60 protein-coding genes and 2 tRNA genes (2 of these 62 only partly in view) are annotated in these 54,850 nt (G+C 60.1%); 20 read left to right on the forward strand and 42 right to left on the reverse strand.

All coding sequences use genetic code 11. The annotated features are described in order from the left end of the window. From ACE3PP_RS11065 to terL, 10 genes are all read left to right on the forward strand, one after another. Positions 1–1,679, forward strand: partial view of a hypothetical protein gene (locus ACE3PP_RS11065; RefSeq protein WP_374381951.1) — the 3' portion only. It extends 988 nt beyond the left edge of the window; 1,679 of the gene's 2,667 nt are visible here — the last part of the coding sequence; its start codon lies off the left edge, out of view; it ends in the stop codon at positions 1,677–1,679. After that, a complete protein-coding gene (locus ACE3PP_RS11070; protein ID WP_374381954.1) occupies positions 1,676–3,631 on the forward strand; it encodes a hypothetical protein in 1,956 nt (651 codons plus the stop codon). The genes ACE3PP_RS11065 and ACE3PP_RS11070 overlap by 4 nt, the downstream gene beginning before the upstream one ends. 7 nt (positions 3,632–3,638) lie before the next feature. Further along, positions 3,639–6,119: a hypothetical protein gene (locus ACE3PP_RS11075; RefSeq protein WP_374381957.1), complete on the forward strand. Its 2,481-nt coding sequence runs from the start codon at positions 3,639–3,641 to the stop codon at positions 6,117–6,119. Positions 6,120–6,173: 54 nt separating this feature from the next. Further along, the gene (locus ACE3PP_RS11080) at positions 6,174–6,923 is read left to right on the forward strand and encodes a phage tail fiber protein (protein WP_374381960.1); all 750 of its coding nucleotides are present in this window, start codon (positions 6,174–6,176) and stop codon (positions 6,921–6,923) included. A gap of 18 nt (positions 6,924–6,941) precedes the next feature. Beyond that, positions 6,942–7,337 (forward strand): hypothetical protein, encoded by a 396-nt coding sequence (locus tag ACE3PP_RS11085; RefSeq protein WP_374381962.1) that lies wholly within the window; start codon positions 6,942–6,944, stop codon positions 7,335–7,337. Then, positions 7,337–7,708 carry a hypothetical protein gene (locus ACE3PP_RS11090; RefSeq protein ID WP_374381965.1) on the forward strand — a complete coding sequence of 124 codons (372 nt, stop codon included), beginning with the start codon at positions 7,337–7,339 and terminating at the stop codon, positions 7,706–7,708. Before ACE3PP_RS11085 ends, ACE3PP_RS11090 begins: the two co-directional genes overlap by 1 nt. Next, entirely contained in the window at positions 7,705–8,451 is a 747-nt protein-coding gene (locus ACE3PP_RS11095) for a hypothetical protein (RefSeq protein WP_374381968.1), read from the forward strand. The genes ACE3PP_RS11090 and ACE3PP_RS11095 overlap by 4 nt, the downstream gene beginning before the upstream one ends. Next, the gene (locus ACE3PP_RS11100; protein ID WP_374381971.1) at positions 8,448–8,699 is read left to right on the forward strand and encodes a hypothetical protein; all 252 of its coding nucleotides are present in this window, start codon (positions 8,448–8,450) and stop codon (positions 8,697–8,699) included. Before ACE3PP_RS11095 ends, ACE3PP_RS11100 begins: the two co-directional genes overlap by 4 nt. A 141-nt stretch (positions 8,700–8,840) precedes the next feature. Beyond that, positions 8,841–9,296, forward strand: coding sequence for a hypothetical protein (locus ACE3PP_RS11105; RefSeq protein ID WP_374381974.1), 456 nt, complete (start codon positions 8,841–8,843; stop codon positions 9,294–9,296). Then, the gene (gene terL / locus ACE3PP_RS11110) at positions 9,286–10,872 is read left to right on the forward strand and encodes a phage terminase large subunit (protein ID WP_374381977.1); all 1,587 of its coding nucleotides are present in this window, start codon (positions 9,286–9,288) and stop codon (positions 10,870–10,872) included. Before ACE3PP_RS11105 ends, terL begins: the two co-directional genes overlap by 11 nt. Here terL and ACE3PP_RS11115 read toward each other — a convergent pair. After that, positions 10,869–11,234 (reverse strand): hypothetical protein, encoded by a 366-nt coding sequence (locus tag ACE3PP_RS11115; protein ID WP_374381980.1) that lies wholly within the window; start codon positions 11,232–11,234, stop codon positions 10,869–10,871. The genes terL and ACE3PP_RS11115 overlap by 4 nt on opposite strands. A gap of 202 nt (positions 11,235–11,436) precedes the next feature. On the opposite strand from ACE3PP_RS11115, the gene ACE3PP_RS11120 reads away from it, so the two are divergent. Further along, positions 11,437–12,210 carry a hypothetical protein gene (locus ACE3PP_RS11120; protein WP_374381983.1) on the forward strand — a complete coding sequence of 258 codons (774 nt, stop codon included), beginning with the start codon at positions 11,437–11,439 and terminating at the stop codon, positions 12,208–12,210. Between the two features lie 155 nt (positions 12,211–12,365). Here ACE3PP_RS11120 and ACE3PP_RS11125 read toward each other — a convergent pair whose 3' ends face one another. The 11 genes from ACE3PP_RS11125 to dcd form a co-directional block, all read right to left on the reverse strand. Then, positions 12,366–13,571, reverse strand: a complete 1,206-nt coding sequence (locus ACE3PP_RS11125) for a tyrosine-type recombinase/integrase (RefSeq protein WP_374381986.1) — start codon at positions 13,569–13,571, stop codon at positions 12,366–12,368. Between the two features lie 28 nt (positions 13,572–13,599). Beyond that, a tRNA-Phe gene (locus ACE3PP_RS11130) sits at positions 13,600–13,675 on the reverse strand. 227 nt (positions 13,676–13,902) lie between these two features. Further along, the gene (locus ACE3PP_RS11135) at positions 13,903–14,064 is read right to left on the reverse strand and encodes a DNA gyrase inhibitor YacG (RefSeq protein WP_374381989.1); all 162 of its coding nucleotides are present in this window, start codon (positions 14,062–14,064) and stop codon (positions 13,903–13,905) included. Beyond that, positions 14,061–15,008, reverse strand: coding sequence for a ribonuclease E/G (locus ACE3PP_RS11140; protein WP_374381992.1), 948 nt, complete (start codon positions 15,006–15,008; stop codon positions 14,061–14,063). Before ACE3PP_RS11140 ends, ACE3PP_RS11135 begins: the two co-directional genes overlap by 4 nt. A gap of 2 nt (positions 15,009–15,010) precedes the next feature. Beyond that, on the reverse strand, positions 15,011–15,580 hold the full coding sequence (locus tag ACE3PP_RS11145; RefSeq protein WP_374381995.1) for a nucleoside triphosphate pyrophosphatase: 570 nt from the start codon (positions 15,578–15,580) through the stop codon (positions 15,011–15,013). Between the two features lie 59 nt (positions 15,581–15,639). After that, positions 15,640–16,086 (reverse strand): arsenate reductase ArsC, encoded by a 447-nt coding sequence (locus tag ACE3PP_RS11150; RefSeq protein WP_374381998.1) that lies wholly within the window; start codon positions 16,084–16,086, stop codon positions 15,640–15,642. A gap of 7 nt (positions 16,087–16,093) precedes the next feature. Next, on the reverse strand, positions 16,094–16,564 hold the full coding sequence (locus ACE3PP_RS11155) for a UPF0262 family protein (RefSeq protein ID WP_374382001.1): 471 nt from the start codon (positions 16,562–16,564) through the stop codon (positions 16,094–16,096). 11 nt (positions 16,565–16,575) lie between these two features. Next, positions 16,576–17,226, reverse strand: coding sequence for an ATP phosphoribosyltransferase (gene hisG / locus ACE3PP_RS11160; RefSeq protein WP_374382003.1), 651 nt, complete (start codon positions 17,224–17,226; stop codon positions 16,576–16,578). Beyond that, entirely contained in the window at positions 17,226–17,738 is a 513-nt protein-coding gene (locus ACE3PP_RS11165) for a DUF2948 family protein (RefSeq protein WP_374382006.1), read from the reverse strand. Before ACE3PP_RS11165 ends, hisG begins: the two co-directional genes overlap by 1 nt. 4 nt (positions 17,739–17,742) lie before the next feature. Continuing rightward, on the reverse strand, positions 17,743–19,026 hold the full coding sequence (gene murA / locus ACE3PP_RS11170) for a UDP-N-acetylglucosamine 1-carboxyvinyltransferase (protein ID WP_374382009.1): 1,284 nt from the start codon (positions 19,024–19,026) through the stop codon (positions 17,743–17,745). Between the two features lie 21 nt (positions 19,027–19,047). Continuing rightward, positions 19,048–19,602 carry a dCTP deaminase gene (gene dcd, locus ACE3PP_RS11175; RefSeq protein WP_374382012.1) on the reverse strand — a complete coding sequence of 185 codons (555 nt, stop codon included), beginning with the start codon at positions 19,600–19,602 and terminating at the stop codon, positions 19,048–19,050. Between the two features lie 554 nt (positions 19,603–20,156). Here dcd and ACE3PP_RS11180 point away from each other — a divergent pair. Continuing rightward, a tRNA-Thr gene (locus ACE3PP_RS11180) sits at positions 20,157–20,231 on the forward strand. 315 nt (positions 20,232–20,546) lie between these two features. Next, a complete protein-coding gene (locus ACE3PP_RS11185) occupies positions 20,547–21,599 on the forward strand; it encodes an extracellular solute-binding protein (RefSeq protein ID WP_374382014.1) in 1,053 nt (350 codons plus the stop codon). Positions 21,600–21,605: 6 nt separating this feature from the next. Here the strand turns inward: ACE3PP_RS11185 and ACE3PP_RS11190 are convergent, their stop codons facing one another. The 16 genes from ACE3PP_RS11190 to ACE3PP_RS11265 are packed head-to-tail and all read right to left on the reverse strand — an operon-like array spanning position 21,606 to position 35,761. Then, positions 21,606–22,277, reverse strand: a complete 672-nt coding sequence (locus tag ACE3PP_RS11190) for a hypothetical protein (protein ID WP_374382016.1) — start codon at positions 22,275–22,277, stop codon at positions 21,606–21,608. 6 nt (positions 22,278–22,283) lie between these two features. Beyond that, positions 22,284–23,507: a beta-ketoacyl-ACP synthase gene (locus ACE3PP_RS11195; RefSeq protein WP_374382019.1), complete on the reverse strand. Its 1,224-nt coding sequence runs from the start codon at positions 23,505–23,507 to the stop codon at positions 22,284–22,286. Continuing rightward, positions 23,507–24,223, reverse strand: a complete 717-nt coding sequence (locus tag ACE3PP_RS11200; RefSeq protein ID WP_374382022.1) for a 3-ketoacyl-ACP reductase FabG2 — start codon at positions 24,221–24,223, stop codon at positions 23,507–23,509. The genes ACE3PP_RS11195 and ACE3PP_RS11200 overlap by 1 nt, the downstream gene beginning before the upstream one ends. Then, positions 24,220–24,702 (reverse strand): hypothetical protein, encoded by a 483-nt coding sequence (locus ACE3PP_RS11205; RefSeq protein WP_374382635.1) that lies wholly within the window; start codon positions 24,700–24,702, stop codon positions 24,220–24,222. Before ACE3PP_RS11205 ends, ACE3PP_RS11200 begins: the two co-directional genes overlap by 4 nt. Further along, positions 24,702–25,880 carry a beta-ketoacyl-ACP synthase gene (locus ACE3PP_RS11210; protein ID WP_374382025.1) on the reverse strand — a complete coding sequence of 393 codons (1,179 nt, stop codon included), beginning with the start codon at positions 25,878–25,880 and terminating at the stop codon, positions 24,702–24,704. The genes ACE3PP_RS11205 and ACE3PP_RS11210 overlap by 1 nt, the downstream gene beginning before the upstream one ends. After that, a complete protein-coding gene (locus tag ACE3PP_RS11215) occupies positions 25,877–26,437 on the reverse strand; it encodes a DUF3261 domain-containing protein (RefSeq protein ID WP_374382028.1) in 561 nt (186 codons plus the stop codon). Before ACE3PP_RS11215 ends, ACE3PP_RS11210 begins: the two co-directional genes overlap by 4 nt. Then, positions 26,434–28,737, reverse strand: coding sequence for an MMPL family transporter (locus ACE3PP_RS11220; RefSeq protein ID WP_374382031.1), 2,304 nt, complete (start codon positions 28,735–28,737; stop codon positions 26,434–26,436). Before ACE3PP_RS11220 ends, ACE3PP_RS11215 begins: the two co-directional genes overlap by 4 nt. Then, on the reverse strand, positions 28,734–29,354 hold the full coding sequence (locus ACE3PP_RS11225; RefSeq protein ID WP_374382034.1) for an outer membrane lipoprotein carrier protein LolA: 621 nt from the start codon (positions 29,352–29,354) through the stop codon (positions 28,734–28,736). The genes ACE3PP_RS11220 and ACE3PP_RS11225 overlap by 4 nt, the downstream gene beginning before the upstream one ends. After that, positions 29,339–29,758 carry an acyl-CoA thioesterase gene (locus ACE3PP_RS11230; RefSeq protein WP_374382036.1) on the reverse strand — a complete coding sequence of 140 codons (420 nt, stop codon included), beginning with the start codon at positions 29,756–29,758 and terminating at the stop codon, positions 29,339–29,341. The genes ACE3PP_RS11225 and ACE3PP_RS11230 overlap by 16 nt, the downstream gene beginning before the upstream one ends. Further along, complete coding sequence (locus ACE3PP_RS11235) at positions 29,755–31,431, reverse strand: glycosyltransferase (RefSeq protein ID WP_374382039.1); 1,677 nt, start codon at positions 31,429–31,431, stop codon at positions 29,755–29,757. The genes ACE3PP_RS11230 and ACE3PP_RS11235 overlap by 4 nt, the downstream gene beginning before the upstream one ends. After that, a complete protein-coding gene (locus ACE3PP_RS11240) occupies positions 31,428–33,122 on the reverse strand; it encodes an AMP-binding protein (RefSeq protein WP_374382041.1) in 1,695 nt (564 codons plus the stop codon). The genes ACE3PP_RS11235 and ACE3PP_RS11240 overlap by 4 nt, the downstream gene beginning before the upstream one ends. 8 nt (positions 33,123–33,130) lie before the next feature. Then, entirely contained in the window at positions 33,131–33,724 is a 594-nt protein-coding gene (locus ACE3PP_RS11245) for a hypothetical protein (RefSeq protein ID WP_374382044.1), read from the reverse strand. Beyond that, the gene (locus ACE3PP_RS11250) at positions 33,705–33,953 is read right to left on the reverse strand and encodes an acyl carrier protein (protein ID WP_374382047.1); all 249 of its coding nucleotides are present in this window, start codon (positions 33,951–33,953) and stop codon (positions 33,705–33,707) included. The genes ACE3PP_RS11245 and ACE3PP_RS11250 overlap by 20 nt, the downstream gene beginning before the upstream one ends. After that, positions 33,940–34,221: a phosphopantetheine-binding protein gene (locus ACE3PP_RS11255; RefSeq protein WP_374382050.1), complete on the reverse strand. Its 282-nt coding sequence runs from the start codon at positions 34,219–34,221 to the stop codon at positions 33,940–33,942. Before ACE3PP_RS11255 ends, ACE3PP_RS11250 begins: the two co-directional genes overlap by 14 nt. Positions 34,222–34,227: 6 nt before the next feature. After that, positions 34,228–35,001 (reverse strand): lysophospholipid acyltransferase family protein, encoded by a 774-nt coding sequence (locus tag ACE3PP_RS11260; RefSeq protein ID WP_374382053.1) that lies wholly within the window; start codon positions 34,999–35,001, stop codon positions 34,228–34,230. Continuing rightward, entirely contained in the window at positions 34,994–35,761 is a 768-nt protein-coding gene (locus tag ACE3PP_RS11265) for a beta-ketoacyl synthase chain length factor (protein WP_374382056.1), read from the reverse strand. The genes ACE3PP_RS11260 and ACE3PP_RS11265 overlap by 8 nt, the downstream gene beginning before the upstream one ends. A gap of 169 nt (positions 35,762–35,930) precedes the next feature. On the opposite strand from ACE3PP_RS11265, the gene ACE3PP_RS11270 reads away from it, so the two are divergent. Further along, positions 35,931–36,488: a 4'-phosphopantetheinyl transferase superfamily protein gene (locus ACE3PP_RS11270; protein ID WP_374382059.1), complete on the forward strand. Its 558-nt coding sequence runs from the start codon at positions 35,931–35,933 to the stop codon at positions 36,486–36,488. On the opposite strand, the gene betI is transcribed toward ACE3PP_RS11270, so the two are convergent. Beyond that, a complete protein-coding gene (betI, locus tag ACE3PP_RS11275; RefSeq protein ID WP_374382062.1) occupies positions 36,430–37,011 on the reverse strand; it encodes a transcriptional regulator BetI in 582 nt (193 codons plus the stop codon). The two genes, ACE3PP_RS11270 and betI, sit on opposite strands and share 59 nt — an antisense overlap. 138 nt (positions 37,012–37,149) lie before the next feature. On the opposite strand from betI, the gene choX reads away from it, so the two are divergent. The 3 genes from choX (at position 37,150) to ACE3PP_RS11290 (ending at position 39,937) form a co-directional block, all read left to right on the forward strand. After that, positions 37,150–38,088 (forward strand): choline ABC transporter substrate-binding protein, encoded by a 939-nt coding sequence (choX, locus tag ACE3PP_RS11280; RefSeq protein ID WP_374382065.1) that lies wholly within the window; start codon positions 37,150–37,152, stop codon positions 38,086–38,088. A gap of 19 nt (positions 38,089–38,107) precedes the next feature. Further along, a complete protein-coding gene (locus tag ACE3PP_RS11285) occupies positions 38,108–38,998 on the forward strand; it encodes an alpha/beta fold hydrolase (RefSeq protein ID WP_374382068.1) in 891 nt (296 codons plus the stop codon). A gap of 81 nt (positions 38,999–39,079) precedes the next feature. After that, positions 39,080–39,937 carry an ATP-binding protein gene (locus ACE3PP_RS11290; RefSeq protein ID WP_374382071.1) on the forward strand — a complete coding sequence of 286 codons (858 nt, stop codon included), beginning with the start codon at positions 39,080–39,082 and terminating at the stop codon, positions 39,935–39,937. Here the strand turns inward: ACE3PP_RS11290 and ACE3PP_RS11295 are convergent. The 10 genes from ACE3PP_RS11295 to ACE3PP_RS11340 form a co-directional block, all read right to left on the reverse strand. Then, a complete protein-coding gene (locus tag ACE3PP_RS11295) occupies positions 39,934–41,169 on the reverse strand; it encodes a peptidoglycan DD-metalloendopeptidase family protein (protein WP_374382074.1) in 1,236 nt (411 codons plus the stop codon). The two genes, ACE3PP_RS11290 and ACE3PP_RS11295, sit on opposite strands and share 4 nt — an antisense overlap. A 2-nt stretch (positions 41,170–41,171) precedes the next feature. Next, the gene (locus ACE3PP_RS11300) at positions 41,172–41,849 is read right to left on the reverse strand and encodes a protein-L-isoaspartate(D-aspartate) O-methyltransferase (RefSeq protein WP_374382077.1); all 678 of its coding nucleotides are present in this window, start codon (positions 41,847–41,849) and stop codon (positions 41,172–41,174) included. Positions 41,850–41,859: 10 nt separating this feature from the next. Next, positions 41,860–42,693, reverse strand: a complete 834-nt coding sequence (gene surE / locus ACE3PP_RS11305; protein ID WP_374382080.1) for a 5'/3'-nucleotidase SurE — start codon at positions 42,691–42,693, stop codon at positions 41,860–41,862. Then, positions 42,686–43,963, reverse strand: coding sequence for a serine--tRNA ligase (gene serS, locus ACE3PP_RS11310; protein WP_374382082.1), 1,278 nt, complete (start codon positions 43,961–43,963; stop codon positions 42,686–42,688). Before serS ends, surE begins: the two co-directional genes overlap by 8 nt. 71 nt (positions 43,964–44,034) lie before the next feature. Further along, the gene (gene tatC, locus ACE3PP_RS11315; protein ID WP_374382085.1) at positions 44,035–44,841 is read right to left on the reverse strand and encodes a twin-arginine translocase subunit TatC; all 807 of its coding nucleotides are present in this window, start codon (positions 44,839–44,841) and stop codon (positions 44,035–44,037) included. Beyond that, a complete protein-coding gene (gene tatB / locus ACE3PP_RS11320) occupies positions 44,838–45,320 on the reverse strand; it encodes a Sec-independent protein translocase protein TatB (RefSeq protein ID WP_374382088.1) in 483 nt (160 codons plus the stop codon). Before tatB ends, tatC begins: the two co-directional genes overlap by 4 nt. A 57-nt stretch (positions 45,321–45,377) precedes the next feature. Next, positions 45,378–45,590: a twin-arginine translocase TatA/TatE family subunit gene (gene tatA / locus ACE3PP_RS11325; protein WP_374382091.1), complete on the reverse strand. Its 213-nt coding sequence runs from the start codon at positions 45,588–45,590 to the stop codon at positions 45,378–45,380. Between the two features lie 172 nt (positions 45,591–45,762). Continuing rightward, complete coding sequence (locus ACE3PP_RS11330; RefSeq protein ID WP_374382094.1) at positions 45,763–46,839, reverse strand: ABC transporter ATP-binding protein; 1,077 nt, start codon at positions 46,837–46,839, stop codon at positions 45,763–45,765. 8 nt (positions 46,840–46,847) lie between these two features. Then, entirely contained in the window at positions 46,848–48,557 is a 1,710-nt protein-coding gene (locus ACE3PP_RS11335; RefSeq protein ID WP_374382097.1) for an ABC transporter permease, read from the reverse strand. A gap of 137 nt (positions 48,558–48,694) precedes the next feature. Then, positions 48,695–49,609, reverse strand: coding sequence for a YcgJ family protein (locus ACE3PP_RS11340; protein ID WP_374382100.1), 915 nt, complete (start codon positions 49,607–49,609; stop codon positions 48,695–48,697). A 218-nt stretch (positions 49,610–49,827) separates the two neighbouring features. On the opposite strand from ACE3PP_RS11340, the gene ACE3PP_RS11345 reads away from it, so the two are divergent. From ACE3PP_RS11345 to ACE3PP_RS11355, 3 genes are all read left to right on the forward strand, one after another. Beyond that, a complete protein-coding gene (locus ACE3PP_RS11345; RefSeq protein WP_374382102.1) occupies positions 49,828–50,268 on the forward strand; it encodes a group III truncated hemoglobin in 441 nt (146 codons plus the stop codon). A 191-nt stretch (positions 50,269–50,459) separates the two neighbouring features. Beyond that, positions 50,460–51,380 carry a class I fructose-bisphosphate aldolase gene (locus tag ACE3PP_RS11350; protein ID WP_374382105.1) on the forward strand — a complete coding sequence of 307 codons (921 nt, stop codon included), beginning with the start codon at positions 50,460–50,462 and terminating at the stop codon, positions 51,378–51,380. Positions 51,381–51,456: 76 nt separating this feature from the next. Then, entirely contained in the window at positions 51,457–51,987 is a 531-nt protein-coding gene (locus tag ACE3PP_RS11355) for a thiamine phosphate synthase (protein ID WP_374382108.1), read from the forward strand. On the opposite strand, the gene ACE3PP_RS11360 is transcribed toward ACE3PP_RS11355, so the two are convergent. The 3 genes in view from ACE3PP_RS11360 to ACE3PP_RS11370 are tightly spaced (at most 18 nt apart) and all read right to left on the reverse strand, a layout consistent with a single transcriptional unit that may run on beyond the window. Then, complete coding sequence (locus tag ACE3PP_RS11360) at positions 51,981–52,763, reverse strand: amino acid ABC transporter ATP-binding protein (protein WP_374382111.1); 783 nt, start codon at positions 52,761–52,763, stop codon at positions 51,981–51,983. The genes ACE3PP_RS11355 and ACE3PP_RS11360 overlap by 7 nt on opposite strands. Positions 52,764–52,781: 18 nt before the next feature. Next, positions 52,782–53,927 carry an amino acid ABC transporter permease gene (locus tag ACE3PP_RS11365; protein ID WP_374382114.1) on the reverse strand — a complete coding sequence of 382 codons (1,146 nt, stop codon included), beginning with the start codon at positions 53,925–53,927 and terminating at the stop codon, positions 52,782–52,784. 7 nt (positions 53,928–53,934) lie between these two features. Beyond that, on the reverse strand, positions 53,935–54,850 hold the 3' portion of the coding sequence (locus tag ACE3PP_RS11370; RefSeq protein ID WP_374382116.1) for an amino acid ABC transporter permease. 296 nt of this gene lie beyond the right edge of the window; only the last 916 of its 1,212 coding nucleotides appear in the window; the start codon falls outside the window, past its right edge — the gene reads right to left on this strand; it ends in the stop codon at positions 53,935–53,937.

Genomic DNA, 54,850 nt, shown 5'->3' on the forward strand with positions numbered 1-54,850 from the left:
AGAAGCTAGCAGCGCAGGAAGGCGTGCGCGGCAATGTCGAGCTATACAAGACGATGGGTCTCGATTCGATGACCGACACACAGGCAGCAATCGACGCCGCAGCGAACGCAGCTGGTGGTTACACCCCTGCCCTTGTCGCAGCCAAAGAGGCGCTTGCTAAGAAGCGTGGCGAGCTAGAGGCAGCACAGAAGCAAGACGACATGCTTGCGTATGGCATGGCAAACGACACGACGCCTGACGAGCAAATCGACGCGACAGGTCGCCTATTGGACCCAGACACGCGAGCGCTACAGGTCGAGCGTACACGCGCACTCTATGGCGCTGATACCAATTTCTATACCCAAGCGGAACTGAATCAATATAAGCAGACGTGGGAAGCTGGCGATCTTGTTTCCCGCAAGGCAATGATCAGCGCCATTGTTGAACAGACACCGCCAGACGAATTGAATCGCGTCGTGTCTGCAATCGCTCCCAAGAATGCCGAGCTGGCCGTTGTCATGTCCGCCGTCGAGAATGGCCGTCACGACATTGCCGACGCCATTGTTGAAGGTGCCGACGCGCAAAAGAACATGCCCGACTTGTACAAGGGCGAGGACTGGACCAACGCAAAGGCATACACGACCGTTGCTGTGCAGGGTCTATTCCCACTCGACAAGACGGGTGCCACCGTGAAGCCCGTTGCCGATGCAGTCACCAATCTGATCGCAAGCGACGTTCGCGCCGGTCGCGTCACAACGGCTGATATCAATGACAGCTACGTCGAGAAAGCGACCGCGCGTCTATTCGGTGTTGCCGAGCTACCAACAATGAATGGTCAGAAGTTCATCCCGTTCGAAGCTGGGATGACGCCAGATCAGCACGAGACGATTCTAGACAATTTGTCTGCTGACCCTACCGCAGCCGCTAACTTGCTCAAGAGCATGTCCAGCAATGGCACGCTCCCACGCGATATGATGGGCCAGTATGGAACCGATATCGACGCGCAAGACGTATTCGAGCGCGGCAAGCTGGTCTATGTCGGACCAAACAAATACTACATCGCCATGCCACGCAGCCAAGACGAAATCGATATGGGCGCAGACAATGACCTGATCTTGCGAGACGCAGGCACAGGCCGTCCATTCGTCTTTGACTATGACAAGATCAAGAACCCACCACGACAGGAAGCAATGAAGCCAGAGGACTTAGCCCGCGCGCAAGATAACCCATTCCGCACCGCAATCGGTCAACGTGAAAGCGGCAACGACTACACAGCCGTCAACAGCTTCGGCTACTCGGGTAAGTACCAGTTCGGCGCACAAGCGCTAGCTGACGTTGGCTTGATCGATCCAAAGAAGTATGCAGCCGCGAAGAATGCGGGCAAGAACAACAAGCAAATTCTAGCTGACGCGTCAAATTGGACAATCGCCGGTGGACAGCAGGCATTCTTGAAAGCGCCTGATCTTCAAGAGAAGGCATACACCGATTACACGCGCCGCAACATTGACGCATTGCATGACCTTGGCGTCATCACCGCCGATACAGATCCAAGCGATGCAGCGGGCTACCTAGCTGTAGCTCACCTATTGGGTCCAAAGGGAGCGCTCGCGTTCAAGAATGGTGTCAACGGTAGCGACGGCTACGGCACGAAGGCCAGCACCTACTTTGCGATGGGTAAGAAAGCAGTGACGAAGGAATGATCAGACTCGCGACCGATACACAGCAAGCATATGACAGCGTGATTGATGGGCGCATTGCCCCTACTCGCGATCAGTACAGCGATGCAATGAGCAATGCAGCCGATCTTGCAAATCAGTCATGGTCAGCCGAACAGGCGGGCCGCGACATTATCGACACGCAAGCAAAGCAACTAGGAGCGATGGGCTTTGAGTTTGCGCCAGGGACGTTGCCCTATGCTGCTGCCAAGTATCGCACCTTGAATGACAATCAACCACTGACTGAGGACTTCATTGTCTCTCGTCTTCCTGGTCGTGCCGCTCGTGGTGACACCCGCACTGACGAGCAAATCCTTGCGGACAAAAAGAAGCAAGCAGCGCAAATCATCGAACAAGAGGCTGCTTGGAACCAAGCTGTCTTGAACAGTCAGACCGGGAAGCCTCATGACGACAACGGACTGAGAACAACAGACCAGATCGTTGCCGAGAACATCAAGAAGGCGAATGAAGCCGAAGCAAAGGCCAATGACTACGCCGCTCGCATTCGTGATCGCTCGTGGGACATTGATTTGTACTATGGCGCAAAGACTGCTGTCCGCGAACCATTGAACATCGCTGGCGCTGTCATCACAGCACCTATCGCAGCCGAAGCAATCGCTGCCAATCTAGCAGTTCGCTTGCTCGCGCTATCTGCAATTGAAGGCGGCGTGGGTGCTGCGTCACAGATGGGCGTCGAAAAGCAAATGGAGACATGGTACCGCGCCCGCGGATTGAGCGAACAAGAGATTGACGACCGCTGGTACAGCAACGTCGGATCAGCCGCAGCGACAGGCGCTGTCTTAGGCCCATTGGGTTATCTGCTGGGCAAAGGTGCCGGTGCAGCCATTCGCGGGGTCAACAAAGCCCGTGGGTCACTGCTAGAGGGTCTAGCCCCTGCCGAACGTGCCGCCGCTCTAGAGCGTGCAAGAGCATTGACGCCGGACCAGGCTACCCACCTCGCCGAGACGTTCCAGCGTCTGACAGCTACCCGCACTGACGATGAGCTATTCGACGCTCTCCGATCGCTTGACCCTGACAAGCTGACTTTGAGCGCTAGAGAGATGGGCGAGCTATCAGCCGTCAGAGACGCTTACGGGGCGCTACAGGCCCTTCCAGAGCATATCCGCAGCAACCCCCAGCTAATGCGCCCCTACCTGTCAGCGCTTGGGAGAACAGCGTCTGCCCTACAGTCTGACGGCACCCCTTCTCTTGCTCGTCTCGGGGCCGCTCAACTGGGCGACCTACAGCTAGACGCAACAATATTGCGCGCAGGATCTAACGACTTCACGCTAGCTGACCTCGACGCGTTTCCAGAGGTCAAAGCAACTTTGTTGCGCAAGGGACTTCCAGAGGGGATGACCCCAGCGGCTTACAAAGTGCTTGGGCTGCAACAGGCCATTCTTGAAGCGACAGCACGCAATGCACCAGCTGACGAGATTGCGAAGCTGACCGCACAGGCAGAAGCGATCCGCGCAAAGCTACCAGAGACAGAACAGCAGGCATTGACGCAAGCTGAAGGTGTCTTTGCAACCGCGCGCGAGCATCCAGACAACATCAAGGGAACAGCATTCAACAAGGCTGACGTGATCGAAGCCTTGACCGCAGCAAAGGCCGAGTCAGCGCAACGTGTTGCTGATCTTCGCGCCGAGACAGCAGCGCAGCGCACAACGTCACCTGAGAGTGAAGAAGCGCTAGACGCAGCGGCACAGACAACACGTAACGAGTCTGACGCGATCATTGCCCAACGCGAGCGTTCCCTAAATACAAATGAACTGGACAAGCTTGTTGAACGTGACGGTCGCCTAAGTCTCGACGCCATGTTGAAGAACGAGTCCCTACCCCAAGAATTGCGCGATGCAATGCTTGATGACTTCAAACTGTCTCGCGAAGAGTCCGAGGCGCTAGAGGTCATCGAGGCTTGCTTGTTGGGCGCTTAAGGAACGAATGACACCAAATTGTTTCAATGCCACCGAGAAGGGAAGGGCACTTCGCGAGGAACTACAGAAGTCGGTCGATAGAAAGCTACGCAAGCTGGCGAAGAATACCGACGTGCCAGAGGGCATGAAGGTACGCCTTGCGATGATCGAAGCGACAGCAGAGGCCAAGTCGGCAAAGATGCTGAAAGATCGTCGCGACTATCTGCGCTACTCGGCTATTCAGTCTGCAATCGAACGTCTCGACTCTGTCGCACAAGATGACCAAAAGGCTTTGACCGAGGCCGCGCTATCGATTTGGCGTCCAGGGTCTTCCCGTCACTTCAATGATATCTCGTCCAACGCTCGCCAGATCATTGCCGAAAATAACCAGATGCTTGGCACGATGGCGTCCATTCGTGGTCGCTTCTTCCGTCTTGGCGTCGGTCTCGACAAGAAATGGAACGATGACATTTTCAAGGAAGCGTTCGGCATCAACACAGGCAACAAAGACGCAAAGCAGATTGCAAAGGAAATGAAAGCCGCACTCGACGCTTTGAACAAGAAAGCGCGTGCCGCTGGTGCTGACATTCCCGAAATCGATGGATGGTTCCTTCCACAGCGTTATGACCATACCCGTATTGCAAAGTTGACGGCTGACGACTTCGCCAACGAGCTAATGCGCCAAACACCAGAAGGCGTCTCAATCATTGACCGCAGCAAGTTTGTGCATCCCGAGACTGGCGCACAGTTGATGGAAGAGGATATCCGCGAACTGTTGAAAGCAGCACATGAAACGATTGCAACACAGGGCTTGAACAAGTGGGATCAGCCAGGGGGTTCCGGTGTCGGGTCATTGATGAACAAGCGCGCCATGAACCGCTCAATTCACTACACCCCAGAAGGATGGCTACACGTCTCAAAGAAGTACGGCACGCAAGATATCGTCGCGGCGTTCCTGTCGTATCGTGACAACTTCGCTTCCGATATCTCGGTCATGCAACTGCTAGGCCCTAACCCCGACTACGCCAAAGACGCTATCGTTGCGTCAGTCGGCAAGCGTCTAGGCACGAAAGCGAAAGCAGACAAGATCAAGGCCGACATTGAACACTATCACAACATCACGCTAGGTCGCGGAAACGCTATCGTCTCCGATCGCGTGTACAAGATTGACCAGATCATTCGCAAGTCCACCACGGGCATGCTGTTGAACAACACAATCGTTTCGGCGCTGTCTGACTTCAAGACCCAGGTCATGAAAGCGATTGTCACCGATACGAGCGTGTTCCGCACGTTGCAGGCATTTGTCGAGCATATGTGGAACACCGAGGACGGCGCACGCGCTGCCATCGAATACGGCATCGTTGTCGATACGCTGCTGTCCGGCACTCACGCAAGCATGCGCTTCATTGACGATCCACTAGACGCGGCCAACGGATGGCTTGATACGTCAGTCAATGCGATCATGGAGAAGCAAGGTCTGACAGCGTTCACCAACGCAGGCAAGCTAGCGGCTGCTGACGTATCAGCTATGCGCATTGCCGATGACTTGGGTACCGCATGGGACAAGCTGTCACCAGTTCGCAAAGCCTACTATGAAGATATCGGCATTGACGCGTTCGAATGGGATACGATCATCACCAAGACGAAGCCAGCGCAACGCAATGGCCTGATCGCTGCTGACATTGTGGACATAAGCGCAGTTCGCGCATTGGCACCTAACGTCGCTGCAAAGCTACAGCGTCGTCTGATTTGGGATACCGAGCTGGCCGTTGTCTCCCCCGACATTCGCACAAAGGCATTCTTCGCTCGCGTTCCCACGCGCAAAGGCACTGTACCTGATTTGCTCTATGGACAGCTAAAGCAGTTCAAGACGTTCCTAGCAGGCAGCTATTTGAACGTCTGGGACATGACCATCGGCAACAAGCGCTTGCCTGTCTCGACACGCGTCAAAGCTGGTCTAGCGTTCCTTGGCTTCGGCGCATTGTTCGGTGCGCTGATCATGCAAGTCAGACAGTATCAAGCGGGTAAAGATCCGTTGCCTATGGACGATCCCCGTTTCTGGATCACAGCAATGGTGTCCGGCGGGTCGCTGCCTGTCTTGGGTGACGTTGTTGCTCCTTACATCTTTGGTGTCGATAGCGCGTATCAAGAGACAGGGCAAGAGAAAGGTCTAGCTGACTTGATGCCAGCGGCAGGCATTGCAAAGAAGTCGCTATCCCCGTTCTTCGATTCAGTCATTGACGGCTTCAAGGGTGACTTTGACAAGGCAATCGAGAACCTGGGCGAAGGCGCAATTGAGACAATGAAGAATGCAAGCGCCCTAGTCGGTGCGCGTCACGTCGCTTTGCGTCCGATCTTGGATCATTACCTATGGGGACCGCTTGAGGACACGCTAGCTCCACACGAGTACGAAAAGAAGCGCAAAGCCCAAATCAAGTTCACACGTCAGATGGGAAGCGACTACTGGTGGAGACCAGGGGCAACGTCCCCTACCCGCTCCCCGTTCTAGAGAACACCCGTCCCATAAATACCTTCAGTCAATCCAGATTGAGGGTATTTCTTTTTGTCCATTTCGAACTTCTCACCGCGTGTTGAACTTGTCGGCACAGGCGCACAGACAGCGTTCACGCTACCTTGCGAAGTGTTCGCCGCTGCTGACGTAAAGGTCTATGTCAACGGCGTGTTGCAAACGCTGACCACGCATTACAGCGTGTCGGGTGTCGGTAGCGACACAACGATTATCACGTTCCTTGTCGCGCCAGCTAACGGCGCGTCAGTCGTCATCGTTCGCGACGTTGCCCCAGAACGTAGCGCTGATTACAGCCAGTTCGGCGCATTGAAAGCTGCAACGCTCAATGCCGAGTTTGACAAGCTATGGGCTGTCATCCAGCAGCTAATCAATGACAACACGCGCTTGCTTCAATTCAATGAAGCTTTCCCGCTATCCGCTTCAACGACTCTCCCTCTCCCTACCCCAGACACATACTTGTCTTGGAACGGATCAGGGACCGCCCTCGTCAACCGCAGCATCACCGCAGCTGGTGCCATTGTTGACGCGACCACGACCCTTAAGGGCTTAGTCGAGCTAGCGACCGACGCAGAGACACAAGCGCTCGCATCCACAACGCTAGTCATCACGCCAAGCAACCTTGGCGCTCTATCCGCTTCGACCAGCCAGAAGGGCTTGGTCCAGCTTGCGACCGATACCGACGTATCGGGCGAAACCGACAACACCAAAGCAATCACCGCCCTTGCGCTCGCAACAGCAGGCGTCGGGTCCGATCCCGTCTTTGCATGGGCCAACTACATCTAAGCAACAACAGAAGGAACAATGGCAACAAAACCAGTATTCGCCGCAACACCACGACAGGGTCAAGGCACAATCTCTACCGCAGAAACTTCGTTCTCTGCACCAACCAACGTAGCAACGATCTTCACGGCTGGCGCTTCTGGATCACGTATTGAACGTGTCCGCGTTTGCGCAACAGGTACAACAGCAGCAGGTATCGTCAACTTGTGGCTACACGATGGCACCAACTATCGTTTGGTTCGTTCTGTCCTTCAATCAGCTATCACGGCTTCAACAACGGTTGCCCCTTGGGGAACTGACGGTGCGGGCTTCGTATACTTTGAAGGTGGATTGATCCTACCAACCGGCTGGTCATTGCGTGCTTCAACAACAATCGCTCAAGGCTTCCACATCACAGCGGACGGCGCAGACTTCTAATGAACAATGGCATCTATGGCGTGCCAGCACAGAACCAAACAGGCTTCTATCAATCGCCGTGGATGCCAATGACGAGGTTCGCAGCAGCAACACGCTACATCATCCCGCATCCGTATGAGGACCTTCCAACGATGGCTCGGCAACTCTATCGCTGCAAAATCGCACAAGCGCACTATACACCCGGAATGGTCATTCAAGAGTTGCCACGTTATGCGGGTATCGGTGATGGATGCCAGTTGGTGCTTCGCCCATATGCAATTGAACTGTGCATGGGATCGACAGGTGTATTTCGTTCGCGCAATTCGGGGGCCAATTCTTCAATTGCTCTCACTCCCGCCAATTGGGAAGTCGCTCTATTGGTGATCAAATGAACAATGGACTCTTCGGATCAGGTTGGGCCGAGAATACGACTGACCTTGTTGCTGTAACACTTGACCCTTCATATTTCGCTAGTGCCGGCACCGCCCGAAAGTGGGCTAATCCTTTCATGGGCCCATGCTTGGTGCAGATCGTATGGCGCATTTTGCCAACTGGCGCTGGTTCTGGATTGGTAACTGGCGACTTGATGTATGTCGCAGGACAGCATAGCGGCAACGGTGGTTCTGAGGGGCTTGGATATCAAATTGAAGATTGCAGTCAGAACATCGTTATTCGTCAAGGCACCTACTTGATGACTTTGTTCATGGACGGCACTTCAGGAGACTCTTCGGCAAGCACAGGTTTCCGCGTATTCGTCAACGCGGTTGGACTGCAAAGCAATTTGCTGCGTGGCTTTCATGGACGCCCTGTAAAGAAGTATGTCACACACAAGAGACAGCTTGCATTGAACGCGAACTATAGCTTCACAAGCCCTTGTGATAGAGCACCTGCTTTCTTCACAACAACGCTATTCAATAAGATCGCTGATGCTGGATACAAACCGGGAGAAGCTGTCCAATTTGATTCGAATTCACAGGGAACAGGAGCAAGCAACTTTCGCTCTTGCTACAGATGGCGTCCAGGAGCGGTTGACGTTCGCATTGGAAACGCTCCCATCATCAATCACAAAACCACTGGCGTCGAAACGACCATAACCGCCGCCAACTGGGAAATATGTGTGAACCTATTAGCATGACCGAAGAACGCAAGAAGATGAGCGCTCTTTGTGTGGGCCTACTGATTTGGAACTTCATAGGCATCTGGGGCTTGATGGTGTTCCCATACTTGATGGGCATCCTTGGCATTGATCTTCCCATTGAAGCGCCGTTGCATCTAATCGACGTGACGCTAGCTCTTGTCGCAATGGCATGTGGCGTCGGCCTTCGCAGCTTCTTTGAAGTCGTCAAAGCGTACTTCTCACGAGGCACAGGCAATGTTGGTTAAGCGCTCACCTCGCCTATTCGCAATCATTGCTTTGGTGACGCTGTTGGCGTGGGCAGTCGTTCGCGTCGAATACGCTTTACATCCACCAGTTCATACCATCGCTTCCGATAAATACTAGACACACGACCACGACGGAGAACCATGTCAGATCAAGACGAGATCGCGAAGCGCGTAGCTGCCGCGAACAAAGCCAAAGAAGGCCAGCCAGGAAAGCGCCAAGCAATCAACCCAAGACCCAACAGAGTCGATAGCCAGTTCATGGACCCAATGCGCGACCAAGCGCTTGAGTTCTGGGGTGAAGCTTTGCTTGCGTCACGTAAGCTAGTGCGCGCTGCAATCGACGCAGCGAATGATGACGAGCTAACCGACAAGGACAAACGCGCTCGCATCAATACCGCCACATCATTTAGCCCCTTGCTGAAGCACCTCGCACAGTTTGCCAGCGGCGCTGTTCACCCAGCTGGATCAAACACCGTCGCAGAGAAAGAGCTAGCAGCCGAGCGTGTTGCATTGGCACGTCAGAAGTTCACGGCGAAAGAGGAAGAAGCGCTAGCCGAATTGATCGCACGCAACGGCAAGAAGGACAATGAAGAATAAGCTATCGCTCGAAGCGCAGCAGCTTAGGGACGATTTCATTCTTCTTTGCTCCGATCAGGATTTCATTGAATCAGTTCAAGAGGAATGTCGCGCGTCGTTCAAAGAGTTCGTCTGCTACTATCACATGTTTCAAGGCTGGGGCACCAGCAAGCCACAGATCGCGATGGCGGAGTGGCTACAGAGTAGCGACGACCGCGAACCACTTCGCATCTTGCAAGCATATCGACACAGCGCCAAGTCTCACATTACGGCGCTCTATGTCGTATGGCGTCTGTTTTGTGACCCCGACTGGACAGTTATCATCGTCTCTGCAACCGAACTGATTGCAGGGCGGAATGCTGCGTACATCCGAAAGATTGTTGAACACTTCCCTATCGTACAGCACTTGAAGCCTAGTGACCCTGACCACTGGAAGAAAACAAGTTTCAGCGTCAATCGCACGACAGAGTCACTTGCACCATCCGTCACCATTACCGCTGTCACGTCCGCATCAACCGGCATGCACTCCGACATGCTGTTGTGCGATGACGTGGAGATTCTAGAGAACAGCCGAACTGAATTGAAACGTGAGGAAGTCTGGGAAAAGGTCCAGTCCTTCCTATCGCTCTCACCGCAACACCTGTATGTCGGCACCCCTCATACGAAAGAGTCGATCTATTCACGTCTCCACGAGACGGAGAATTTTTATCACGAGCTAAAGATTCCGGCGAAAGACGAGTTCGGCAACATGGCTAACCCCGATGTGCCGATCAATGGTGAGCTACAAGACGAAGCTTGGTTGAAGCGTAAAGAGGCGGGCATGACGAAGGCTATGTTCATGTCCCAGTTCTTTTTGGTGCCTTCGGATATCGAAGACTCTGTTTTGCAAATCGACATGATCCGGTTCTTCGACCTGGAACTCCGCGCCGTCGAAGATCCATTATCGGACAACTACTACTCACGTTGGAGCTTCCTACTAGGCAACACAGCGCTACGCGAGATCGTGGCCTACTACGATCCTGCCTCGGGGCTCAAAGGCCGTGATGATAGCGTATTGGCTATTGCTGCGCTCGATTGGAACAACAACGTCTATCTGTTGCACGTTCAAATCCTGTCCGCTGTCACGGCGGAACATGCGTATGAAATTCAGGTGCAAGAGGTCGTTGAGTCCTGCATCACCTGGGGCGTCGGTCGCGTCTATGTTGAACGCAACGCACACCCTACCCTGTACCACAACGTCAGCAGCGTAGCGAAGAAGGTCAAGGCACGTCTATTCGTCAAAGAGGCGTTGCGTGGTCCAACGAAGTCAAAGAACGAATTCGTTGCAGATACCCTTGAACCATTGATCCGCTCGGGCAACTTCTGGGTCAGCGATGCTCTATGGAAGAATGAACCAAAGCTGCGATCACAGTTCCAGAACTTCCCTAACTTGCGTCATGACGACGTTATCGACGCCGTAGCTGGTGCAGTCGCACAGCTTCACTTGATGAAGGGATCAGCAACGAAGGACGCGAAAGATCGTCCAATGATCAACAGCGTCCCTAAGCATGGCGTCATCAACAAGTATGTCCCCGCTCGTTGGAAGAAGAAGTACTAAGCATTGCGGATGCGGCGCAGAAACTTTGCGTCGCTCTCCCCTTTCATCCGTTCAAGCTGTGTGTTCTTCAACCTGATCACGTCCGGGTTCTCGGGTGGCGGGTTGATTGGCGTGATGCTGATTTCATAGTCATCGTGAAAGACGCCCTCTTTGGCGCACGGCCAGCACGTCAGATTGCGACCCAGGTTCTTTATGAACGTGTCCGCCGTAATCGAATTCATCTTCAACTTCTGTGACCGCACTTTGCTCAACAACTGCGCTCGCGTGAGCGTCCCCGAATGACCGCAGCGACGACAGGTGACATTCACAATATCCCCTTCGTCCAGGTCGCTTACTCGGCATCGAAAGAAGGGGTAGCGCATCGCTCGTGTTCCCGGTTCGTTCCCGCAATATCTCCCAAGACAGACCGGCTCGTCAACCCGCATCGCTTTAGACGTTTGAAGCGAAATACGCTCCCGGCAAGGCATTGAAATTCCACGACAAAGAAGTTTACAAACATCTGTTGCAAGCCTGCGCTTTGTGTATTCTATAGACGGTCATCTTTCACCTACTACCCGAGGACAGATGACCGAAAACAAGATCCACTTGGACCGCGAAACGGCTGACGAGATTCGTTCCCTGCTGGGGAAGTCCACCGTTGCCGTCCTCGAATGCTGCGACAGGATCGTTGCGATCTATGATCAGTATTCGCTCAACGGACAGCCACATAAGAAGCTAGAGCGCTTCATACAGAAAGACCTCGGCTGGTCAGTGCCGAAGTTCTCTATGTTCTGCACCGTCGGCCGCAATGCCAACATCAAGCGCTTGCGTCAGACAGCCCCCGCTACGCTGCCGGTCAGCTGGACAGCGCTGTACGAAGTCGCTTGCATGGACGATGAGACGTTCAAAGCTGCGCTCAAGGCGAAGATCATATGCCAGGACGCAACAGTCCGATCGCTCAAAGCAAAGCGCAAAGCGAAAGACGCCAGCGACGAAACGCGGACAAAGTGCCTCGCTGAAATCTATGTTGAACCTGGGATGCCAGGTCTAGGGCAAGACGATCTTGAATGGCTCGACATGATGCTGTGTCAAATCCAAGACCGCACACAGGCAGTCCGCGTCGTATCGAATATTGAAGCGCTAGCTGACGCAAACTGGAAAGCCGAAGGGCGCGCCGACACAAGAGATCAGAAGCGCAAAGACAAAGAGCATAAGAAGCTGCGGCGCAAACAATACCGCGAGCGCAACAAGACACCAGAGGCGAAGCGCTATCCCCTCACCTTCGAGGAGTTTTGTGACGAGCGCGATTCAGAAGAAGGGATACGCAGCGTCAACGATTATGGACAAATGCGGCTGTAGTTTGATATCGACAAAAAGAAACGCTCAAAGATTCCACTTTGAGCGCTTTTTTGTGCATTGTAGCTGCTTGATCCTACACGGCTATTCAGGTCGTTTGTTGCGTGGTTTCCGAATAGCCCCGTAGGATGGCGTTTTAATGCCAATCCAGTGGATCGCTACATCCACTCGTCTAATGTTGATACTGTCATACGATCCGCCAGTTCCTCTGGCTTCGTCCGCATTAGCTGATCAGCTTTGTGTGTCGCTTTCAGCTTCGAATAGAAGTCCGAAATCATCTTAATGGACGTTCCCATGTTGGCGGCAACGTCCTCGACCGCAGTTTCAGCGATCAAGCTTTCGGTACAATACGTGTGCCGCAACGAATAGAGAGTGCGCGCATTCCCTGTGTTGTCGAACTTCAAATTTGCGATGACCAGAAGATCATGAAAACAGTCCGACCAGCGGTGCGGACGTTCTCCGTCAGGCAGAGTGAAAACGTAGTCAGCCTTTTTCGTGTGACCTGTGAACTTTGCTATCTCCTCAAAGACCTTCGCATCAATGCGCGCGACGACCTCGCGGACTTTCTTCGTTTTGCCTTTCGTGATCGTCAGCTTGACGTATGGCTTTCCGCTAACTGACTTAGCGCGCAAATCAACATGCTGCCATTGCAAGCCCTCAATCTCTGCACCAGGGCGAACGCCAGACGCGAGCATGATACGGACATAATAGTACAGTAGCGTCCGCATAGCCTTTGTCTTGGAAGTATGACCAGTGTTCATGTAGCTTTGCAGCGCGGTCATTAGCTGCTTCTTTTCTTCACCTTCGAACCAATCGCGCGCTTCTGTTTTGCGTCCGTTGTTCTTTAGCTCGGGTATCTGATCAACGTTGATCCACTTCTTGCGTCGAGCAATCGCGAACACTTCGCGCAGGACGACATTGAACGCGTTGACGGTAGACTTGCTGTGCTTCTTTCCGTCGTTCTCTTTGAGGCGCCACGCTTCCCATTCAAGCATCGTTTCATGATCGATCTTGTCGATACGCTTCTCTCCAAAGAATGGGGTGATCCACTTGCGCAGAAACATGCGGTAGTGTCCGTGGATCGCTTTCTTGCTTCCCGCTTTCTCTAGTGCGTCGAGTTGTTCGATATAGAGTTGAGCAACAGCTTTGAAGCGTGGCGTCTTGAGCGACTTCCCTGCTTCTCCCAAGCCTTCGACTTTGCCCATGCGTTTGATGGCAGCAGTCTTAGCTTTCGCCTTGTCTGTCTCGCCGGTAGAAAAACGGCCCCAACCATCGGGGCCTTTGATACGCGCTTGCCATACAGGGGAGTCGGGTCTGCGATAGAGATACAGACCTTCGGCTATTTGTTCGTTTTCATCTGACATTGCGTCACCCGATCAGAGGGGAATCGAGTGGTGCCCAGAGCCGGAATCGAACCAGCGACACTATGATTTTCAGTCATATGCTCTACCAACTGAGCTATCTGGGCACGTCTCGATCAGCGACGATTCGCTGTGACATGATATGTTGGTATTGTGCTACGCGTAAACGCAGCACTAACCGCTTGAGATCACAGGGCTTTCGCTGGTGAGTAGTGCATTTTCAGTCACATGCTCTACCAACTGAGCTATCTGGGCCCCGTGCGGAACGGGCGGATATTTAATGGCTTTGCAGGCGCTTGTCCAGCCGCAAAATGACGAAAAAAGCGACGTCAGATCAATCGCTTGACTTCTCATCCTCATCCGGTGGCGTGGCGGCGGCGGGAATCTTGTAGACACCGCTCAGCCAGCGATTGAGATCGACTTTCTTGCACCGGGCCGAACAGAAGGGCCGGTAGGCCGGTTCGCTCGGGTTGCCGCAGATCGGACATTTGCTCATGAAAGCTCTCCACGCCACATTTCAGCGAGGGTCGGGCCGTTGCGCCGGCGCGAGATTTCGACGAGTCCCAGGCGCGACATGTTGCCGACCCATTCGATTGCCGGGTCGATGCCAGCCGCCTCGCGCAGCGCCTCCAATACCTGTTCCCGCTTGTTGCGGTTTTCAAGATCGATGAAATCGATGACGATCGTGCCGCCCAGATTGCGCAGCGCCAGTTGTCGCGGCACCTCGCGCGCCGCGGCGATATTGACGGATAGCGCCGTGCGCTCGATCCCCTTCTCCTGGTTGGCGCCCGCGGAATTGACGTCGATCGCCGTCAGCGTCCGCACCGGCTCGATCAGCAATTCGCCGCCGCCCGGCAGCGGCACCACCTCGTCGAGCCCCTCGGCGATGGCATCCTTGATGTCGGCGCGCGAAGGTATCCAGTCGCGCTCGGTCACGAAGGCAATCTTCCCTGCAAAGGCCGGCCGCACGCGCGCGCACCAGGCTTCGATGATCGGCACGTCGACGCGGCGGTCGCAGGTGATGCTGTCGACCACTTCCAACGCCTCGAGCCCCCTTTGCCACAGCGTCGGCGGCGCCACCAGCAAGGCCGGCGGCTGCTTCCCTTGTGCCTTTACCTCGACCGTCGTCTTGATACTAGCCGTCAGGCGCACGCCCTTCTCATCATGTGCATCGCGCCGCACCTGAACGATCAGCGCATCCCCCTCGCTCAGTCGCACGCCCTGCCTCTTCAGCGGCAGCAACCCTGGCTTATCGAGGCCGATCTCGACGAAGGCCGCATTGAGGCTCGGCTCCACCTTCGTGACGCGCCCCAGATAGATGCCGCCGATGCGGCTTCCCTCGCCTGCCTTCTCGCGCAACGCCTGCACGAGATTGTCCCCATTCCAACGGAAGAAGTCGGTGCGGTCGGGTGAGATGCTGATGAAGATCTGATCGCCCATGATCACTCCCGATGCCCAAGGCCGGTCAGCATCGCCTGCGCGTCGCTCAGGGAAAGGCCGACCACGTTGCTGTAGGAACCGATGATCTCGGGAATGAACGCGGCGGCGCGGCCCTGGATCGCATAGCCGCCGGCCTTGCCGTGCCACTCGCCGCTCTCGATATAGCGGGTGAGCTCGGTTTCATCGAGGCGCTTGAAGATGACGGCGGTGGTCACGACGCGCACCGCGCGACGCCCACCCGGTGCGGCGATGGCGACGCCGCCCACCACCTTGTGCCGACGGCCGCCCAGCAATTCCAAGCACTTGCGCGCCGTCGCCGCATCCTCGGCCTTGGGCAGGATGCGCCGGCCGAGGGCCACCACCGTATCCGCCGCCAGCACGAAGGCCCCCGGATGGCGCGGTGCGACGGCATCGAGCTTCAGGGTCGCGATGCGCCGGGCATAGGCCGCCGGCAGCTCGGCCGGCAGTGGCGTCTCGTCGACATGGGGGGCGTCCACAGCGGCCGGCACGATCCCGATCTGCTGCAAAAGATCGAGACGCCGGGGTGAGGCTGAGGCGAGAATGAGGGGCAAGAGCGAACCTTCCAAAATGACGTTTGTTCTACATTGTAGAATATGAGCCGACCCAAATCTCAGATTTGGGGGGCCCCGGTGACCGGAAAACGCTCCCGAATCCGCCGCATCAGCCCGTCCCGGACCGAGCGGTAGGCCTCCAGCCGGTCCTCGCGCGATCCTTCCACGATGGTGGGGTCGAGCGTGTTCCAGAACTCGACATCACAGGCCATCGTCCGGGTCATGTCGACCGCCTTGTGCTGCGCCTCCGGCGAGAGGGAGATGATGAGGTCGAACGAATCGTCCTCAAGGTCGTCAAAGGTCTTCGAGCGGTGCTTGGTGACGTCGATGCCGATCTCGTCCATCACGGCGATGACGAAGCCGTCGACATCCTGGGCGCGCACCCCCACGGAATCCACATAGACCTGCTTGCCGTGAAGATATTTCATGATCGCCTCCGCCATCGGCGAGCGCACGGAATTGTAGGTGCAACAGAAGAGGACGCTGCCGGGGAGGCCCTGCGCCATGCAGGCCTCACATCTTGACGTGCAACGCGCAGATCAGCGTGAACAGCCGACGTGCGGTGTTGAAGTCGACCTCGACTTTGCCGGCGAGGCGTTCACGCAGAATTTCCGACCCCTCATTGTGCAACCCCCGCCGCCCCATATCGATCGCTTCGATCTGCGAGGGCGAGGCTGACTTGATGGCTTGGTAGTAGCTTTCGCAGATATCGAAATATTCCTTCACGATGCGCCGGAACGGCGACAGCGAGAGGATGAACTTGTAGAGCGGATCGTTCCGGTCGTCCTTGATGTCGAAGACGAGACGGTTTTCCTCGATGGACAGGGCCAGATGATAAGGCCCCTTGTGGTCGATCGCCGGAACGAACTCGTTTTCTTCAAGCAGATCGAAGATGGCAACGGCACGCTCTCGCTCGACTTCGGCCGAGCGGCGCGAGGTTGATTCCTCGTCGAGATCGATGCGGATCAGCCGGCCCGTACTCATGGGGCCCACCTTTAGGCCACGGCCCGGCGCAGGCGCTCGACATAATCGCCGATCTCGCGCGGGAAGGTCTTCATCGCCGTGCGGTTGACGATGAGGCGCGAGGTCACTTCGGCGATCTTCTCGATCTCGACCAGATTGTTGGCCTTCAAGGTGGCACCGCTCGATACAAGATCGACGATGCGACGGCAGAGCCCCAGGGTCGGCGCCAGTTCCATCGCACCCGAAAGCTTGATGCATTCGGCCTGCACGCCGCGCGCCGCGAAATAGGCCTGGGTCACGTTCGGGTATTTGGTGGCGACGCGGATATGCGACCAGCGACTGGGATCGTCCGTCTCGGACAGGTCCTTGGGCTCGGCCACCGACAAGCGGCAATGGCCGATATTGAGATCGACCGGCGCGTAGATTTCCGGATAGTCGAATTCCAGCAGCACATCGTTGCCGGCGACGCCAAGATGCGCCGCGCCGAAGGCAACGAAGGTCGCCACATCGAAGCTGCGCACACGGATGATTTCAAGCTGCGGGTCATTGGTACGAAAGCGCAAGGCCCGCGAATTCTCGTCCGCGAACTCAGCCTCAGGCTCAATGCCGGCTCGCTTCAGGACAGGCAGAACTTCCTTGAGGATGCGCCCCTTGGGCAGCGCCAGAACAAACACGTCACTCATCAGCGTCCCTTGACCCCCGCACCCGCATGATCGTGATCCGGGCGCCACTGCGTGGGCCAACCTTCGCCCATGTCCTTGAGGAACACGCTGAGTTCCGAAACCGTCAACTGAATAACCCCGCCACCCGAAAAGAACAGGTTCAGCTTGTCGCCGTCCTGCTGCAGCGTCAGAAGAGACAGGAACTTGCCCCGCTGCTTCAGATCGACGCCGCGGCTGCGAACTGCCGTCACCTTGTCGACACACAAGCCGCAGTGAATGCGCTGTTCGGTGTCGTGGTAATCGTCCGCATCGTGGAAACTGGCGTCACCCTGATCGGCAGAAGAGCCAGGCCGGCCAGCCGGCCGCCGCTCCCAGCGAAAGCGGTTGAGCAGCATGATGAAGCGCTGCTCGCCGCTCAAATACTGAACCTCGGAGATCGGCACCAACGCATCCTGCAGGCAAGCGGCAATGATACCGAGATCATCGGCATCCTTTGCCATCAGCCGCATATCATGGCCCGCCGGGTTCGCCATCGCCCTACTCCGCAGCACCGTCGCTGAGGCGCTCGATCTCGGCACCGCAGGCCGAGAGCTTCGCCGTCAATTTCTCGTAGCCGCGATCCAGATGGTAGACACGGTTGAGGAAGGTGTCACCCTCGGCCGTGAGGCCCGCCAGAACCAGCGAGACCGAAGCGCGGAGGTCGGTTGCCATCACCGGGGCACCGGTGAGTTTCCGCACACCGCGCACCATCGCGGAGGAGCCGTGGACGTTGATCGAGGCACCCATGCGCGCCAGTTCGGGGACATGCATGAAGCGGTTCTCGAAGATCGTCTCGGTGATCATCGAGGCACCCTCGGCCGTCGTCATCAGCGCCATCATCTGCGCCTGCAGATCGGTCGGGAAACCAGGAAAGGGTTCCGTCATGACGTCGACGCCGTTCAAGGCGCCGTTCTTGCGCTTCACCATGATTCCATTGGGCGTTTCCGTGAGCGACACGCCGGCCTGGTCGAGCGTTGCCGCCGCGGCGCCGATGAGGTCGTGGTGAAGGCCCACCAGTTCCACCTCGCCCCCCGTGATCGCCGCCGCCATCGCGTAAGTGCCGGCCTCGATCCGGTCGGCAACCACCGCGTGGGTGCAGCCGTGCAGCTTGTCGACGCCCTGGATCTTCAGATGATCGGTACCGATGCCTTCGATCTTGGCGCCCATCGCGTTGAGGCAATTGGCGAGATCGGAAATCTCCGGCTCGCGCGCCGCATTGATGAGGTGCGTCTCACCCTTGGCGAGCGTCGCCGCCATCAGCAGGTTTTCCGTGGCACCCACGGAAACCTTGGGAAAGGCCACTTCCCCACCCTTCAAGCCGTTCGGCGCCTTGGCGATGATGTAGCCGGAATCGAGTTCGATCTCGGCGCCCAATTGCTGCAGGCCCTTGATATGGAGATCGACCGGGCGTGTGCCGATGGCGCAGCCGCCGGGCAGCGACACCTTGGCCTTGCCGTGGCGCGCCACCAGCGGCCCCAGCACCAGCACCGACGCGCGCATCTTGCGCACGAGATCATAGGGCGCCGTGGTCTCGGCGAGCCCCTTGGCGGAGAAGATGACCGAGCGGTCCTTGAGCGACTGGCGCGTCGTCACCTCGACGCCGAGATGCGCCAGGAGGTTGGTCATCGTCGTGATGTCGGCGAGGTCCGGTACGTTGTCGAGACGAACATCGTCGTCGGTGAGCAGGCAGGTGCACATCAGCGGCAAGGCGGCGTTCTTGGCGCCGCTGATCCTGATCTGGCCCTTGAGGGCGTTGCCGCCGCGAATGCGAATACGATCCATTAGTTTCGGTTCCGATCGACTTTAAAGGCGCGGCAGGGTGACGCCGCGCTGACCCATATATTTGCCGGCACGGTCCTTGTACGAAGTCTCGCAGGCACTGGCGCCTTTGAGGAACAGGAACTGGCAGGCGCCTTCGTTGGCATAAATCTTGGCCGGCAGCGGCGTGGTGTTGGAGAATTCCAGCGTCACATGGCCTTCCCATTCCGGCTCGAGCGGCGTCACGTTGACGATGATGCCGCAGCGCGCATAGGTCGACTTGCCAAGGCAGATGACCAGCACGTCGCGCGGCACCCGGAAATATTCGACCGTGCGCGCCAACGCGAAGGAATTGGGCGGGATGATGCAGACATCGGTGTCGCGATCGACGAAGCTCTTCGGGTTGAACTCCTTCGGGTCGACGACGGCTGAATCGACATTGGTGAAGATCTTGAACTCGCGCGAGACGCGCGCGTCATAGCCGTAGGACGAGACACCGTAGGAGATGACGCCGTCGCGCTTCTGGCTCTCCACGAAGGGCTCGATCATGCCGTGCTTTTGCGACATCTCGCGGATCCAGGTATCGGGCATGATCGACATTGGCGGTGGGGTCCCTTTCAGGCGTCGAGGATAGGTTTTGTGGATTGGCGCCAGGAGCGGATTCGGCCTTTCCACCGAACGCCCCCAATCGCGCCGTTTGTATCGGAAGGGCTGGAAACCCTCAAGTTTTAGCGTGCCGCCCAGGCCTTTGAGGGGACGCTTCCGGCTGGCCGGCTGGGGTTGCCCCCGCCTCACCGGCAGTCGGCCCGGCGTCCCCCTGGGCCCGGTCGCGGGATTGGGCCTTGCGGCGCTTGAGATTCGCCCGGAGCGCCGCCGCCAGACGCTCGGCCTTCGCATCCGCCGTCTTTGCCCCGGCACCCTTTCCCGGCTTGTCGTCCCCACTCATCCCCATTGCCCTCTGTCCGCAATCAAGTTACTGAATTCATGACATTTAATTAGGGCCAAATTGGGGTGTCGCCAAGGCCGTTTGCGGGTTTTCATCCCTCTTTCCCCAGCGGGTGTCGTAGCGCTTGCTATCGGAAACTCCTTCTGGCATGTTCCGCGCCGCTTCACCGGGCCTCACCCAAGCCCCTTCAATCGAAGCTTTAAATGGCGCCGTCGTAGCTCAGGGGTAGAGCACGTCCTTGGTAAGGACGGGGTCGGAGGTTCGATTCCTCTCGACGGCACCAGTTCCCCCCCATCGCGATCAAGTCACTAGCTGGGTCCAAGCGAACGCGTTTCTCGCGCTGACGGACTCTTGTTCCGCAACTGTTCTACTCCTCCGTCGAATTCAAGATCAGCCCGATCCTTGAATAAGCCAAAGGCACGAGCACGGGGCGCCCAGCGGCGTCTTGGCCCAGATCGCAAGCCGCCTGCTCTCTCAGTGTCATCATTCCATCAAAGGCATCGTGCTTTGAGATGCATCCAGAGAGACATTGTGTCTGATAAACTTCTACCATTATGCGATTCGGTGAATCGGTACAGGCATTGAACGAGAGGTTGGCGTGAAGAAAATCATCATTGTCGCGGTACTTTTGGGGACGATGACACTCGCAGCGTGCGCAGCAAAGCGTCCGGCAGATGGCGGATCGGTGACGGTCGTCTCTTGGGGAGGTGCCTATGCCGATACCCAGCGCAAGGCCTTCTTCAAGCCCTACATGGCGGCGACCGGCAACGATGTTGTCGAGAAAGAGTATGACGGCAGCCTCGACCAGCTGGCCGCGATGGCGCAAGCGAAGAAGGTGACCTGGGACGTCATCGACGTTGATGCCGCTACCGCCATTCAAGGTTGTGATGACGGGCTTTTCGAAAGGCTCGATATGATCAGGATTGGTGATCCGGCCAAATTCCTGCCGGGAAGCGTCATGGATTGCGCAGTCGGCACCGTCGCCTATTCAACCATCTTCGCATTCGATGACGGCAAGTTCACTGGCAACCATCCGACCACCCTTGCTGACTTCTTCGACGTTCAAAAGTACCCCGGCAAACGCGGCCTGCTCAAGAATGCAGCCGGCAATCTGGAATGGGCCTTGCTGGCAGATGGAATGCAACCGTCCGATATCTACAAGACACTGGCGACACCTGAAGGTGTCGATAGGGCCTTCAAGAAACTGGACACAATCAAGCCGGAAATCGTTTGGTGGGAATCTGGTGCGCAGCCGATCGACCTTCTTGGCAGCGGCAGGGTTGTCATGACCAGCGCTTGGCACGCCCGTATCAACAACGCCATCAAGAATGGAAAGAACTTCAAGATCGTCTGGGACTTTCAGGAACTCGATTGGGACTTCTGGGCCATCGTCAAAGGCGCGCCCAATCTCGGCCGCGCTTACGATTTCGTAAAGTTCGCCAGCGATCCAAAGGTCATGTCGCAACACTCAAAGTACATTGACTATGGACCTACACGAATGGATGCGGCGGCGCTCGTGGATCCGGACATCGCCGGGACTATTCCCACGCACCCGGACAATATGGCCACGGCATTTCCAATAGACCCTCAGTTTTGGGCCAGGAACAGCGACGCTTTGAATCGTCGCTTCGATGCGTGGCTGGCCCAATAAGGCCGGTTAGCTGCGTCGAGCGGCCAGCTTCAGCACATAGGCATAGTGCAACAGGTCCGCGCGCCGGACGGCGGCCAGGGTTGCGCGGGTGACGATGAACCCGGCCTGCTCCGCCAGGGCAACGAAATCCGGCGCCTCGAAAGCGGACCAGAGCAGGATCACGCCACCCGGTGCCAATTTGGCGGCGAAGGCGTGGAGGCCATCCGCTGAATAGAGGCGCGCATTGTCCGGTGCCACCAAAGCCTCTGGCCCGTTGTCGACATCGAGCACGATGGCATCGAAGGGACCGACATCGGCACGGCGAATGAAAGCGCCGATATCGCCGGGAACGAGGACAAGACCCGCCGGCCGTTGGGGCAGAACGGTCGGCCCCACGAAGCGGTCGAACCAGTCGATCACTTGGGGGCTGAGTTCTGCGACCGTGATGCGGCCGCGTCCCTGCAGCGCATCTGCCGCTGCCGCCAGCGTGTAGCCGAGACCGAGGCCGCCGATGAGAATGTGGGGCTCCCTGTCCTGGGCAATCTTGACCGCCATCTGACCGAGGGCGGTTTCGGATTGATGGCCGAAACCGTTCATCAATTCGAGCCCGTTGGCGCGGATCATGAACATGTCGCCCTGTCGGTAGAGCGCCAGCTCGCCGTCGGGAACCGAGGCGCTTTCGATCCAGTCCCAGGCCATGATTCCCTAGACCCGCTTGAAGATGAGCGAGGTGTTGATGCCGCCGAAGGCGAAATTGTTCGACATCAGATAAGCGATATCGAGCGGACGTGGAGCCCCCTGGATATAGTCGAGTTCGGCGCAGCGCGGGTCGATATTGTCGAGATTGATGGTGGGCGGGAACCATTGCGCCCGCATCATTTCGATCCCCAGCCAGGCTTCGAGGGCACCGCAGGCACCAAGCGAATGGCCGAAATAGGATTTCAGCGAATGGATCGGCGCCGCAAAGCCAAGCGCGGCGCGGGTTGCTTCCGTCTCGGCGATATCGCCCCACTCGGTGGCCGTGCCGTGGCCGCTGACGAAGCCGATCTCGGTAGCCGGCAATTCGGCATCGGCCAGCGCTTCGCGGAGCGCCACCTGCATCGTCGAGGCCTGAGGCTGTGTCACGTGATTGCCATCGGCATTGCAGGCGAAGCCGACGATCTCGGCATGGATGGTGGCACCGCGCGCCAAAGCGCGCTCGCGTTCCTCCAGGATCAGCGTTACGGCACCTTCGCCGATGACGAGGCCGTCGCGGTCGCGGTCATAGGGGCGCGGCGTCGTCTCGGGCCGGTCGTTGCGGGTGCTGGTGGCATAGAGCGTGTCGAAGACGGCGGATTCGGTCACGTCGAGTTCATCGGCACCACCCGCCACCATGACATCGGCCTTGCCCCATTTGATCGCCTCATAGGCATAGCCGATACCCTGGCTGCCAGAGGTGCAGGCGCTGGACGTGGGAATGACACGGCCCGTGATGCCGAAGAAGAGCCCGATATTGACCGCCGCCGTGTGGCTCATCATCTGGATGTAGCTGGTGGCGTTGAGCGTCTTCGACTGGCCATCCTTCATCAGTTCGGCGAATGCCATCACAGGTGCCGGACTGCCGAAGGAGGAACCATAGGCGATACCGGTGCGCCCGCCGGTGACGATGGGATCGCCGAGGAGGCCGGCATCGGCGAGCGACATTTCGGTGGCACGCACCGCCATGCGGGCGACGGCACCCATCGTGCGAATCTTCTTGCGCGGATAGAGCTCGTCGACGGAGAAGCCGACGACCGGTGCGGCGAGGCGCGTGTTGAGGCCGATGAAGCGTTCCCATTCGGGCAGGCGCCGGATCGCGGTTTCGCCGCGCATCATGTGACCCTGGATTTCCGGCCAATTGTTGCCGAGAGCGGTGATGCCGCCCATGCCGGTGACGACGACGCGCCGCATCAGATCATGCCCCCATTGACCGAGAGCACCTGACGCGTGACGTAGGCGGCACCGTCGGAGCAGAGATAGGAGACGGCGGCCGCGACCTCGGCCGGCTTGCCGGCGCGGCGCATGGGCACCATCTTCAGCGCCTCCTCCATCGGCAAATCGGCCACCATCTGCGTCTCGATGATGCCGGGCGCCACACAATTGACCGTGATGTTGCGCTTGGCCAGCTCGATCGCCAGCGCCTTGGTGGCGCCGATGATGCCGGCCTTGGCGGCGCTGTAATTGACCTGGCCCCTGTTGCCGGCGATCCCTGAAACGGAGGCGATGGTGACGATGCGGCCGCCCTGCCGCGCGCTCACCATCGGCATCACCGCCGGTCGCACGACATTGTAGAAGCCACCAAGATCGGTATCGATCACCTCATCCCACTCGGCATCGGTCATGGCGGGGAATGCGGCATCGCGGGCGATGCCGGCATTGAGCACGATGCCCCAATAGGGGCCATTCGCTTCGATGTCGGCCTCGAGTACGGCGCGCGCGGCATCGCGGTCCTTGACGTCGAAGGTGAGGAGCCGGCCTTTGCCGCCGATCGCCGCCAGGGTCGCCTCAGCGCCGGCCAGGTCGCGGCCGTAATGGAGGGCCAAGGTGAATCCGTCGGCCGCCAGCTGCTCGGCGATGGCGCGGCCGATGCCCTTGCTGGCACCCGTCACCAAAATGGTCCTGCTCATTTCAGCCCCAGTTTCGTCACATCGATCCCCTGTCTTGCCAGCGTACCGGCAAGGTCCGCCGGCTGGTGGAGCGTCAATTGCGCCCGCGCCACCAGACCTTCAGGGTTCGCCAAACTACAATCGAACACACCCGTTTCGCCATCCCGGAATACCAGCTCGGCGCGGACCGAGAGGCGCTCGCCGGGGGCGAACCAGGGCCGCTCGGCCTTGAAGTTGCGCGTGCCCAGCAGGAAGCCGATGCGGACCGGCCCCCCCGCCCGTTTCGCTTCGAGCCCGACGAACGCGCCGCAGGCCTGCGCCATCCACTCAATGGCGATATGGGCGGCGACACCGCGCCCGGGTTCGAAGAACGGATTGTCGGGCCGAACCGAGAGTTCCACCTCGATCACCGTTTCCGTGGCGTCGAGGACACGGTCGAGCAGCACCATGCGGCCGGCATGGGGCAGAAGGTCGGCGACCGGATAGGGGCAGGCAACCATCACCAATCCCCCCGCCCCAGGATGAGCGCCATGTTGCTGCCGCCGAAGGCGAAGGAATTGCTGAGCATGGCGCGGCGCGGCGCCGGTGCGAGCCTGGTCTCACTCGCAACGAGATTGAGCGGCGGGATGTCGGGATCGACGGCGCCATCCCAGAGATGCGGCGGCAGCCGGTCCTGGCCATAGTCTGGATGCAGAGCCAAGTAGAGGAAAGCAGCCTCGCAGGCGCCGGCTGCGCCCAGCATGTGGCCGGTCATCGCCTTGGTCGAACTGCAGGGGGTCGCTGCACCGAAGATATTGTGCACCGCGCGCCCTTCCATCGCATCGTTGAGGGGCGTCGCGGTGCCGTGGAGATTGACATAGGCGATGTCGGCGGGGGAGAGGCCGGCATCGCTGAGAGCCGCCCGCATCGCCGCCTCGGCACCGGCACCGCTCGGATCCGGCGCGCTCAGATGATGGGCGTCGGAGCTCTCGCCATAACCCAACAGCGAGACGGTGGCGGGGGCGCGTGTCAGCAGGAAGGCTGCCGCCCCTTCGCCGATATTGATACCGTCGCGGTTGCGGCTGAAGGGCTGGCAGAGGCCGCGCGACATGGCGTCGAGGGAGGCAAAGCCATTGACCGTCGTGCCGCAGAGCGTGTCGGCGCCGCCGACGATCGCCGCATCGCACATGCCGGCGTCGATCAGGCGCCTTGCCGAGGCAAAGACCTTGGCGCTCGACGAGCAGGCGGTGGCGATGGTGTAGGCTGGCCCGGCAACCCCGCAGGCAGCGGCCGCCGCCTCGGCGATGCTGCCCAGTTCCTGCTGGCGGTAGTCGAAGCCAGCCGGCCAAGCGCCATCTCGCTGGCGTGCCGCGAAGGCCACTTCGCCCTCGGCAATGCCCGACGTGCTGGTGCCGAGGATGAGCGCGACGCGCGACGGCCCGAACCGGTCGCGCGCGGCGTCGATCTCCGCGCGGATCTCATTCAGCGCCAACAGCATCAGCGCATTGTTGCGGGCCGGGTGCAGTGCGGGTGCCGGCAGCGGGCCGTCGACCAGGCCGACCTGCGCCATCCGGTCTGGGAAAATGCGCGCCTCATGGGCGAGACCCGACCGCGTGCCGGCGAAGAGCTGGCGCGCCACCGCCTCCTTGCCGATGCCGATCGGTGTCGCGAGACCCATCGCGGCCAGTCCGAGCCTCATGGCGCCACCTCGGCTGAACGGAGGTCGATCGTATAGCCCCAGGCACTGTTGCGGTAGTGGACGCGCCCATCGGCACCGTAAGAGATGTCGAGCAGGATGCGCCCATCGGCTACCACCTCGCGCGAGCGGCCGGCATCGCGCAAGCTGGCGCCCGCCGCCTGCAATGACCGGCGCAGCACATCGCGCGGCCAATAGAGAAGGATGATGTCGGCCAGCATCGGCCCGGGCTGGATTTCAGGCGGCAGCCAATCGGCGCGGGTCGCCGTGATGCTTCCGTCTCTCTCCCAAGTGAGCTCGATACCGCGGCGGCCGAGCCCGTCAAGGCCCAGAAGGTGCAGCTTCTCGGCCGTCACGCTGAGGCGCACGTCGAAGGCGAACGTCTCCGCCCCCCGGCGAATGACGAGGTGCTGGAGCCAATCGACATCGCGCCCCAGATCGCCCGGCGCCGGCAAGGACAAGGCGCGGCCGGGGGCAAAGAAGGGCTGCTCGCCGATGGGCGCCGGCGGTGCCGCACAGGCCGCGAGCATCAGCGACAGGATGAGGCCAATGCGCTTCAAGATTTGGCCCCGCGCGGATTGACGTTGCCGGCGAGCGGGGCCAGCAGGAATGCCACCAAAATGCCGATCAGCATGGTGAGACCGAACGCATGCACGGCAAAAACACTGCTGAAGGCAAGGAGACCGAAGGACAGCAAGGTCGTCACCATATCCAGAAGCACCGCCAACATGGTGACCGGCCGGTGCGCCCGGTCGGCCTCGGCGCAAAAGGTGGCATAGTCGACCCCAATGGCAAGGACAAGGATCAACCCCATCACATGGAAGAAGCTCAGTCCCTCGCCGGTGAGCGCGATGAGGGCCGGCGCCAGCAGGAGAGCTGCCAAAGGCGGCAGCAGCACGACAATCCCGCCCTTCAGGCCATAGCGCCAGCCGAGCGGCAGGATCATCAGCAAGGCCGACATGCCGATAAGCCAGAGCGCCTTGTGCCGGTAGGCGCCAAGCCGAGCGGAGAAGTCGCCGGCCGGATCGAGAAAGCGGACGCCTTCCATGCCGGAAAGGGCCGCCCGCAGGGCCGCTGGATCCTTGAGGCCATCAAGCGCGATCACCTGTGACCCAGGCCCCAGCAGCCATTCGTCCAGAAACGGAAAGGCACCACTCGCCCGCGCCTCGGCCAGGGTAAAGGGCTGCGGACTAGCAGCCGGCGGCAGTTTGAGTCCCAAGGCCACCGCCTGCGCGGTAACGTCGAGCTTCGAAGTGAGTTCGGCGTTTTCCCTTTGGCGCGCCAGCGAGGGGACGAAATCGGCGGGGCCGCGATGGGCCGCTAGCGCGCCCTCTCCCACCAGCCTATCCAGAATGGCGCCAACCCTCTCCCCTTGCCTAAGCGCTGCTTCATCGTCGGCAGCCTCGATGGCGACGAATTGCGGCGCGGCGCTGCTGCCGGCCAGTTGCGCGATCGCTGCCTGGTCGGCTAGCAATGTGGGAGACAGGGATTGCATCCGCCGCACATCGTCATCGACCACGGCACGGGAGAAGCCGACGGCACCCAGGATGAGCAGAAGAGCGAGGCTTACCCAACACAGGCGTCGCAGCCGCCCATCCTCCCACACATGCGAGAAGAGATCGGCAACCTGCAGCATACGCGCGGCATAGCGCGGCGCAACACCTCGGTCGAGATAAGGAAACCAGAAAACCACCGTGAAGAAGGACGCCGTCAAGCCGACGATGGAGAAGATCGCCACTTGGCGCAGCGCCGGAAATGGCGCCAGCAACATGATCGCATAACCGATGAGCGTTGTGAGCAAACCGATGCTGATCCCCGGCAACACTTTACGGAGGCGTGTCCAGGGATCCGGACGCGCCGGGTCGAACACGGTCGCGCAATAGTGAATGCCGTAATCGACCGCAACGCCCGTGAGGCCGACACCGAACAGCAAGGTCGCGATATGGATGTCACCGAACATCAGCAGATTGGCGGCGAGCCCCGCGCCAATGCCGACCGCGACGGCGAGCAGATTGATCAGCAAGGGACCGGCGCGCCGGAACGCCCCCACCAGCAGCAATATCGTCCCCACGGTCGCCATCGTTCCCAGTGTCGACGTCTCGCGGAGGCCAGATGCCGAGCCTTCCGCCGCGAAGAAGATGGCGCCGGTCCGATATAGTTTGAGATCCGGCAGTTCTTGAACCAGTGCATCAAAGTGGCCGTCGAGGGCACCGACGAAGCGCTTCTGAACATCCAGCGCATAGGGATCTCCCGTCACCTCGCCGCTGACCAGTACCCAGGTGACGCCGCCTTCGCGTACCGAAAGGCGACCCTCGTCCGGGGCAAGCCGCGAGAGCGGCGCCGGCAAAGCGGCGAGGAACTGCGGCATCAGAAGAAAGGGGTCCCGCGCCAGCAACCGCGCATCCGCGATCCCACCCACGCCGAAGACCTGCGCCAGTGCGCGCCGGGCAAGAGCAGCGCCCTCGCCCTCCGTCAGGGCCGCCCGGTCGCCGGCCGAGAGCAGCAAACCCGTGCGCGGCAAATAGAATGCGCCCAACCCCTTGATCCGGTCCGCCCCCAAGGGCTCAATCGCAGCCAGGCCGCTGCCCATGAGTCCAGCCTCGATATTGTCTGCGGCCTGTCGGGCAAGCTTGCGATCCGGATGGCCGACCAGGAGCACGAAGCGCCGCGCGGCCTTGTCGAGGAGGCGCTGTTCGAGGTCAACACTCTCACCGCCGCGCGCTTCGGCCGGCAGGAGAGAGAGAAAATCGGTACGAAACAATATGCCGCGCTGCCATGAGACACCGAGATACAGCGCCCCCAGCAGGACCAACAGCAGCCAGACCCAGGCGAGCGGCTTTGCAGCGCGCGGCGAAATCATGGCCCGCCAATCGTCCCGAGCAAAGTGCGCTCGTCAGCGGAGAGGGGCTCGTTCGATCGCTTCTGATCGGAGAAGGTCAGGATGTCCCTGTCGCCGCTGGCCTTGGCAATCTCAACCCGTTCGACGGCGGTGGCACCGATTAGGTCAATTTCGGCAATCGGCATCTCCCCGCCTGGCTGCGGCTTGAGAGTCAGATGCCATTTGCCTCCTTCTTCCGACCGCGAAACCGCAAACTTCTGCTCCAGACTGCCGAGATCGCCGGCCAGCGCACCGGTCAGCATATCGTAGAGACCAGCCATGAACGGCGCCTTGCTTGCCGGCAGGTTGAGCGTCGTCGCCCCGTCCGATTGCTGCGCCAATCCTTTTTCGCTCATCAACGTCGTCACGGCGAAAGGCTGTTCGACCCGCCAGATGAGCCCCTCGCCCGGCGCCAGGACAAAGCTTCCCGAACTGCGCAACGGTGCGTCGAACCCCTGCAGCAGCCGTTCCTGCTGGAACTGCCCGCGCAGAATGTCGCCAGGCTTCAGCGCCACCATTTCGTCGGCGAGGGCCGTCCGGGAGAGGATCAACCCCATGCAGCAGAGGATCAGCCGGATATGGGTCAGGTTCCAGCGCATAATGCCTTCTTCACCCTTTCCAACAGAGCGGGCGGGGATTCGAGATTCAATTCCCCAGTTGCCGCAGTGACGGCGACCTGAATGGTGTGTGCCTTGGTCAACACCTCGTTGCTGGCGGCGTCGAGGCAACGATAGTCGATGCGCAATCGGTTCTCGTATTCAGTTAGTGTGGCCCGCACGAGGATGCGTTGCTGGTAGCGAACCGGCCGCACATACTTCACCCGCATGTCGACGATCGGCCACAGATAGCCGGACCGTTCCATCTGCGGATAATTGTAGTCGATCTTGTCGAGCAGCAGCCCGCGCACTTGCTCGAAATAGCGGATGTAATTGCCGTGCCAGACCACCTGCATGGGGTCGAGGTCATAGAACTGGGCGATGATTTCGCATTCGGCACTGATCATGAGCGGCCTTCCTTGCGCCCCGGATTCCAGAAATCGAAGAAGTTATACCATTGCAGCGGAAAATCGCGCGCATAGGCTTCAAGGCGTGACGCAAACAAAGCGGCATATCGGTCCAGGGCCTGTTGCCGGTCCTGGCGCGGCAGATCGATGCGGTCGGCGAACTTCTCGACATCGAGGATGTGATGCCCATCCTGGCGCAGGCAGAACAAGGTATAGACCGGGCATTCGAGGAGGGCGGCGAGAATATAAGGACCTTGCGAGAAGGGAGCTGGCCGGCCGAGGAACGGCACCAGACTGGTACGCTCGCTGTTGATCGGCACCCGGTCGCCGGCAATAACCACCCAGTCGCCCCGCTCAACCCGCTCCTTCAGCTCCATCGCAAGCGCCGGCCCCAGATCGGTCACTTGGCGCGTGTTGACGGCTGCAACGGGTCGGTACTTGCGCAGGAGGTGATTGTAGCGCTCGGCATGGCGCGTATGCACCAGGACCAGGAGGCGGCGCCGCGTCGCATCATCAAGAAGTGCTCGGGCAAGGTCGACATTGCCGATATGACCGATGATGAACAAAGCTCCGGACGAAGCGCGCTCGGCTTCAGCAAGGTCAGCCACCCGCCCAGGCCGCACCGCATCCGGTGAAACGGCACCCGTCCAACCCAGAAACGTATCCAGCGCGCGCCCAGCGAAGCTCATGAAATGACGAAAGCCCAATGGCCACAAGCGGGTTGCGTCGATTACGGCACCGTTTGCGGCCGCCTGCTGCAGGAATGCCCAGGATGCCAAACGCTGCTCGCGTCCAGTCAGATAGAAATAGAAAACGACCGGCGACATCAGAGCGAGGCAGGCTGAGCGCCCCAGCAGACCAGCCGCGAAGGCCCAGACCTCGAGCCCCCAGGACGCGCCACGTTCGGCAAGCCAAGCCCAGTGACGAGACCCGTGCCGACGGCGCAACAATTGCGGCAACCGTCGCAGCATCCCGAAGAACAGGCGCGTATGCATGGCCGAAATGCGCAGATTGTCGCGCCAGAGATCGAAGTTCGAGGTATTGCCTTGCGGATAGACGACAGCCACCGGCTCTTCGACCACCTGGATGCCATCCCAGAACAGCCGCACCATGATCTCGGTATCGAAATCCATGCGGCGGCCGATATTGGCGCCACCTGCCAACAAAGCCGCAACGGCCGCCAGTGGATAGATGCGAAGGCCGCACATACTGTCGCTGATGTCGAATGAAAGCGTCTCGATCCAAACCCAGACATGCGTGACATAGCGGCCGATCGCTCGCCCCATCGGCACCGATCGGTCATAGACAGGAACACCGGCAATGAGGGCGCGAGGGTCGCCCTGAATGCGGGCGAGAAGCCGCGGGACAGCGCCAAGATCGTGCTGGCCGTCCGCATCAACCTGCAGCGCGTGCGTGTAGCCGGCCGCCATCGCCAGTTGAAAGCCATGAAGAACAGCCCCGCCCTTCCCCTGATTGGGATCGAGGCGGGCAACTGCAATGCCGCGCGACGGGTCCGCCAGACCGGCCAGGGCAGCAGCAGTCGCGTCATTGCTGCCGTCATCGATGATGAAGACGGGCAGACCCAGCGATGTCAGTGCAGCGACGATACCCGGCATCGCGCGGCTATGATTGTGGCTGGGGATGATGGCGCAGATACGAGGCGCGTTGTTCATGTGTCACCCAGCCGAATGATGCCCGACGTCAGGGTCTCATCACCGAAACGGTAGGTGAAAGAAAGTCGCCTCCGCGCGGCATCGTGTGCCAGCTGCAGCGTTACCAAAGTTCCCGGCAAGGTGAGGCGCTGGAACTTGACCTGATAGTTCGACGCCGCCGCGATGGGAAGCCCCAGATGCCGCGCGGCCAGTTTTACCGCCCAGTCGATCTGGGCAACGCCCGGCACGACCGGCATGCCGGGGAAATGTCCACCCAGCTGGATCATGTCCGGCCTGTTGAAGAGGTCGATTTCGACCGCGTCATCCAGACGGCGGACAGCTCTTGTCTCGGGTTCCCGCACCGATGCCGGTGCAAACAAGGCGCGCAGATCGGCATCGCTGACCTTGCCCATTGCCCCCACGGGCAGGGTGTCGACGAAGCGCCAGCGCCGCGGCATGGCAGCCGGTTCCTGCGATTGCGCGAGAGCCTGACGCAACAAGCGCCCAAAGCGGAAGGCACCGAGCCGCACCAGCTCGGCACGGCCCAGTTCGGACGGCACGATGACGGCTCCAAGCACGATGGGATCGTCGGGCAAAGCTACCAGGGCAGCGGCGGCGATCTGCGGCAGTGACTGCAATCCGCTTTCTACTTCGGCGAGGCTGACGCGCTTGCCTTCGATCTTCGCGATGCGGTCGGCCCGTCCCAGCAACCGGAAACCACCGTCGGGTTCAAAGGCGGCAAAGTCGGACGTGTCATGACTTTGCGCGCTCGGCAGGAACGGTGAACGGACGACCAAGGTGCCCGTCGGCGAAAGATCGAGTGCGACATCCGGTACGGCGTGCCAAAGCGGGCCCGCCTCCTGACGTCGTCGCGTGGCAATGATTCCGGTTTCCGTGCTGCCATAGATTTCGCATAAGGGCGCCCGCAGGCTGTCTTGTGCCGCACGCGCTGCTGCGTCCGACAAAGGGGCGCCAGCCGACATGAGACAGATCGGCTCTTTTCCCGATGCCGGCACGTGCAATCCGCCAAGGCGTGTCAGATGTGCCGGACTGCTGACGATGACGGCACCTGGCGTCAAATCCGCGAGCAGGCTCTCCCAATGCACGTGGACGCGGCTGTCAAAGGTGCGATGGCTGAGAAGCGGCCAAAAGAGCTTGGCAGTCAAGCCGAAGAGATGCTGATGGGTTACGGTGCCCTGAACGACCGCATCGCGGGGAATTGTGGGGGAGAGCACTTCGTCCAAGGCGGCCGCTTCGCGTTCCATCGCCGCAAAGCGCTTTTCGACCCGCTTCGGCTCGCCCGTCGAACCGGACGTAAAAAGGACCAAGCGGCCGTTCGCCGGATCGAATTGCGGAAGCGTTGCGCCCACCGCGTAATGTTGCCGAAGGGGGATCACTTCGGGGAAGGCGATATCGTCCCGATCGCACAGCGCCAGATCCCATTCGCCCCGCAAGGCAGCAATGACACCGGGGGTCGTGTTCTGCGGCAAGATTGCGTCCGCACCGACAGCGGCGAGGGCGAGCAATCCCACCGCGCACCAATAGGTCTCGTCGGTGACCAGCAGACCACGGCGACATTTCCGCGCCGCAAGGAGAGCGGCAACACCGGTCACATCGGCGCGAAACTGGGCCAGGGAAACCGAGCCATCGGCACGGCGGGCGATCACGACATCGGCGGCGCGCGATCCATCAAAAAGAGAAGCGAGAGTCATCGACACGATCAAGCCTCGGCGCGCGCAATCAACCAGCGGCGCAGCAGCATCTCGCCGAAGAACAACGCACCGCTGACAGCGTAGGAGATGAGGCTGGTCCAGAGAGCCCAAAGCGCCACGTCACCATCCCAAGCAAGGATCGCGGCGACGCCAGCGTTCATTGCCAACCATACCGTCCATACGAGCGTGACGCGCCGGCAATAGAGCGTTGCCGCGTCACCCAGATGCGCATCGCGCAGACGGGCAAATCGCTCGACCAAGCTTGGCGGATGGCGCAGGGAATTTCCGAAGAGGATGGCGACAAGAAGGCTCACCATAGCGGGATAGGCTTTGGCGGCAGCGGCGGCGTCGAAAAGCGCCAGGGCCGCGAGCAAGAATGCCGCGACCAGGAGCGGCAACCTCAGCAGCCGCATCACACCCTCCCGGACAAAGAAAGAGCGTGCCAGAAGTAGGAAGATGGCGACAAGCGCAAACACGGTAAAGGAGACACGTTCGTGCATCCAGTAGACCGCCAGCGGATAAACGATTGCCGCCAGCGCAAAGACCAGCGTCGTTACTTTGCCGGAAAAGACCGAAACCGCGCTATTCCGCAAGGACGGCATGCACGCGTTCAATCACGTCGCCGACCGTTCGCACAGACTTGAACTCTTCGACCTTCAGCTTGCGACCGGTCAATTCCTGCAGCTTGACGACAAGGTCGACGGCGTCAATCGAATCCAGATCGAGATCCTCGTATAGGCGCGCCGCATGGTTGATCTTCTCCGCCGGTATCTCGAACATGTCTTCGAGATAGCCGCGCAGTTTGCCTTCGACTTCGTCACGCGACAGCATTGGACCCATTCCCCTGCCCTTGCGCATGGACGAAGGCAGCAAGACTGCGGACATTGGCAAAATGCGCCTTGATCTCGTCGGTGATGGTTTCGATCTTAAGCCCATAGCGACGGCGCAAAGCCACGCCGAGTTCCAGGGCGTCGATCGAATCCAGGCCGAGGCCGGTTCCGAACAGAGCCTCTTCGCTGTCGATGTCGGATGGCTGTACGTCCTCGAGCTTCAAAGCGTCGATGATCAGAGCCTTAATTTCGCCTTCGAGGTCGTCCATACCCACTTATCCAAGTTCCAACTGTTCCGTGAAATAGAGCTGCAGCCGGCGAACGAGTTGGCGCGCCGCCAGCGACCGGTATTGATAGCCAAGGGATTCCGCGGCGTCCAGACGTTCGCCGACAATGATCCTGAAATGGGAGCGGCGCGGTGGGATCTTCCACCAGGGGTCCCCCTTGCTGAGCATGATCGGGCGGCAATCGATTGTCACCAGCTGGATTTGAGCCTCGGACAGCAGGGCGATGTTGGCGAATCCCCGCCGAAACTGCAGCGCCTCACCCGGGCGCGAGCGCGTGCCTTCGGGGAATATGATGAGATCCTTGCCCTCCGCCATCGCCACCTTGCAGGCTTCCAGCAGGGCTTCCGGCGCCAAATCGTTGCGGATGTAACCGGCCCAGCGCACGACACCACCGAGATAGCGGTTGCGCCACAACTCAGCCTTGACGATGCATTGCGCGTGCGGAATGAGCGACATCAGGATGACGACGTCGAGAAGTGTGGGATGATTGGCAATGACGAGACGCCCGCCGCCATTGCGCAGCGCCTCGGCCCCCAGGACGTCGAGCTTGATGATCCCGAGAAGCTGGAGCATGCCGACATAAAAACGGAAGGTGTGATGGATGACCGCCTGGGTCGCCCTGACGCGGCGCCGGGACGGACGCACGATAAGGGCGATGAGCGGAAAAACCGTTACCGCAAGAAACAGGCCGCCACCGAAGAAGAAGGCAAAGGAAAGCCCCGTCCCCACCAGCCGCCACGCATAATTGACCAGCTTAAGCACGGTGCCACCGCCACATCTTCATGCCGCCAGCCGCGGATTGCGTTTTCGTCCCATCGAGCAAAAAGCGGAGAAAGCTCAGCGCCAGGCATTCGGGCGACACGTCCCCGGTCGGTGCGTCGCAGGAGACGGTGAGTGCACCGTCAGGGCTGGCTTCGTCCGCCGCAGCCAAAGTCAGGGCCAATGCGATCGGCAAGTCGCGCTCCGCCTCGATCCGAAACGGCGCGTAGGCATCGGGCAGCGGGGCATCGAAATAGATGAGGAGAACCGGCCGGTCGGGCTGCTCGGCAAGACACGAGGCCGCCTCGATCAAGCCATAGCCGAAACTGTCGAGGGCCCCCGCCACGGCGGTATGGCCTTGGCGATTGCCGGTGTGGATGGAAAGGAGCCCCGCCAGCCCATGATGCACCGACATGCTGAACTCGGCCGGCGACGGCACTTCACCAGCCGCGAGCGAAGAGAGAATGAGAATTGTGCGGTCAAACTCGCCATGTCGCGACGCGAGCACGTAGCGGGCATCAGCGACAGATTGGCATGCGAGTGCTGCACCCAGCGCTTTCTGGCCGATGCCGGTCACACGGCGCCGCAGCATCATGGGCAGGCTGGGGAGCGGCGCGTCCGAGGCATCATGCGCGGCATCAGGCCTCGCCCAGGAGAGCCAGGCGCGCTTCGTCTCACGATCCGGCGCCCAGGCATGCCAATCTCGAACGGAGAAGCGCAAAGCCGGTCCAGGCGGTAGAAATGAGGAATCGCGATCGATCATGGCATCTCGACAGCCGTGACGACGGCCTTTACTCAATTGCACCCAGTCTCACCTTTGGTTGTTATAGTGCCGCCCGGTACCAGACAAGAGCGTTAAAGTGGCCTTCGACGTTTATTTTGGCACTAGTTGCGGCGTGAATCGACCGTCGCGGGATGAGGTGGCGCAGCGGATGGCACTGGCCGCTTTGGCGCGGCTGACCGGCGATGCGGGAGCCTTCAGCCTTGCCAAGGCAGCGTCCGGCAAACCCATCGTTCTCCAGGGTGGTGCGCCGGCCCCCTATTACGTCTCCTGGTCGCACAGCGGAGCATACCTCGCCGTTGCCGCCACGACGGCAGGCCCGATCGGCATCGACATCGAAATCGGTCGTCCCGATCGGGATATCGAAGGCATCGCGGAATGGGCCTTTGGCCCCAGGGAAGTGCACCGGGTCCGGCAGGAAGGCCCCGCGGGCTTCTATCGCATCTGGACCCTGCGCGAGGCGATGGCCAAGGCCAACGGCACGGGTTTGATCGAGGTTGCCGACCGCCACGACCGCGTCGCCGAGGGGCCGACCGATGGTTTCTGGTGCGCCGATGGCTGGCATCTCCTCCACCAGGCGATGGCGCCGAACCAGCACCTAGCGCTGGCCGTCCGGGCCCCTCTTGCCACGGGCGCCGTCTGGACCCGGTTCACGGCCGGCCCAGATGGAGATCCAGTATGGAGTTCATCTGCGCCATTGCCGCGGTAAGGGTCAGCCCATCCTGATTAAGGCCGAAGCGCAGCCACAGGCCGTCGATCATCGCCGTAATGCCGATGACGGCCGCCTCGCGCCGCTCGGGCGGCAGCAATTGCCTCAAGGCCGACATGAGGTTGCTGCGCATGCGGGCGTGAATGGCCCGTTGAATCCGGGCGAAATTCGCATTTCGCGGCACCTCGGCACAGAGCGACAGCCAGGCGTTGCAGATTTCCGGCTTGAAGAATTTCGGCGAGAAATTGCCTGCAACGATGGCCTCGACCCGCTCACGCGGGGACTTTGCCTCTGCCATCAGGCGCACCACTTCATCGCGCAACAGCGAGTTGGCATGGCGCATGACGGTTTCGAGGAGCGCATCCTTGCCCTTGAAGTAATGCAGCACGATGCCCTTCGACATGCCGGCCCGCTCGGCCACCTTGGCCAAGGTGGTACCGGCAATGCCCTCCTCCTGCAAAATCTCATAAGCAGCTGCCGCCAGTTCCTGTCGGCGCAGCTGTTCGATGCTCAATCGTGCCACAAGCGAATCTCCAACAATCAGACGGGCATTTTCGCCCTGCTTGCGTGGGCTGTCCATCTGGTCTATAAATTGACCCATGGGTCAATTTATAGACCTATTGGTCAAATGTTCTGTGACATGCCATTCGGGGAGGCTTTCATGCGCGCGTCGATGTTGCTGAGTACCGCCTGTGTCCTGCTGATGTCCGGCCTCGCTCCCGCCCATGCGGCGGAGCCAGCGGCCTGCGCCAATGTCCGCCTCGCCGAACCGGGCTGGAACGACCTCACCTTCACCACCGGGGTTTCTACCGTCATCCTCACTGGCCTCGGCTACAAGGCGGAGAGCAATCTGCTGGGCCTCGACATCATCTATCAGAGCCTCAAGAACAAGGATCTCGACGTCTTCATGGGCTATTGGGACCCCGCGATGGTGAGCTACTACCAGACCTACAAGGACGACGGGTCGGTCGAGACCGTGCACCAGAATCTTGAGGGCGCCAAATACACCTTCGCCGTGCCCCAATATGTTTATGACGCGGGCGTCCATGACATTGCCGACCTCGCCCAGCATGCCGACAAGTTCGGCGAGAAGATGTACGGCATCGAGCCCGGCTCCAATCAGCTGATGTTCGATATCGCCAAGGATCCGAAATTCAAGCTCGACGGCTGGGAAGTCGTGGAATCGAGCGAACAGGGCATGCTCTCGCAGGTCGACAAGGCTGTGCGCCGCAAGGAATGGATCGTGTTCCAGGGGTGGGCACCGCATCCGATGAACAACGACTTCCCCATCGCCTACCTCACCGGCGGCGATGCCTATTATGGCCCTGACCTGGGTGCCGCGACCGTACATACGCAGGTGCGCAAGGGCTATCTGCAGGAATGCCCCAACGTCGCCAAGCTTCTTGGCAACATCACCTTCGACGTGCCGCTGGAAAATGAGGGCATGGGCTATCTCATCCATGACGGCATGAGCGCCACGGAAGCCGCCACGAAAGCCCTCAAGGCACATCCCGATTATCTCGACAAATGGCTCGCCGGCGTGACGACTGTTGACGGGGCCGAGGGCCTCCCGGCTGTCAAAAAGGCGCTCGGTCTCTGACCGCAAGCTGCGACAGGCCATGCCGATTGCCGATCTGGGCGACCTGTCGCTCTGGTACCAGCGTTACGAAAGCGATGCGAGCGATGCAGTCCCGGCCCTTCTCATCCAAGGGCTGGGCATGCAGGCCACGGACTGGCCGCAAACGCTGATCGACAGGCTGCTCGCCAAGCGGCCGGTCATTGTCTTCGACAATCGCGACGCCGGATTGTCGCAATGCATGGGCGCCTCAAGCATCGCCACGCTCGCTGAAGCGGATTTTCCGGACGAGCGCCCCCTGCCGGGCCATGTAGCCTATACGCTCGGTGACATGGCCGAAGATGCCCGCCGCCTGCTCGATCATCTTGGTGTCGGTCGCGCGCACTTGATCGGCTTCTCGATGGGCGGAATGATCGCGCAGCTAATGGCGGCGATACATCCTGCCCACGCCTGCAGCGTCACCGGCCTGATGACGAGTGCCGGCCAAGCCTGGATCCGCAGCAGCCCCGACGCCGACCAAATGATGCGGCGCTCGATCGTCGCCGAAACAGACCGCACGCAGTTGGTGGAACAGTATCTCGTGGCGGAAGAAATCTATGCCGGACCGAGCACCCTCCCTTCTCTGACGGAACGCCGAGAGAGCATCGGCCAAGCGTTGGCTCGGGGGTATCATCCGGCGGGCATCTGGCGACAGGCCCGTGCCATGCGCGCCGGTGGCGCACGGCAGGAACTGCTGGCTGGCCTGTCGGTTCCGATCCTGATGCTGCACGGCTCAGCGGATCCTGTGATCAATGTCAGCCAGGCCGCCGAGATCCGGAATCTGCTGCCACAAGCCTGGTTTGAAATCCTGCCCGGAACCGGCCACGTTCTGACCGAGGCGAATGGCAGCGGGATCGCCGCCCGGATCGCCGCCTTCTGGGACAGTCTCTCCTGACCCGGGCGATCCCGCCTTCGGCCTAGCTCCCGAGCAGCAAAGCCGCTATGACATCAGCGGGTCCGACAAGGTTCGCAAGAGATGAGCAACGATATCCTCCCCCTACTCGAACGTATTGCCGCCAGCCTTGAGCGACTGGCGCCGACTGCAGCCAAGCCGATCGATCTCGCCGCCGCGGATGCCTTTGTCTGGCAATCCGAAACCAGTTGGCTGGAGCCGGTACCGAGCGTCTCGCGCGTCCATATCAACCTGCTGCAGGGGATCGACCGCAACAAGGATATTCTCCTCGACAATACCCGCCGCTTTGCCAACGGCCTGCCGGCCAACAATGCCCTTCTCTGGGGCGCGCGCGGTACGGGGAAGAGCTCACTGGTGAAGGCCGTTCAGGCCGCCATCAATCTCGACAGCATTACCAAGCTGAAGCTGATCGAAATCCATCGCGAGGATCTCGTCACGTTGCCGCGCCTTCTCTCGCTGCTGCGCGACCGGCCGGAACGCAGCATCATTTTCTGTGACGATTTGTCCTTTGACAATGACGATGCCAGCTACAAATCGCTGAAAGCCGTGCTCGAAGGCGGTCTCGAAGGACGGCCGGCCAATGTGCTGTTCTATGCAACGTCGAACCGGCGTCACCTGATGCCGCGCGACATGATCGACAATGAACGCTCGACCGCCATCAATCCGTCGGAAGCGGTCGAGGAAAAGGTCTCGCTGTCGGACCGTTTCGGCCTGTGGCTCGGCTTCCACAATTGCGACCAGGATACGTTCTTCGCCATCATCGACGGCTATTGCGCCAGCTTCGGCCTGGATCTGCCGCGCGAGGAAGTCCATGCCCAGGCGGTAGAATGGTCGATGACGCGCGGCGCTCGTTCGGGCCGCGTCGCTTGGCAGTTCATCCAGGACCTGGCCGGCCGCCTCGGCAAGAAGATCGTGCTCTAGGCGCCGCCGTCGAGGTACTTCATCGGGTCGACAGGTTCCTCGCCCTTGCGAATCTCGAAATGGAGCTGGGGCTTCGAGACGTTGCCGGTGGCACCCACTCGGGCGATGGTCGCACCGCGCTTCACCTTGTCGCCCTTCTGCACCAGCAGCGACTGGTTGTGCGCATAAGCGGTGATCAAGCCGTTGGCATGGCGGATCAGCACGAGATTGCCGAAACCGCGCAACTGGTTGCCGGCATAGGCCACGGTGCCGTCGGCCGCGGCAATGACCGGCGCCCCCGCCGGTGCGGCGATGTTGATCCCGTCATTGCGCAATCCGTCCGATGTCGTGCCGAACTTCGAGATGATCTTACCCTGTACCGGCCAGACGAAACCCGACGCGCTCGGCGCCGAAGCAATGGCAGCTTGTTGCACAGGTTCAACCGGCTTGGCCGTAGCCGGGGCAGGTGCTGGAGCCGGCACCGGTTTTGCTGAATTCTGTTGCTCGTAAGCGCCCTCGACGGCCTCTTCTGCCGCCGTCAAATCCGGCTCAGCCGAACCTGCCTTGCTCGGGCTCGCTGGAACGGCCTTCGGCACAGATGCCGACGGCACCGTTACCGGGGGAGGTAGCGGCTGCACCTTGGCGGTCGTCGGCGTGGCTGGTGCCGGCGGCACCGAGCCCGTCGCTGTCGATTTGGTTCCGCTGGGCGGCGGCAAGGCGGTCGACGAAACGGCCCCGGCCGTCGCCTTGGATGGCACCACATCGACTTTCGGTGCCGGTGGTGTGGTCGGCGTCGAACTTGGCAGCGGAACCGCTGCAGCCTGCGTCGCTTCAACTGCGCTCGGCAGAACCAAAGACTGGCCAGGACGCAAGGTATAGGGGGCCTTCAGATTGTTGAGTTCCACCAACGCGCTTTGTTGCACACGGAAGCGCTTGGCAAGGCCGCTCAGCGTGTCGCCACCCTTGACGACATAGGTTTGTCGTTCCGCGATGCGCAGTTGTTGACCCGGCCGGATATTGTAGGGTGGCTGCAGAGCATTGTTGTCGATAAGCGCGCGGATCGGCGTATTGGTCCGATTGGAAATGATGGCGAGCGTATCGCCCGGCGCCACGATATAGGCGCCGTTTACCACCTGCCCCATATTGGGATTGTTCGGCGCCGAACTATAGGTGGAGTTGAGGCTGGGGGCGACCATGTTGCCGCAAGCGGACAGCAACAGGGCGGCAACCAGCAGGATGGTTGAATACCGCATCGTCAATTCTCCATTCGCCGCGGCACCGGCCGCCCCTCGCCCTCAGGCAAGGCACCGCCCACCAGCGGTACGAAGCGCACTTCAGTGATGATCTTCGACGTCAGGCTGCCATCCTCAGCCTTGGTGAGCTTGACCAACACCTGATCACCGCGTTCCGGCCCCACCGGAATGACGAGGATACCGCCCACGGCCAATTGGTCTACCAGTGCCTCGGGCACCTCGGCGGCAGCGGCCGTGACGATGATCCGGTCAAACGGCGCCTGCTCTTTCCACCCGCGCGAACCATCGCTGCAACGACTGGTGATGTTGTGCAGGCGCAAATGATGAAAACGCTGCTCGGCCTCGGCAAGCAGGGATTTGTACCGCTCGATCGTGTAGAGGCGCCGACACAGGCGCGACAGCACGGCGGCCTGATAGCCGGAGCCGGTGCCGATCTCCAGCACCTTGTGCGATTTCTTGACGTCGAGCGCCTCGGTCATCATGGCGACGATCTGTGGCTGACTGATCGTCTGGCCGTGGCTGATGGGGAGCGCCTGATCCTCGTAGGCCTGATCATGAAAACTGTCGAGAACGAACAGTTCACGCGGGATCCGCTCGATCGCGTTCAGGACGTTCGTGTCGGTCAAGCCCGCACGCCGCAGATTCATGATCATGCGGATCTTGCGTGCGTGCAGGCTCATTTGCGAAGGCTCATCGCGGCAGGCCGGCCGTCTTCCGCGGCTTAGCAACGCGCGGCGCCTTGGGTGCCGGGAACAGACCTTCCATGCGCTTCAGCATCGCATTGTGCGTCAGGTCGAAATGGAGCGGCGTCACCGACACGGCACGCGACAGAACGATGCCAAGATCGGTCTCCGGATGTTCCGGTTCGTCGGTCGGGAAGTCGCCGATCCAGATGACCTCGCGCTCAAACGGATCGCGCGCATGCACGACTTCGACATGATTGACACGACGCCCCTGCCTGCCGACTTCGATCCCCATCACATCCTTCGGCGGGACAGGCGGGAAATTGACGCTCATCAGCATGTCTTTGGGCCAGGGCAGCGAGACGAGCTTCTTGATGACTTGCGGCGCAAATTCGGCAGCGGTTTCCCAATGCAGCTTGTCCTTGACGCGAACCTGGCTGAAGGCAATCGCCGGAATGCCCAACATCGCCCCTTCCATCGCCGCCGCGACCGTCCCCGAATAAAGCACATCCTCGCCGAGATTGGCTCCGCGATTGACGCCCGACAGAATGAGGTCGGGACGGCGGCCGTTGATGATGTGATTGACGGCGATCAGCGTACAGTCGCTGGGCGTACCGGAAACCGCAAACTTGCGTGGGCCGATCCTGTTCACCTGCAGCGGCCGGCGCAGCGTCAGCGAATGCGATGCGCCGCTGTGCTCGCTTTCCGGCGCCACGACCCAAACATCAGCCGATAGGCTCTTGGCGATCTTCTCGAGGATCTTTAGGCCCGGCGCGTGGATACCATCATCGTTGGTGACGAGGATGCGGGCTTTCTTCAAGTCGAATGGCGGCTTAAGCATGGGCGCGAATGACCTCGAGACCGTTCATGTAAGGACGCAGTACCTCTGGCACCACGATCGATCCGTCTTCCTGCTGGTAGTTCTCCAGCACGGCGATGAGCGCGCGGCCGACTGCAACACCCGAACCGTTGAGCGTGTGCACGAAGCGCGTCCCCTTCTCGCCAGGCTTGCGGCAGCGCGCCTTCATGCGACGCGCCTGGAACTCGCCGCAATTCGAGCAGCTGGAGATTTCGCGGTACATGCCCTGGCCCGGCAGCCAGACCTCGATATCGAAGGTCTTCTGCGACGAGAAGCCCATGTCGCCGGTCGACAGCGTCATCACACGGTATGGGAGGCCCAGCTTCGACAGCACATTCTCGGCGCATTTCGTCATGCGCTGATGTTCGGCATCCGATTGATCCGGATGCGCGATCGACACCATCTCGACCTTCCAGAATTGATGCTGGCGGATCATGCCGCGCGTATCGCGCCCGGCCGCACCCGCTTCCGAGCGGAAGCACGCAGTGAGCGCGGTATAGCGGAACGGCAGCTTGGTCTCGTCCACGATCTCGTCGGCCACGAGATTGGTGAGCGGCACTTCCGAGGTCGGAATGAGGTAGTGCCCCTGCTCCGTCTTGAACAGGTCCTCGGCGAATTTCGGCAGATTGCCGGTGCCATAGAGCGAGGTGTCCTTCACCAGGAACGGTGGGTTGACTTCCGTATAGCCGTGCTCGGTCGCATGCAGGTCCAGCATGAACTGGCCAAGCGCCCGCTCGAGGCGCGCGAGAGCCCCCTTCAGCACGACGAAGCGCGCGCCGGAGATCTTGGCCGCAGCGGCAAAGTCCATCAGGCCCAGCGCTTCGCCGAGTTCGAAATGCTGCTTCGGAGAGAACGCGAAATTGCGGCGCTGCCCGACTTCGCGCTCGATCCGGTTAGCGGTCTCGTCGACGCCGTCTGGCACCTCCGCCACGGGCAGGTTCGGCTGCTGGGCCAACAAAGCCTCAAGCTCGGCCGCGACCTTCTGCTCGTCCGCCTCGGCAACGGCCATCCGTTCCTTGAGATCGGCTACCTCGGTCATGAGGGCGTCGGCGTCTCCGCCCTTCGACTTGATCTGCCCGACCTGCTTGGAGAGATCGTTCCGCTTGGCCTGCATTTCCTGCCAGGCGGTTTGCAAAGAACGCCGCTTGGTGTCGAGATCGATCACCGCCGCCGCCAAGGCTGGCAGGCCACGCCGCGCCCGGCCCGCGTCGAACGCTGCCGGATTGTCACGAATCCATTTTGGGTCAAACATTTAGCCGTCGAGCTCCAGATCCTCGATTCGGCTCAACTTATAAGACGGAAGAGGCGGTCGGTCAAAGCCGCTTAGGCCGGCTTGACGTCGGTCCCCGGCTCGCCAGTATCCGCCTTCGACTCGTCTTCAGCCCGCTTCTTTTCGACCAACCGGGCCATGACGATCGAGATCTCATAGAGGGCCAACATCGGCACGGCCAAGGACATCATGCTGATGGCATCCGGTGGCGTCACGATCGCCGCGACGACCGTGATTCCGACGATTGCGTAGCGCCGTTTCTCGCGCAGTCCCTTTGATCCGACGATACCCACCTTGGCCAGAAGGGTCAGCAGAACCGGCAGCTCAAAGCAGAAACCGAACGCGAAGATCAGCTTCATGATCAGATTTATGTACTCGCCGATTTTCGGCAGCAGCTCGATTGCCAACTTCCCGTCGCCGCCAGCGGATTCGAAGCCGAGGAAGAACTTCCAGGCCATCGGCATCAGGACGTAATAGACGAATGCCATGCCCACGGCGAACATGATCGGCGTCGCGATCAAGAAAGGCAGGAAGGCATTCTTTTCATGCTTGTAGAGACCAGGGGCGATGAAAGCCCAGATTTGCGCGGCGATAATGGGAAAGGATACGCAAAGTGCCCCGAAGGCCGAGACTTTCAGCTGCGTAAAGAACGGTTCCGTCAGATCGGTGAAGATCATCGGCCGTCCGGCCGGCAGCAATTGGGCAAGCGGCCGCTGGAGGAATTCGAGAATATGCTGCGCGAAATAGAAGCAGACGATAAAGGCCAGAAAGAACCCGATCGCCGCATAGAGCAGGCGCGACCGCAACTCCACGAGATGCTCCAGCAAGGGCATCTTCTTATCGTCTTCGGCGCCACTCATGCTGACAGGCTCTTATCGGTGGTGTTCTGGGCGGGTATCGGCTCGCCGCCAGCGGTATCAGCGGCAACCTGCGCCGGCGTCGTTTCCGGCGTCACGGCCAGTGACGGCATGGTCGCCGTCATTTCCGAAATGCTGGGCTGAGCGGGTTCCGCGTCCGGTTGGGGTTCCGACAACGCCGCCTTGGCATCCGCCACCGGCTCGTTGATCGCTTTCTTCAGGTCGCCTGAGGGATCAATCGCCTTCTCGATCTTGTCGCTGATCGAGTGCGAACTGATCTTCTGCAGTTCCTTCTTGGCGTCTTCCAGCTCGGCCTCACGCACGATCTCGTTGACGCCACTCTGGAACTCGGCGCCAAGTTTCCTGGCGGCCCGCATCCAGTGCGAGAAGGTCTTGAGCGCGTGCGGCAGCTCCTTTGGCCCAAGAACGACCAAGGTGACAACGCCGATGATCAACATCTCGCTCCAGCCGATGTCGAACATCCAGCCTTACCCTTTTATTCCCTGATCGTTGCCCGGCCGCCCTTTGGGCGGACCTGCTTAGCTGCGGTCGACGATGGTCTCGCGCGACTTTTCCTCGGACTTGGCGACGTTGACGTTCGCTTCGTCCTTGTTGTCCTTGATGTTCTTCTTGAAGTCCTTAATGCCGGACCCAAGGTCGCCCATGATCTTCGACAGTTTGCCGCCGCCGCCAAAAAGAACCAGCACAACGACCAAAACGATCAGAAGATGCCAAATGCTGAAGCTACCCATCTGGGCCTCTCCTCAAATCTAATCCCTCCGGCGGTGGGCGCCGGACCCGGGCGGACTATGGCAAATCCGCCGCCTCGCTACAATAGCCAGTCACTATCATTTAGTCGGGGGTAAGTAACTGACAAGTCCGGAATTTTCGTAGACAGGTCTTAACCCGTCCCGGCTCAGCCGATCAGGCCGGAAAGATCAGCGCATCAGCCGGATCGAGTTGCAGCAGAATCTTGCTGCCCCGCTCTGGCAGATGCCGCCCCGACTGACGCAGCCGCAGTACTGTTCCGCCCCCCAAACCTTCTTCAAGGCGGACCACCAATAGTTTGCTGCCGCCGAGAAACCGGACTTCCTCCAGGATGGCAGGACTTACGGCACCACCATTGTCTCCGGCCCGGGCGATGCGCAGGCTTTCCGGCCGAATGAGAATCTGGACCTTTGTCCCCGTTTCCAGACTGGGCGCAGGTAAGACGCCGAGGGGGGTCGCCACCTGACCGCCATCCACAATCCCCGCCAGTTCGTTGGTTTCGCTGAAAAAGCGCGTCACGAACGGGCTGACCGGTCGGTGATAGAGCGCGTCGGGCGAGCCGCTTTGCACGACGCGGCCGGCCTGCATCAGATAGATCCGGTCTGCCATGAACATGGCCTCCTCCGGATCGTGCGTCACCATCAGCGTCGCGGTGCGACTGCGCTTCAGGACATGCAGCGTGTCATCGCGGATCTGCTCGCGCAGCCGCGCATCGAGACCTGAAAACGGCTCATCGAGCAGCAGGATCTGCGGCTGAGGTGCCAGGGCGCGCGCCAAGGCGATGCGCTGCTGTTGCCCCCCGGACAAGGCGTGCGGAAAGGCATCGGCATAATCGGACATGTCGACCTGGTCGAGGACTTCGGCAATGCGCTGCGCACGCGCGCCGGGTTCAAGCTCCGTCAGGCCGAAGCCAACATTGCGCGCCACCGAGAGATGCGGAAACAGTGCAAAGTCCTGAAAGACCAACCCTACCCCGCGGCGTTCGGGCGGGACGGAGCGACCGCTTTCGCCTTCGGCCACAATTCTGTTCTGCATGAGGACGCGACCGTCCTGCAGCGTTTCAAGCCCGGCGGCCAAGCGCAGAATCGTCGACTTGCCACACCCGGATGGCCCGAGCAGGCACGTCACCTCTCCCTCGTCGACATGGAGCGAAACGCGATCGACAGCGAGCAGGTTGCCGTAACGATGGCTGACATTGTCGAGCGCCAAGGCGCGTGTGGTGGTGGCGTGCATGGGTTCTTCTATTTCGGTGCCTGTCCGGGTCGCGACTGCGCGCTGGCGCGCGCCATCAGATAGACCGGAATGATCCCAACCGCCACAATGGCAAGTGCCGGGCCGGCTGCCTCGGCAAGACGTTCGTCGCTGGCCAGGTTGTAGGTCATGGTCGCCAGCGTATCGAAATTGAACGGCCGCAGTACCAAAGTTGCCGGCAATTCCTTCAGCACATCAACGAAAACAACAATCGCCGCCGTGAACAGGGAGCTGCGCATGATGGGCAGGTGGACCTCCGTCAACGTCCCAAGTGGCGAGCGGCCGAGGGACCTTGCCGCAAAGTCCATCGATTTGGTGACCTTGCCAAGGCTGGCTTCGACGACATTGAGGCTGACGGTCAGAAAGCGGACGAGATAGGCGAATGTTACCGCCACCAGGGTGCCGCTGAGGATCAAGCCAAAGGTCACGCCGAAAGCCGACTTGGTCCAGTTGTTGATGGCGTGGTCGATGCCGGCAAACGGCAGCAGGATGCCGATCGCCAGAACCGGACCGGGAATGGCGTAGCCAAGGCTCGCCACCCGCACCGCCCAATGCGTGATCCGTGTCGGACGCAACCGCAGCGCATAGGCCAGGATCGAGGCCAGACAGACTGCGAGGACCGCTGCAAAGCCGGCCATGAAGAAACTGTTGCGGATCAGCGTCAGGAACTTGCCCGTAGCCCAGGCATCGGTGTTCGCGATCGCCCAGATGAGGAGAACCGAAGCCGGAATGATGAAGCCGAACGTCACCGGGATCGCGCAGCCGAGAATCGCCCCCAGCGCGTGCGCGCCGCGCAGCTTGTAGCGCGGCAATGGCCGGTAGCGCGTCGTCGAATGTGCAAAGCTGCGCCGACCGCGCGAGGTGCGCTCAATGGCCAGCAATGCGAAGACAAACAGCAGCAGCAATGCCGCCAACTGGGATCCGGCCGTCGCATCGCCCATGCCGCGCCAGACGCGATAGATGCCGGTCGCCAGCGTATCGACGCCGAAATATTGGACGGTGCCGAAATCGTTGAGCGCTTCCATCAGGGAGAGCGCGACACCGGCCACCAGGGCCGGCCGCGCCAACGGCAGGGCCACGCGGAAGAAGCCGCGCCACGGGGAACAGCCCAGCGTCCGGCTGACCTCCAGGACACAGGCGGATTGTTCGAGGAATGCCGCCCGCGCCAGCAGATAGACGTAAGGGTAAAGAACCAGAACCAGCATGACGATGGCGCCGGGCAATGACCTGATATCCGGAATCCAGCGCAGGCCGCCTTCAAGCCCCATCAGATCGCGCAGCGACGTCTGGGCCGGACCGGCATAGTCGAGCAGGCCGGTGTAGGTGTAGGCAATGACATAGGCCGGCATCGCCATCGGCAGCAACAATGCCCAATCGAAGATACGGCGCCCGGGGAAGCGGCACAAGGTCACCATCCAGGCCGCGGGAACCCCCATCAGCAGGACACCGATACCGACACCGGTGACAAGCAGCAGCGAGTTGCCGACATAGCTCGGCAGCACCGTTTCAGCGAGGTGAGACCAAATCTCACCCTTCGGCGCGAAGACGCTCGTCAGGACCGTGAGGATCGGAAAGGCGACAGCTGCGGCGATCGCCCAGCTCAGCACATTCCAGATGTTCAGCCGCCTCAACCAGCTGGATAACGCCCGGAACGGCGAACCACGCCCCGGCGCGTCAGCGATGGAGTCAATGCTGGCCAAAGAGTCACTCTCGCAACTGGGCGGCCGCCGTTACGCGCGATCGGACCGCCCCATAAGGATGGGATCAACGATATTGCGACTTATTCTGAATATCAAGCCAAGGCGTTAACGGCGACCTGCGACAAATGCCCACAAGATCACTGAGGACAAGCATCGCCCTCGCAAGGCGTGGCGGCTGGGGCTGGGTTGGGCTCAGGCGCCGGTACCGGAGCCGGCTCGGAAACGGGCGACGGGTCCATTACCACCGGCGCCGGCCCGGGAACTGGTTCGGCGACCGGTTCTGGTAGCGGCAATGGTTCGGCTGGCGCTTCGACCTCAGCCCCCACCGGCTCCACTGACGGTTCTTGGGGCACGCCCGCGTCAGCCGGCCCATTCGGCTCCTCGACCGGCAAGGGTGTTGCCGCAGGCTCCACGGCCGGAGACACCGATGGCGTTGGAAGTGCCGGCTGGCTCTGCTGGTTGGCCAGATTGACGGCCGCCTGCCGGCCAAAATAGAGCTGGGTCAGGTCTACATTCGGCCCGCCATTGTCGCTGCAAACCTGTGCCGTCCGATTGCAGGCAACACCGGCCTGGGGCGAGAACATGTCCGCGCTGGACCAGCCGGCGACACGGCGCGTGTCATTCTTGCTGAAATATTTGCGCGTCAGCGAGGCGTTAAGACCGTTACCGTCGGAACAGGACTGGCTGCGCCGGTCGCAGACAACCCCCTGCTGGGGCGCGAAAATGAAGGCCTGTTCGCCGTATTTCTTCAACCCGTACTTGGCCGATTTGCTGCCGAGATATTCGCGCGTTGCATAATAATCAACGCCATAGCGGTCATAGCAGACGTGCCGCGTGCGATCACAGGTAAGGCCATTCTTAGGCGAAAAGCGATTGTCGTTATTGTAGCCATTGCCGTACGGCGACGACCAACCGCCATACCCATAGGGCGACTGATAGCCGGCCGAGGTACCTGGGACATAGCCCGTGCCGAAGCTGGGGCCGCCCTGAAAGCTGCTACAAGCGGTCAAGGCAGCCAAGACCACCAGAACCGAGGGCAATCTGAAATGCATTTCGACCTCGCCACGCCACATCGTAGGCGTCCAACATGCGATATCTCACAGCCGGACATCCGCTGCCAGTGCCCGGCGCGGGTGAATTGATCACTTCATCGCGAGCCGCATTTGACGTGACAGGCGACAGACGCACAGTTTGTCGCATGCGATCACCGGCCCTTGTTGGCCAGCGGTTGAAAAATATATAAGTAACATTCCTCTTTATAGGTATTCCAATGCCCGTCAGCACATCTTCCGCCGACCACCCGGCAGTCCCGACCGAGGACCAGATAGAGGACCTCGTCACGACATTCTACGCCCGCATTAGGAAGGATCCGGACCTCGGTCCGATTTTTGCCCGCGCGATCGGGGAGGATTGGACGCCGCATTTGAAGACGATGTGCAATTTCTGGTCGTCCGTCATGCTGACCAGCGGCAAGTATAAGGGCCGGCCAATTCCGGCCCATATCAAGCTTGGCGAAATTGAGCCGCAGCATTTTGCGCATTGGCTTGAGCTGTTCTCTGCGACGAGCCGCGAACTGTTTGCCCCACCGCTTGCCGAAGCGTTCATCGATCGCGCGCAACGGATTGCCGAAAGCTTCAAGCTGGCCTTCGCCTTCCACGCCAAGGACCCGACGATCTGGGTTCCGAACATGCCGCCCTTGGTCCAGCCATAGTTGCGCATCCCGCGTGGGTCGCCATAGCCTGCGGCGGTCGGTTTGTTGCAAGTTGCCCCATATTTTGGTGACGTAAGCGCTGTCAGACCCTGGGCGGATTGAACTGCCCGCGGAAACTGGCTATGAACCAGCCCCGACCTGAAATCTCACCGCGGTGCACAACCGCGACCCGCCATTCGGGAGCTAAGCGTATGAAAACAACACAAAAAGTCCGCAAGATTCTATCCAACTACGAGTCGGACAATCCTGGCACCAAGGCCAATCTGGCCCGTATCCTGATGAACGGCCGTCTTGGCGGTTCCGGCAAGCTGGTCATCCTGCCGGTCGACCAGGGTTTCGAGCACGGTCCGGCGCGCAGCTTTGCGCCCAATCCGTCGGCTTATGACCCGCACTACCATTTCGACCTCGCGATCGAGGCTGGCCTTTCGGCTTATGCGGCCCCGCTCGGCTTCATTGAAGCTGGTGCCGACACCTTCGCTGGCCAGATCCCGACAATCCTCAAGGTCAATTCCTCGAACAGCCTTGCGACACTCAAGGACCAGGCCATCACCGGCACGGTCAATGACGCCCTGCGCCTCGGCTGCTCGGCGATCGGCTTCACCATCTATCCAGGCTCGGACTATGCCTTCGAAATGATGGAAGAGATCCGCGAGATGGCCGAGGAAGCCAAGGCAGCAGGCCTCGCCGTCGTCGTCTGGTCCTATCCGCGCGGTGATGGCATCAGTAAGGATGGCGAAACGGCCATGGATATCTGCGCCTACGCGGCGCATATGGCAGCTCTGCTCGGCGCCCATATCATCAAGGTGAAGCCGCCGACCGCGTTCCTGGAGCAGGCCGAAGCGAAGAAGGTCTACGAGAAGGAGAAGATCGACATCTCCACCCTCGCCGCCCGTATTGCCCATGTCGTGCAGGCCTGCTTCAACGGCAAGCGCATCGTCGTCTTCTCGGGCGGCGCGGCCAAGGACCTCAACGGTATCTATGACGAAGTCCGCGGCATCCGCGACGGCGGCGGCAACGGCTCGATCATCGGTCGCAACACCTTCCAGCGTCCGCGTGAGGACGCACTGAAGATGCTCGACACAATCGTCAAGATCTATCAGGGCAAGGAATAAGCCGATCTCTGCCGATACGCCTACCTGTCGGCTCTATCTCACGACGCCGCCCGAGCTCGTCTCGGGCGGCGTTGCCGTGAGTGCCTTTGCAGAACGCCTTGCAATGGCAACGGAAGCCGCCGACATCGCCTGCCTGCGTATCGCCGGCAACGACTGGGAGCGCATCACGACGATTGCGAAGTCGCTTCTGCCGGCGGCGCAGGAAAGAGGTGTTGCGGTACTCCTCGACGATGCCGATCTCGCTGTGAAGTTGCAGGCAGACGGGGTTCATCTGGGCGATGCTTCGACCTATGCCAAGGCGCGCCGCGCCATCGGCACCAGTGGCATTGTCGGCGTTGCCTGCCCTCTTGAGCGACACACGGCAATGGAGGTCGGCGAAGCTGGGGCCGATTACGTCGCCTTTGCACCCGGCAACGCCCCGGACGGCATCGACTTGGTCGCCTGGTGGACCGAAATGATGACGGTCCCGAGCGTTATCACTGGCGACTTTGATGCCGGCAGCGCAGCTGCCTTTATTGCCGCCGGAGCCGATTTTCTGGCCCCTTCCCCGGCGATCTGGTCAGTTTCCGATCCGGTGGCTGCGATCGCAGCCCTTATTCCTCAATGATGCAGGATCTGGCTTAGGAACAGCTTGGTGCGTTCCGACTGCGGGTTGTTGAAGAAAGTTTCCGGCTCGTTCTGCTCGATGATCTCACCCTTGTCCATGAAGATGACACGGTTCGCGACCGTCCGGGCGAAGCCCATTTCATGGGTGACACAGATCATCGTCATGCCGGAACGCGCCAACTCGATCATAACGTCGAGCACTTCCTTGATCATTTCCGGATCGAGCGCCGAGGTCGGCTCATCGAACAGCATCACCTTGGGATTCATGCAGAGTGACCGGGCGATTGCCACGCGCTGCTGCTGACCACCGGACAATTGCCCCGGAAACTTGCCCGCCTGCTCCGGAATTTTGACGCGCTTGAGGTAGTGCATGGCCACCTCCTCCGCTTCCTTCTTCGGCACTTTCTTTACCCAGATCGGCGCCAGGGTCAGATTTTCCAGTACGGTCAGATGCGGGAACAGGTTGAAATGCTGGAACACCATGCCGACCTCGCGGCGAACCTTTTCGATGTTCTTAAGGTCGTGCGTGAGCTCGATACCGTCGACGACGATCTTCCCACGTTGATGCTCTTCCAGCCGGTTGATGCAACGGATGAGAGTCGACTTGCCCGAACCGGAAGGCCCGCAAATGACGATCCGCTCACCTTTCATGACGGTCAGGTCGATGTCCTTGAGGACATGGAATTGCCCATACCATTTGTTGACGCCGGCAAGGCTGATCATCACCTCGTCAGTGATGGCCATTTCATGGGCTGCGGTCTGTGCCTGAGTACTCATGCAAATACCCTCTATCCTTTAACGCCGGTGACCGGTGTGGAGTTTGCGCTCGATCCGCATCGAATAGCGCGACATGGAGAAGCAGAAGATCCAATAGACGACCGCACAGAAGGCATAACCTTCGATTTCCGTGCCGATCCAATTGGTATCGCGCGAGCCCGCTCGCACGATGCCGAGAAAGTCGTATAGACCCACGATCGCCACCAGCGTCGTATCCTGCGTGAGGCTGATGAAATTGTTGACGATGCCCGGAATGGCGATACGCAGCGCCTGTGGCATGATGATGAGCCGCATCATCGACCAATAGCCGAGGCCCATTGCCGCAGCCCCTTCATATTGCCCCTTTGGGAGGGCTTGAAGGCCACCACGGATCACCTCGGCCATATAGGCGGAAGCAAACAGCGTCACGCCAACCAGGATGCGCAGCAGAATATCGGGCTCGAACTTCGGCGGCAGAAACAATGGCAGCATGATGTTCGACATGAACAGGATGGTCACCAGCGGCACGCCGCGCGCAAACTCGATGAAAATGACACTGAGGAGATGAACGACGGGAAGCCGCGACCGCCGCCCCAGGGCCAACAGGATGCCGATTGGCAATGAGAACAGTATCCCGATGCCGGCAATGATCAGCGTGAGCATCAGGCCGCCCCACTTCGAGGTCGGGACTGATTCGAGCCCCAAGCCGCCATGCAGCAGGAAAAAGGCCAGGAACGGGAAAATCGCGAAGAAGAACCAAGCGAATGGCTTCTTGTTCGTCACGCGCTCCGCCAGCAACCCCCAGACGGATACGATCAGCATGATGAAGGTGAGAATGACGCGCCAGCGTTCGGCTTCCGGATAGAAGCCGAAGATGAACTGGCCGAACCGTGCCCGGACGAAAATCCAGCAGGCACCGCCGGTCGTGCAATCTGCAAACTGCGGAGACTTCTCGCCCGTGATCACCGACGGGAGGAATGTCCAATCGGCGTCGAGGAACGCCCAATTGACAATGGGTGGAATGACGTAAATCAGCAACCCTATGGCCGCTACCGTCAGGACCGTGTCAAACCAGCTTGAGAAAAGATTGTGCCGCAGCCAGCCGATGGCGCCTGATTCCGTCACAGGGGGTGGGAGGCTGGGGCGATTGCCGGGGACGACAGGTGTATCCGTCATATCGGTCATGGCGCCCTCACCGTTCGATCAGCGCAGCGCGCTTGTTATAGATGTTCATGACCGACGAGATGATCAGGCTGACCGCCAGATAGAAGCCCATCAGAATGATGATGCATTCGATGGCCCGGCCGGTCTGGTTCTGCGATGTGCCGATAACCGCAAAGAGATCGGCATAGCCGATGAAACCGGCCAGCGTCGAATTTTTCACCACGTTGAGATATTGGCTGATGAGCGGCGGGATGATGACGCGCAGGGCTTGCGGCAGAATGACGAGACGCAACGTCCAGCTTTGCTTCAGTCCGAGCGCCAGCGATGCTTCCGTCTGACCGTGGCTGACGGCCTGGATACCGGCGCGCACGATCTCGGCGATGTAGGCCGATGTACTGATCGACAGACCGATGATCAACGCCGTCATTTCCGGCTGAACGGTAAGGCCGCCCTTGAAGTTGAACCCGCCCTTCTGTGGAATTTCCCAGACCACCGGATCGACGATCACATAGGTCAGCAACGGCAGCAGAACGATCAAAGCCACATTGACCGAGATAACCGGAAACTGCTGGCCTGTCGCAATCTGTCGCCGGCTTGCCCAGCGCGCGATGACGCCGGCAAGACCGATCGCAAGGAGCAGCGACAGGATAAAGATGATGATGCTGCCTTCGAAGATCGGCTTGGGCAGGAATAGGCCCTTTTTGTTGAGGAAGATGACGTCGGCAAAGGTCACGCTTTCCTTCACCAGCGGCAACATCGCGATCATGGCGCCGAACCAGAATACCAGCTGCAGCAGCAATGGAATATTGCGGATGATTTCGATATAGGTCGCCGCAATGCGCGAGACGAGCCAGTTCTTCGAAAGACGCGCCACCCCGACCAGCAGACCAAGGACCGTCGCAAAGAACCCTGCGATGGTTGCTGCGAGCAAAGTGTTGATCATA

The organism is Dongia sp. (genome assembly GCF_041910485.1).
GTDB lineage: Bacteria > Pseudomonadota > Alphaproteobacteria > Dongiales > Dongiaceae > Dongia.

Excerpts from the sequence above, each read along its gene's own strand:
- ACE3PP_RS11070 (WP_374381954.1), top strand. The coding sequence starts at position 1,676 with ATGATCAGACTCGCGACCGATACACAGCAAGCATATGACAGCGTGATT.
- ACE3PP_RS11075 (WP_374381957.1), top strand. The coding sequence starts at position 3,639 with ATGACACCAAATTGTTTCAATGCCACCGAGAAGGGAAGGGCACTTCGC.
- ACE3PP_RS11085 (WP_374381962.1), top strand. The coding sequence starts at position 6,942 with ATGGCAACAAAACCAGTATTCGCCGCAACACCACGACAGGGTCAAGGC.
- ACE3PP_RS11090 (WP_374381965.1), top strand. The coding sequence starts at position 7,337 with ATGAACAATGGCATCTATGGCGTGCCAGCACAGAACCAAACAGGCTTC.
- ACE3PP_RS11095 (WP_374381968.1), top strand. The coding sequence starts at position 7,705 with ATGAACAATGGACTCTTCGGATCAGGTTGGGCCGAGAATACGACTGAC.
- ACE3PP_RS11100 (WP_374381971.1), top strand. The coding sequence starts at position 8,448 with ATGACCGAAGAACGCAAGAAGATGAGCGCTCTTTGTGTGGGCCTACTG.
- ACE3PP_RS11105 (WP_374381974.1), top strand. The coding sequence starts at position 8,841 with ATGTCAGATCAAGACGAGATCGCGAAGCGCGTAGCTGCCGCGAACAAA.
- terL (WP_374381977.1), top strand. The coding sequence starts at position 9,286 with ATGAAGAATAAGCTATCGCTCGAAGCGCAGCAGCTTAGGGACGATTTC.
- ACE3PP_RS11115 (WP_374381980.1), bottom strand. The coding sequence starts at position 11,234 with ATGCGCTACCCCTTCTTTCGATGCCGAGTAAGCGACCTGGACGAAGGG.
- ACE3PP_RS11120 (WP_374381983.1), top strand. The coding sequence starts at position 11,437 with ATGACCGAAAACAAGATCCACTTGGACCGCGAAACGGCTGACGAGATT.
- ACE3PP_RS11125 (WP_374381986.1), bottom strand. The coding sequence starts at position 13,571 with ATGTCAGATGAAAACGAACAAATAGCCGAAGGTCTGTATCTCTATCGC.
- ACE3PP_RS11135 (WP_374381989.1), bottom strand. The coding sequence starts at position 14,064 with ATGAGCAAATGTCCGATCTGCGGCAACCCGAGCGAACCGGCCTACCGG.
- ACE3PP_RS11140 (WP_374381992.1), bottom strand. The coding sequence starts at position 15,008 with ATGGGCGATCAGATCTTCATCAGCATCTCACCCGACCGCACCGACTTC.
- ACE3PP_RS11150 (WP_374381998.1), bottom strand. The coding sequence starts at position 16,086 with ATGGCGCAGGGCCTCCCCGGCAGCGTCCTCTTCTGTTGCACCTACAAT.
- ACE3PP_RS11155 (WP_374382001.1), bottom strand. The coding sequence starts at position 16,564 with ATGAGTACGGGCCGGCTGATCCGCATCGATCTCGACGAGGAATCAACC.
- hisG (WP_374382003.1), bottom strand. The coding sequence starts at position 17,226 with ATGAGTGACGTGTTTGTTCTGGCGCTGCCCAAGGGGCGCATCCTCAAG.
- ACE3PP_RS11165 (WP_374382006.1), bottom strand. The coding sequence starts at position 17,738 with ATGGCGAACCCGGCGGGCCATGATATGCGGCTGATGGCAAAGGATGCC.
- murA (WP_374382009.1), bottom strand. The coding sequence starts at position 19,026 with ATGGATCGTATTCGCATTCGCGGCGGCAACGCCCTCAAGGGCCAGATC.
- dcd (WP_374382012.1), bottom strand. The coding sequence starts at position 19,602 with ATGTCGATCATGCCCGATACCTGGATCCGCGAGATGTCGCAAAAGCAC.
- ACE3PP_RS11190 (WP_374382016.1), bottom strand. The coding sequence starts at position 22,277 with ATGGCCTGGGACTGGATCGAAAGCGCCTCGGTTCCCGACGGCGAGCTG.
- ACE3PP_RS11195 (WP_374382019.1), bottom strand. The coding sequence starts at position 23,507 with ATGCGGCGCGTCGTCGTCACCGGCATGGGCGGCATCACCGCTCTCGGC.
- ACE3PP_RS11200 (WP_374382022.1), bottom strand. The coding sequence starts at position 24,223 with ATGAGCAGGACCATTTTGGTGACGGGTGCCAGCAAGGGCATCGGCCGC.
- ACE3PP_RS11205 (WP_374382635.1), bottom strand. The coding sequence starts at position 24,702 with ATGGTTGCCTGCCCCTATCCGGTCGCCGACCTTCTGCCCCATGCCGGC.
- ACE3PP_RS11210 (WP_374382025.1), bottom strand. The coding sequence starts at position 25,880 with ATGAGGCTCGGACTGGCCGCGATGGGTCTCGCGACACCGATCGGCATC.
- ACE3PP_RS11220 (WP_374382031.1), bottom strand. The coding sequence starts at position 28,737 with ATGATTTCGCCGCGCGCTGCAAAGCCGCTCGCCTGGGTCTGGCTGCTG.
- ACE3PP_RS11225 (WP_374382034.1), bottom strand. The coding sequence starts at position 29,354 with ATGCGCTGGAACCTGACCCATATCCGGCTGATCCTCTGCTGCATGGGG.
- ACE3PP_RS11230 (WP_374382036.1), bottom strand. The coding sequence starts at position 29,758 with ATGATCAGTGCCGAATGCGAAATCATCGCCCAGTTCTATGACCTCGAC.
- ACE3PP_RS11235 (WP_374382039.1), bottom strand. The coding sequence starts at position 31,431 with ATGAACAACGCGCCTCGTATCTGCGCCATCATCCCCAGCCACAATCAT.
- ACE3PP_RS11240 (WP_374382041.1), bottom strand. The coding sequence starts at position 33,122 with ATGACTCTCGCTTCTCTTTTTGATGGATCGCGCGCCGCCGATGTCGTG.
- ACE3PP_RS11245 (WP_374382044.1), bottom strand. The coding sequence starts at position 33,724 with ATGCCGTCCTTGCGGAATAGCGCGGTTTCGGTCTTTTCCGGCAAAGTA.
- ACE3PP_RS11250 (WP_374382047.1), bottom strand. The coding sequence starts at position 33,953 with ATGCTGTCGCGTGACGAAGTCGAAGGCAAACTGCGCGGCTATCTCGAA.
- ACE3PP_RS11255 (WP_374382050.1), bottom strand. The coding sequence starts at position 34,221 with ATGGACGACCTCGAAGGCGAAATTAAGGCTCTGATCATCGACGCTTTG.
- ACE3PP_RS11265 (WP_374382056.1), bottom strand. The coding sequence starts at position 35,761 with ATGATCGATCGCGATTCCTCATTTCTACCGCCTGGACCGGCTTTGCGC.
- ACE3PP_RS11270 (WP_374382059.1), top strand. The coding sequence starts at position 35,931 with ATGGCACTGGCCGCTTTGGCGCGGCTGACCGGCGATGCGGGAGCCTTC.
- choX (WP_374382065.1), top strand. The coding sequence starts at position 37,150 with ATGCGCGCGTCGATGTTGCTGAGTACCGCCTGTGTCCTGCTGATGTCC.
- ACE3PP_RS11285 (WP_374382068.1), top strand. The coding sequence starts at position 38,108 with ATGCCGATTGCCGATCTGGGCGACCTGTCGCTCTGGTACCAGCGTTAC.
- ACE3PP_RS11290 (WP_374382071.1), top strand. The coding sequence starts at position 39,080 with ATGAGCAACGATATCCTCCCCCTACTCGAACGTATTGCCGCCAGCCTT.
- ACE3PP_RS11295 (WP_374382074.1), bottom strand. The coding sequence starts at position 41,169 with ATGCGGTATTCAACCATCCTGCTGGTTGCCGCCCTGTTGCTGTCCGCT.
- ACE3PP_RS11300 (WP_374382077.1), bottom strand. The coding sequence starts at position 41,849 with ATGAGCCTGCACGCACGCAAGATCCGCATGATCATGAATCTGCGGCGT.
- surE (WP_374382080.1), bottom strand. The coding sequence starts at position 42,693 with ATGCTTAAGCCGCCATTCGACTTGAAGAAAGCCCGCATCCTCGTCACC.
- serS (WP_374382082.1), bottom strand. The coding sequence starts at position 43,963 with ATGTTTGACCCAAAATGGATTCGTGACAATCCGGCAGCGTTCGACGCG.
- tatC (WP_374382085.1), bottom strand. The coding sequence starts at position 44,841 with ATGAGTGGCGCCGAAGACGATAAGAAGATGCCCTTGCTGGAGCATCTC.
- tatB (WP_374382088.1), bottom strand. The coding sequence starts at position 45,320 with ATGTTCGACATCGGCTGGAGCGAGATGTTGATCATCGGCGTTGTCACC.
- tatA (WP_374382091.1), bottom strand. The coding sequence starts at position 45,590 with ATGGGTAGCTTCAGCATTTGGCATCTTCTGATCGTTTTGGTCGTTGTG.
- ACE3PP_RS11330 (WP_374382094.1), bottom strand. The coding sequence starts at position 46,839 with ATGCACGCCACCACCACACGCGCCTTGGCGCTCGACAATGTCAGCCAT.
- ACE3PP_RS11340 (WP_374382100.1), bottom strand. The coding sequence starts at position 49,609 with ATGCATTTCAGATTGCCCTCGGTTCTGGTGGTCTTGGCTGCCTTGACC.
- ACE3PP_RS11345 (WP_374382102.1), top strand. The coding sequence starts at position 49,828 with ATGCCCGTCAGCACATCTTCCGCCGACCACCCGGCAGTCCCGACCGAG.
- ACE3PP_RS11350 (WP_374382105.1), top strand. The coding sequence starts at position 50,460 with ATGAAAACAACACAAAAAGTCCGCAAGATTCTATCCAACTACGAGTCG.
- ACE3PP_RS11360 (WP_374382111.1), bottom strand. The coding sequence starts at position 52,763 with ATGAGTACTCAGGCACAGACCGCAGCCCATGAAATGGCCATCACTGAC.
- ACE3PP_RS11365 (WP_374382114.1), bottom strand. The coding sequence starts at position 53,927 with ATGACCGATATGACGGATACACCTGTCGTCCCCGGCAATCGCCCCAGC.